The organism is Streptomyces sp. NPDC033216 (assembly GCF_055577115.1).
Genome location: NZ_JBVIQK010000003.1, coordinates 114017 through 167543, shown reverse-complemented (window position 1 = coordinate 167543; position 53527 = coordinate 114017). Strand labels below are relative to the sequence as shown.

Sequence of the window (53527 nt, the reverse complement as noted above, 5' to 3'; positions counted from 1 at the left end):
CGCCACCTACCTGCTGATCGCCCGTCACCTGCGGCAGGCCACAACTCCCGGCACCTCCTGACGGTCGTGGGCGCGCCGCGGCGACGGCCGTTCACCCGTCCGGCGCCCCCTGCGGGGCGACGCCCGGTCCCTCGGCCCGTTCCGTCAGGTGGCGCCACGCCTTCTGTCCCACCGCTTCGCCCTTCTCGCCGTGCCCGGCGGCCACCGCGGCGCCGCGCTCCGCGTCGCCCACCGCGCTGGACGCCGGGCCCGCCAGTCGCGACGAAGTGTCCCGCCACCGGCGCCGACACCGCACACAGTGTCAAAGCCCGCAGGTGGCCCGCATGGTCAGGGTCACTCCATGACACCCAGTTTCGCTCTCCACATCCCCGACGCCGAACTCGAGCCCGAGCCGCTCGACCCCGGGCAGATCGTGTCCGGGACGCCCGAGGTGACCGGCAAGGTCGTGTGGGAGTCGCCGGACGGCCGGCAGGTGCGCGGGATCTGGCAGATCACGCCCGGGGTCGTCACCGACACCGAGGCGGACGAAGTGTTCGTGGTGATCAGCGGGTCGGCCACGGTCGAGGTCCGGGGCGGGCCCACGCTGAGCGTCGGGCCCGGCGACATGGCTGTCCTGCGCGCCGGCGACCGGACGACGTGGACGGTGCACGAGACCCTCCGCAAGGCGTACGTGATCAGCCTCTGACGGCCCCCGGCGCCGGTGGCGGTCCCGTGGTCCCCCGCACCTCCAGCGTGGGTGCCGCCAGGTGGAGGCGCCCCTCCGCGCCGGGCCTCTCCAGGCGGTCGAGCAGACAGCGGGCGGCGCGGCGGCCGACCTCGTGGCCGGCGTGGTCGACGGTGGTGAGCCACAGGTGGCGCAGACGGGAGACGCTCGTGTTGTCGTAGCCGACGAGGGACAGGTCGCGGGGGACGGAGAAGCCCAGTTCCTCGGCCGCGGAGAGGGCACCGACGCAGGCGATGTCGTTGACGGCGAAGACGGCGGTGGGCCGGTCGGGCCGGCTGAGCAGCCGCACGGTCGCGCGGTAGCCGCCCTCCTCGGTCATGTCGCACGGCTCGACCGGCGCCCGCTCCGCCGGTCCGTGCGCCCGCATCGCCGAGTCGAAGCCGCGCCGGCGCAGCTCGCCGACGGCGCCGTAGCCCGCGAGGTGCGCGACCGTGCGGTGGCCCAGACCGATCAGGTGCTCGGTGACCAGGCGGGCGCCCCGCTCGTCGTCGCCCGCGACGACGTCCACGCCCGCGGTTACGGGCTCGCGGGCGCCCGCGACGACGACCGGCATGCGGGCGGCGACCGCGTCGAGGGCCGCCGGGTCGGGCAGGGTGCCGACGACGACCAGGCCGTCGGCCCGCAGGTCGAGGAAGGGTCCGGCCAGGTCGTGGCCGACGCGCCGGTTGAGGCGGGCGTCGGCGAGCAGCACGTGCAGTCCGCTCGCGGCCAGCAGGGAGTTGAGGCCGTCGAGGAGGTCGACGTACCAGGGGTTGCGCAGGTCGTGCAGGAGGACCCCGATCGTGCGGGTGCGGTGTTCGCTGAGGCTGCGGGCCGCGGCGTTGGTCCGATAGCCGAGCTCCCGGACGGCCTCCAGGACGGCCTCGCGCTTCTCGGCGCGCACCTGGTCGGAGCCGCGCAGGACGAGGGAGACCAGGGACTTGGACACGCCGGCCCGGTCGGCGACGTCACGGATGGTCGGCGCTCTCATGGATGGACCGTTCCACGAGCCACGCCGGGTGTCAAAGGGCTTGACACTGGGGAAAACAGGCGCCCAGGGTGGCCTGGACAGAATATGGACCGGTCCAAAGAAGGGCTGCCGCCGTGAGTGTTCCCCTGGGTGTCGCCGTCGTCGGGTTCGGCTGGATGGGCCGGGTGCACACGCAGGCGTACGCGCGCGTGCCGCACCACTTCCCGCGGCTCGCCCTGCGGCCCGCGCTGATCACGGTCGCCGAGGAGGTTCCGGGCCGGGCCGAACGGGCCGCCGAGCAATACGGGTTCGCCGCGGCGGTCCGCGACTGGCGGGAGGTCGCCGCCGACCCGCGGGTGGCGGCGGTCAGCATCACCGCGCCGAACTTCCTGCACCGGGAGATCGGTGTGGCGATGGCCGGGGCCGGCAAGCACATCTGGATCGAGAAGCCGGTGGGCCTCACCGCCGACGACGCCCGCGCGGTCGCGGACGCGGTCGCCGGGGCCGGTGTCCAGGGGGCGGTCGGCTTCAACTACCGCAACGCGCCCGCCGTGGAGACCGCCCGCGAGCTGATCGCCGCCGGCGAGATCGGCGCGGTCACCCACGTCCGCATCCGCCTCTTCAGTGACTACGCCGCCCACCCCGACGGCGCCCTGACCTGGCGCTACGAGCGTGAGCGCGGCGGCAGCGGAGTCCTCGGCGACCTGGCCTCGCACGGCGCCGACCTGGCCCGCTTCCTGCTCGGCGAGATCACCTCGCTGACCGCCGACACGGCCGTCTTCGTCCCGCAGCGGGCCCGCCCCGCCGGGGCCACCACCGGCCATGCCCTGGCCGCGGGGGGTGAACCGGGCCAGGTCGAGAACGAGGACTACGTCAACTGCCTCCTCCGGTTCGCCACCGGCGCCCGCGGTGTCCTGGAGGCCTGCCGGGTCTCGGTCGGCGAGCAGAACTCCTACGGCTTCGAGGTGCACGGCACGCGGGGCGCGGTGTCCTGGGACTTCCGCCGGATGAACGAGCTGGCCGTCAGCCGTGGCACCACGTACCAGGACCAGCCGGTCAGCACGGTGTACGTCGGCCCCGGCGCGGGCGAGTTCGGCGCCTTCCAGCCGGGCGCGGCGAACGCGATGGGCTACGACGACCTCAAGGTGATCGAGGCCTACCGTTTCCTCCGCTCGATCGCCGAGGGCACCCCGTACGGGGCGACCCCGAGGGACGCCGTGCGCGCCGCGGACGTGCTGGACGCGATGGCACGTTCGGCGGAGAGCGGGACCTGGGTGGACGTGCCCACGGCCTGACCGGACGGCGTTCTAGCCGATGACGGCCGGCGGCAGGTTGTACGGCGTCACCACCTGGATCGCCGACGGCGGCAGGGGCCCGGTGGGCGGGAGCGCGCCGTGCGCCCGCATCACGGCGTGGCAGGCCTCCCGCATGTCCTGGCGCAGGTCGTGGTGGAGCACGGCGGACAGCAGGTGCTCGCGCAGCAGGCGCGTGTTGTCGTGGTCGAGGTCGTGGGCGACGAACACGGCGCACTCGCGGCCGGCGTCGGCGAAGGCGCGCAGGGTGGCGATGTTGCCGCCGCCGATGGAGTAGACGGCACGGATCCCCGGGTCGCGTTCGAGGGCGGCGCGGACCAGGTCGTACTGGGTGGCGTCGAGGCCCTGGCCCTCCGTGATCTCGACGAGCGCGCGGTGCGGGTGGCGGGCGCGCATGGCGCCGCGGAAGCCCATCTCACGCTCCTCCTCGTTGCGGAAGAAGCCGCTGCTGAGGCTGGTGAGCACATTGCCGGGCCGCTCCCCGAGCCACTGGCCCATCAGGTAGGCGGCCGTGGCGCCGGCGGCCCGGTTGTCGATGCCCACGTAGGCGAGACGGGCGGAGGCGGGCAGGTCGGTCACCAGGGTCACCACCGGGACGCCGGCCTCGGTGAGCCGCCCGACGGCGGCGGCGACCTCGGGGACGTCCGGGGCCTTGAGGACCACCCCCTGCGAGCCGCGCCGGGCGATCCGGTCCAGCGTGCGGACCAGTTCGGCGACGGGCCCGGTCTCCCGGAAGTGGAAGCGGGAGCGGACGACCGCCGGGTGCAGCGACGGCAGCTCGGCCTCCAGGGCGGCCCGCACGGCGGTGGAGAACCGCTCCGGCGCCTGCATCACGATGTCGATCATGAAGGTGCGGCCGACCAGCCGGACCTGGGTGCGCTGCCGGTCGAGGTCGGCGATCGCCCGGCGGACCTCCCGCTCGGTGCTCTCGCGCACCCCTCCCCTGCCGTTCAGGACCCGGTCCACGGTCGCCTCGCTGAGGCCCGCCTGACGGGCGATCTCGCGGATCGGGAAGGGATGCCCCATGTCATCGGCTCCTTGAGGGGTTTTTGATGGCTTCCTGCCGGTTGTTCGAGGGGTTTGTACTGACAAGAATGACAGCACCGGGCACCCCCTGTCACCGAGCCGAGCGACCCCTGCGCCGGGCCTGGCGACACCTCCTGTCACCCAGCCCGCGCCCCCTGTCTCCGAGAGGACGACGATGTCCTTCACCCTCCGGCCGGTCCGGGCGCCGTTCCCGGCCACGCGCGCCGCCGCCGCGGACGAGGTGGGCCGGAGCGCGCCCGGCACGGTCGCCCCCGCCGTCACCCCCTCCTCGGCGCCCGGCGGACAACGCCTCATCGCCCCCTACGTCGCCGCCAAGGCGGGGCCGGCCGGGCAACCGGCCTCCGTGGTCACCCCCTCCTCGGCGCACGGCGGACGACGCCTCATCGCCCCCTACGTCGCCGCCAAGGCGGGGCCGGCCGGCCCGCGCCCTCCCCACGCCCGGTTTCGCTCGCACGGGGGAACCCCCCTCGCGGCACGCCCCCACCGCCACGACCGGGTCCGCGCCAACGGCCTGAACATCGGTCGGGCGGCGGGCGAGGGCGTGGCGCGACCCGGCGCGCCTCCCACGGCCCCGCGGGCGACCGGCGTGAGCAGGCGGCCGCCCGCCTGCCGCCGGCCAGGCTCGGCCAACCGGACGAGATGGCCGACTTCGCGGAGTTCCCGCTGCCCGGACGGTCCGGCGTGGTCACCGGTTGGGTGATCGACTGGGACCAGAACGCGCTCGGCGGCCTCGACCGGCTCTCTCCCCCTGTACGACCTTCAAGGAGCTGCACCCCATGCGTATCGGCATTCTCGGCCTCGGCCGCATCGGCGCCTTCCACGCCGAGACCCTGTCCGGACTCGACGTCGTCGAGTCGCTCGTCGTCGCCGACCCGTTCGCCGAGGCCGCCAAGTCCGCCGCCGACCGGTTCGGAGCCGAGGTCGCCGACTCCCCGGAGGCCGTGCTGGCGGCCGGGGTGGACGGCATCGTCGTGGCCGCCGCCACCGACGCCCATCCGGCGCTGATCCTGACCGCCGTGGCCGCGGGCGTGCCCGTGTTCTGCGAGAAGCCCGTCGCGAGGACCATGCGGGAGGGCGTCGACGTGCTCAGGGCCGTCCAGGGCAAGGACGTGCCGATCCAGATCGGGTTCAACCGGCGCTTCGACGCCGGTTTCGTCGCCGCGCGCGCCGCCGTACGCTCCGGCGAGCTGGGCACGCTGCACACCGTGCGCTCGACCACGCTGGACCCGGCGCCACCGCCGGCCGCGTACATCGCCACGTCGGGCGGCATCTTCCGGGACTGCTCGGTGCACGACTTCGACATCGTCCGCTGGGTGACCGGCCGCGAGGTGCGCGAGGTGTACGCGGCCGGCGGGAACCGGGGCGCCGACTTCATCAGGGAGGCGGGCGACGCCGACACCACGGGTGCGATCCTCACTCTGGACGACGGCACGATCGCGGTGGTGTCGAACTCCCGCCACAACGGCCGTGGTTACGACGTCCGCATGGAGATCCACGGCTTCCAGGACTCCATCGCGGTGGGCCTGGAGGACAAGCTGCCGCTGCGTTCGGTGGAGCCGGGTGCGACCTTCCCGGCCGGGACCCCGCACGACTTCTTCATGGACCGCTTCACCGCCGCCTACCGGGCCGAACTCACCGCCTTCACCGAGGTGGTGGCCGGCACCCGGCCTTCGCCCTGCACGGTCGAGGACGCCCTGGAGGCCGGCTGGATCGCGGAGGCGTGCACACTGTCGCTGCACCGGCACCGCCCGGTGACGATCGCGGAGGTCCGCGTCTCCTGACCGGCCGAGCGGGGTGCGGACGGTGGGGGCCCGGCGCCGGGCCGGGACCCCACCGCGCCTCCCCTCCCGCACCTCCCCTCCCGCGCCCCGCGGGCCCACCCGGCGGGCTCACCTCGCGCGGCTCACCTCGCGGCCGGCTGGCTCGGCAGGTTGAAGACGTGGTCCGGGGAGATGATCTTCGTGATGGCGTCGCCGAAGAGGGTGCTGGGCTCCTCGTTCTTGTAGTCGATGTCGGTGTTCAGCATCACGACGAGGGTCGCCTGCGCCGACGGCAGGTAGATGGTCAGGGACTGGTAGCCCGGCAGCGAGCCGTTGTGGCCGATCCAGCCCTGCACGTCGAAGATGCCGAGACCGTATCCGGCGCCGGGGATCGGCGTGGGCGGTGTGGTCAGCCGCTGCTTCTGGGTGGCGGGGCTGATCAGCCTTTCTCCGTCGGGGAGTTGGCCGGTGGCCACGGTCCGCGCCCAGACCCGCAGGTCGTCCAGCTTGGAGGTCATCGCGCCGGCGGCCCAGCCCCAGGAGGGGTTCCAGTCGGCCGCGTCCTCGACCTTGCCGGTGGCGGTCTGGTTGGTGTAGCCCTGCGCGTGCGGCCGCGGGAACTCGTTGCCGGTCGGGAAGCTCGTGTCGTCCAGACCGGCCGGGTCGAGGATGTGCTCCTGGATGTAGTCGGCGAGGGTCTGTCCGCTGATCTGCTCGACGACCAGGCCGAGCAGGATCAGGTTGGTGTTGGAGTAGTCGAACTCCGCGCCGGGCTGGAACTGCACCGGGTGCTTGAAGGAGTAGTCGAGCAACTGCTGTGGGGTGAAAGGCCGTTGCGGATCGGATGTCAGCGCCTTGAAGAAGTCGTCGTCCTGCGAGTAGTTGAACAGTCCGCTGCGCATGCCGGCGAGCTGTCGCAGCGTGATCCGGTCGCCGTTCGGGACGCCGTCGATGTACTTGCCGATCGTGTCGTCGAGACCGATCTTCCCGTCGTCGACCAGTTCCAGCACGGCCGTGACGGTGAACGTCTTGGTCTCGCTGCCGATCCGCAGGAAGAGGTCCGGCGACATCTTCCGGCCGGTGCCCTTGTCGGCGACACCGAAGGACTTCACGTACTCGCCCTGGTCGTGGGTCCAGACGCCGACGGACACGCCGGGGATGTTCGCCTGTTTCATCACCCGCTGCACGGCCTGGTCGATCTGTTGCTTCAGCTCGGGCGTCAGATCGCGGACCCCGTCGCCGGAAGGATTCGGGGAGGGGGCCGCGGCGGCGGTGGCCCCTGCCGGGGGAGCCGCCCCCGTGGTGCCGCCGACGACCGGCAGCACCAGTGCCCCCATCGCCGTGGCGACGACGGCCCCCCTGCGCAGACGGACATACGGATGCGGACGCGTCATGGGCTCACTCCCGCCAGGAGACTTCGCCGCATGCCACAGCCGCACCAGGGGCACGGGCCGCGCGCGGCCCATCAGCACCAGCATAGGAGCGCGGGCGGACCGTCGCCTGTCGGAGCCCGGGCGGCCCGCGTGCGGGGCGCGCTTCACCTCAGGGCCGTCACCACATCCTCACCGCACCCGGCGACGAGGACTCCGTCGCCTTCCGCGGCGGGCTCGACTTCCGCCGTGCGGCGGGAGGGGGTACGACGGACCCGGTCGGCAGCGGCTGGTGGTCAGGAGGGAACTCGGCCGGTGGCGACCCGTAGGTGCAGGTGACCTTCGTGCGGGAACTCCGGTGGCGCGGCAGGCATTACGGTGTCGAAGCCGTAGCCGGTCTTCTCGGCGACCCGGCAGGAGGCGGTGTTGTCGGCCTGGTGCAGCAGCCGGAGTCGGGTCACCTCGGGGAAGGTGGTGAAGGCCCAGTCCGTCAGCGTGCCCAGCGCCCGCGGGGCCACCGCCCGGCCGCGCGCGTGGGCGGCGGTCCAGTAGCCGACCTCCGGCTCCGGACCGTACGGCGCCTTCAGGACGACGTGCCCCGCCAGCCGCCCCTCGCTTCCGTCGGGTCGGGTCTCCAGGACGGCGAAGGCGAGGCGTTCGCCCGCCTCCCAGCCGTCGTTCTGCACCCGCACCCAGTGCAGCGCCTCCGCCTCGTCCCGCACGGTCACGGCCGCCCACCGGCGCAGTACCGGGTCCAGGTACGCCTCGGCCACACCGGCGGCGTCCTGGGGGCGCCAGGGGCGAAGCAGCAGGGCGGGCGCCGACGCGGTGGCGCCCGCCTCCAGTCGTACGGTCCGTATGCCGGTGTCGTCCGTGGCGTCCATGCCCGTCAGCCTAGGCGACAGACCCTCAGGCCTGGTCGTCACCGTCGCCCGTCACGGGTGCGGTGAGGTCCCGCTCCTCGGGGAGGCTGCCGACCTCGACACCTCGCACCTGCGCCAACTCGTTTTTGAGGGCGGCAAGTTCGGTGCCGCCGGCCATGTGGTGCGTGAGTTCCTCGAGGCTCACCCGGTCACGGTCGGCGGAGAGTTCCACGGTGCCCAGGCGCAGGACGCTGAAGTGGTCGCCGACCATGTAGGCGTGGTGGGGGTTGTGGGTGATGAAGATGACGCCGAGGCCGCGATCGCGGGCGGCGGCGATGTACTTGAGGACCACGCCGGACTGTTTGACGCCGAGGGCGGCGGTGGGCTCGTCGAGGATGAGGACGCGGGCGCCGAAGTGGACGGCGCGGGCGATGGCCACGCACTGGCGCTGGCCGCCGGAGAGGGTACCGATGGGCTGTTCCAGGTCGTCGAGGACGATGCCCATGTTGCGCAGTTCCTCGTCCGCGGTCCGCTTCATCGTCTCGATGTCGAGGCGCCGCACGGGCCAGGGGCCCTTGGTGATCTCGGAGCCGAGGAAGAAGTTCCGCCAGACCGGCATCAGGGGCACGGTGGCGAGGTCCTGGTAGACGGTGGCGATACCGCGGTCGAGGGCTTCGCGCGGGGTGGAGAAGCGCACCGGTTCGCCGTCGACGAGGAACTCGCCCTCGGTGTGCTGGTGCAGCCCCGAGACGATCTTGATGAGGGTGGACTTGCCGGCCCCGTTGTCGCCCAGCACGCAGGTGACCTTGCCGGGGCGGACGGTGAGGTCCACGCCGTGCAGGGCGCGGATGTTGCCGTAGGACTTGCCCGCGTTGCGCAGTTCGACCAGGGGGCGGTCGGCGTCGGCCGGGGGGATGTCCGCGAGGACGGCACCGTGGGTGCCGCTCGTGTCGTTCGTCATGGGGGTCACCTCCGGGTGGCCGTGCGCTGGACCCACAGATTGATCAGGACGGCGCCCAGGAGCATGACGCCGAGAAAGGCCTTGAACCAGTCGGGGTTCCAGCCGGCGTAGACGATGCCCTGCTGGACCATGCCGAACATGAAGGCGCCGAAGACCGGGCCGATCGCCGAGCCGTAGCCGCCGGTGAGCAGACAGCCGCCGATGACCGCCGCGGCGATGTAGATCAGTTCCTGGCCGACGCCCTCACCCGACTGCACCGTGTTGAACGTGAACAGCTGATGCATGCCGACGAACCAGGCACCGAACCCGACCAGCATGAACAGGGAGATCTTCGTGAAGGTCACCGGCACGCCCACCGCACGGGCCGACTCCTTGTTGCCGCCGACCGCGAAGATCCAGTTGCCGTACTTGGTGCGCAGCAGGACCCAGGTGGCCACGGCCGCGAGGACCAGCCACCACACCACGGTGATCTTCACCTGGACGCCGCCGACGTCGAAGGACGAGGCGAAGACCTTCTTCGCCTGGCCGAAGCCGTCCATGTCGCTGATGTCGTCGGTGGCGACGTTCCCGGTGACCAGCTTGGTCACCGCGAGGTTGACGCCCTGGAGGATCAGGAAGGTGCCGAGGGTGACCAGGAAGCTGGGCAGGCCGGTCTTCACCAGCACCCAGCCGTTGAACGCCCCGATCCCGAGGGACACGATCAGCGCGACGACCACACCGACCCAGACGTTCATGGTCAGTTGGTAGCTGAGCATGCTCGCCGTGAGCGCCGAGGTGATCACGGCGACACCGGCCGACAGGTCGAACTCGCCGCCGATCATCAGCAGGGCGACCGGCAGGGCCATGATCCCGATGGTCGACGACTGGTACAGGACGTTCGCCATCGAGCTGCCGTCGCGCACCGGCGGGGCCGTGACGAGGAAGAAGACGAACACGGCGACGGCGCCGAGGAAGACACCCACCTCGGGCCGGGCCAGCAGCCGCAGGGCGAGCGGGCGCCGGGAGGTCCGGCCGTCGGTCTCCTTACGGCCGGGGACCGGCGGCGTGGACACCGCCGGCTCGGCGTGCTGGGTCATGCCCATCACCGGGTGCCCTTCGCGGCGTAGGCGGCGACCGCGTCGACGTTGGACCTGTCGACGAAGGCGGGGCCGGTCAGCACCGGCTGCTCCCCGCCGCCCATGTAGTTGCCGTTGTTCTTGTAGAGCCACAGCGAGTCGATCGCCAGGTAGCCCTGGAGGTAGGGCTGCTGGTCGACGGCGAACTGGATGGTCCCCTGGCTGATGGCGCCCGTCAGGTTCTTGTTCAGGTCGAAGGTGGCGATCTTCGCCTTGCTGCCCGCCTCCGACACCGACTGGACCGCGGTCAGCGCGAACGGGGCGCCGAGGGTCACGAGGTGGTCGATGGCGCTGTCCTGCTTGAGCTTGGCGGTGATCGTCGACTTCACCGACGGCATGTCGGTGCCGTTGACGTACACGGTCTCCGTGGTGCCGGAGAAGGTCTTCTTCACTCCGTCGCAGCGCTGGGTGAGACCGATGTTGCCCTGTTCCTGGATGACACAGGCGACCTTCTTGGCGCCCTCGGAGTTCAGCCTGTTGCCGAGCGCCTCGCCGGCCACCGTCTCGTCCTGGCCGAAGAACTGGAGCAGACCGAGGTTCCTCCACTCGCTCACACCGGAGTTGAGGCCGACCACGGGTATCTTCGCGGCCTTGGCCTTGGAGATGACGTCCTTGAGGGCGTCGGGCTTGGCGAGGGTGACGGCGATGCCGTCGACCTTCTGGTCGATGGCGTTCTGCACCAGGTTGGCCTGGTTTCCGGCATTGGGGTCGGCGGAGTAGACCAGTTTGACGTTGTCCTTGGCGGCGGCGGCCTCGGCGCCCTTGCGGACGATGTCCCAGAAGGTGTCGCCGGGCGACTGGTGGGTCACCAGCGCGACGGTCATCCGGGGTGTCGTGGCCTTGCCGGCGGAGGCCTCGCCCGTTCCGTCCTCGGCCTTCTTGCCACCGGCGCTGCTGGAGCAGCCCGCGAGGGTCAGGGCGACCGCCGCGGCCATGGCCACGACCGGGGCGATTCTGCGGGAACGGGAGGGAGAAGAGCTGTCCATCTTTCCTGCACCTCACTGTGCGACAGGGGAACGACGGGGAAAGGGGGAAACGATCACGAGGATCCGGGCCCGGACCTGGAGGTCGGGAACTGCGGCGCTGCTGGGACGGGATCCAATCCCCTGACACGCCCGCTGTCAATACTTTGTTAAGACATCATTTCACGAGCAGGTCAGAATGTAAGAACAAACCATTGACAACGGGCCGGGCGGGCCCTAGACCTGAGGGGCGATCTCTACCCCGTGCGCGGGGGTGTCACCCACCGCCCGAGGAGGTGCCTGATGCCGAGGACCGATGACCGTTCGCCGAGGGCCGGTGACCGCTCCCGCGCTACGGCGGGGCCGGCGCTGGACGCACTGGCCTTCACGCTGGACCGCGCCAGCCCGGTGCCCCTCTACCACCAGCTCGCCCAGCAGTTGGAGGCGGCGGTCGAGCAGGGGGCACTCGCCCCCGGCAACCTGCTCGGCAACGAGATCGACCTGGCGACCCGACTCGGCCTGTCCCGCCCGACGGTCCGTCAGGCGATCCAGTCACTGGTCGACAAGGGCCTGCTGGTGCGCCGCCGCGGAGTGGGCACGCAGGTGGTGCACAGCCAGGTGAAACGGCCACTGGAACTGAGCAGCCTCTACGACGACCTGGAGGCGGCCGGACAAGGACCCACCACGCACGTCGCCCGCAACGAACGCGTCCCGGCGGCGGCCGACGTCGCCGCCGCGCTCGGGATACCGGAGGGTGCCGAGGTGACGCTCCTGGAGCGGCTGCGCTCGACACACGGGCAGCCGGTGGCGTACCTGTGCAACTACCTGCCCCCGGCCCTGCTGGACCTCGACACGGAACGGCTGGAGGGGACCGGCCTGTACCGGCTGCTGCGCGCGGCGGGCGTCACGCTGCACAGCGCCCGGCAGACCGTCGGCGCCCGCTCCGCCACCACCGAGGAGGCCGCCCTGCTCGCGGAGAGGACGGGGGCGGCCCTGCTGACCATGCAGCGCACGGCGTACGACGACACCGGACGCGCGGTCGAGTACGGGACGCACGTCTACCGTGCGTCCCGGTACGCCTTCGACTTCCAACTGCTGGTCAGACCATGAGGGTTACCGCGGCGCCATCCGCAGCGCGCCGTCCATGCGGATGGTCTCGCCGTTGAGGTAGTCGTGGTCGACGATCGCCAGGGCGAGCTTGGCGTACTCCTCGGGCTGGGCCAGCCGGTGCGGGAAGGGCACTCCGGCGGCGAGGGAGGCGCGGAACTCCTCGGAGACGGTGGCCAGCATCGGCGTCTCCACGATGCCGGGGGCGATGGTGCACACCCGGATGCCGTACTGGGCGAGATCGCGGGCCGCGGGCAGGGTCAGTCCGACGACACCACCCTTGGAGGAGGAGTAGGCGGCCTGGCCGATCTGGCCGTCGTAGGCGGCGATCGAAGCGGTGTTGACGATCACGCCCCGCTGACCGTTCTCGTCGGCCTCGGTCCCGGCGATGGCCTCCGAGGCGAGCGCGAGGACGTTGAAGGTGCCCACCAGGTTGATCTGGATCACCTTCGCGTACAGGGCGAGGTCGTGGACACCCTTCTTGCCGAGGATCCGCATGGACGGGCCGATGCCGGCGCAGTTGACGACCGTGCGCAGCGGCACGCCCGAACCGGCGGCGGTGGCGACGGCGGTCCGCACCTGCTCGGGGTCGGTGACGTCGGCGGGCACGTACGTCACGCCGGGCACCTCGGGCGCCTTGTCGATGCCGTCCTTGAGGTCGAGGGCGAAGACCCGCGCACCGCCCTCGGCGAGCGCCTTCGCGGTGGCCGCGCCGAGGCCGGACGCACCGCCGGTGACAAGGGCGGCGGTGTTCTCGAGCTGCATCATCACTCCTTGCCGAGGACGGTGAGCGCACCGCCCTCGTTCCGGTCCAGCGCACGGGAGATGATCATGCGCTGGATCTGATTGGTTCCTTCGAAGATCTGCATGACCTTCGCCTCGCGCATATAGCGCTCGACCGGGAAGTCGCGGGTGTATCCGTACCCACCCAGGACCTGTACCGCGTCCGTGGTCACCTTCATGGCGTTGTCGGTGGCCACCAGCTTGGCGATGGACGCCTCCCGCGTGAAGGGCAGTCCGGCGTCCTTGAGCCGGGCGGCGGCGAGCGCCGTGGCGCGCGCCGACTCGGTCGCCGCGCCCATGTCGGCGAGGACGAAGGCCAGGCCCTGGTGCTCGATGATCGGCTTGCCGAAGGTCTCCCGCTCACGGGCGTAGCGCACCGCGTGGTCCAGGGCGCCCTGGGCGAGACCGGTGGCGACGGCGGCGATGCCGAGCCGGCCGCAGTCCAGGGAGGCGAGCGCGATCTTCAAGCCCTGCCCCTCCTGCCCGATCCGCCGCTCGACGGGCACCCGCACGTCGTCGAGCCGCATGGTGGCCGTCGCCGACCCCGTCAGCCCCATCTTGCGCTCCGGTGGGTCCGCGCTGAGCCCCGGGGTGTCCGCCGGGACGAGGAAGCAGGAGACGCCGTGGGCGCGGTCGTCGGAGGTGCGGGCCATCACCGTGTAGAAGTCGGCGTACCCGCCGTGTGTGGTCCACGCCTTGGCACCGTTGAGGACGTAGTCGTCGCCGTCCCGGACCGCACGGGTGAGCATGGCCGCCGGGTCCGAGCCGGCGTGCGGCTCGGAGAGGCAGTACGCGCCCAGCAGTTCCCCGGCCAGCATCTCGGGCAGCCATTTGCGCCGCTGCTCCTCGGTACCGAAGCGGGCCAGCGGGAAGCAGGACAGCGCGTGCACCGAGATTCCCACGGCCACGCTGGACCAGACCGCCGCGATCTCCTCCACGACCTGGAGGTAGACCTCGTACGGCTGTCCCGCCCCACCGTGCTCCTCGGCGAAGGGCAGCCCGAGCAGCCCGCTGCGCCCGAGGGTGCGGAAGACGTCACGGGGGAACGCCTCGTCCGCCTCCGCGTCGGCGACCCGGGGCGCGAGCTCCTTGGCGGCGAGGGTGCGCGTCAGCTGGATGAGGTCGACGGCTTCCTCGGTGGGCAGGGCGCGAGTGGCAGGCATGTCGACCTCCACGAAGTGATACTGGAAGGAGTACGAAAGTATCATTCACAGTACGGCACGGCGGTGTGCCGGGGTACCCGCAGAGGGGCCCGGAAGTGCCGGAGCCGGCGCTCTCAGGAGGAGACGGCGTGCACGATGAGCGAAGCGAGCTGCTCGTACGCCTCGGCGTCGGTCAGCCCCGTGCGCGCCTTCAGCTCGCCCTGCTGGATCTGGCGCATGGTGGCGGCGGCCACCTCGCCGACGAAGGCGGTGTGCACCTCCCGGAAGGCGCCGTCGGAGACGCCCTCCGCGATCAGCCGGCGCACGCGTTCCGCCGCCATCCGCGTGTTGGCCTCGTACACCTCGCGCGCGGGCGGGAACTCGGCCACGTCGTCGAGGAAACGGCGGGACAGGGGGCGCAGTTGCTCGGCGACGGCGGTCAGGTAGGCGCGGACGCGGTCCGAGGGATCGCCGGTCTGCGCCACCCGCTTCTCGACGGCCTCGGTCGCGCCGCGGAAGTAGTGCTTGACCGCCTCCACGACCAGCCCCTGCTTGCTGCGGGCCAGCTGGTACAGGGTGGTCTTGGAACAGCGCAGCCGCACGGCGAGGTCGTCCAGGGTGAGGTCGGAGAACCCCTCCGCCGTCAGCAGCGCGACGAGTCGTTCCAGCAGGTCGGCCTGTCGGGCGGTGCGGCGCGGGGACGGCATGATCCCAGAATATCCGCGCCGCCGCACCCGGTGGCCCGGTGGCCCGGTGGCCGATCGTGTCCCGAACGCACCGAAGCCGCCTCCGCACGCGGGGAAGGCGGCTTCCGGCCCGCGACGCCGCCGGTCAGGACCTGCGCGCGTCCGCACGGACCGTCCGCGCCGGGCCGCCCGGCCGGAGAGCGACGGGTGGGCAAGGAGCGTGCACGCCGCGGCGGAGGCGGGCGGACAGGCGCGGGGGCCGACCGCCGGGATCGTCCGTAGCGGCGTACGACCGTGAGCGACCGCCGGCCGCGCACCCTCGGATTCGTCTCGGTGGCGGACGGGGTGTGAGGCCGGGCCTTTCGGGTGAGCGCCCCGGTCGATCCCCTGCGGAGTGGTCGTCGCCGTCGAGACGGATGACGCCGCAGGCGTCGAAGCCCGGTGCAGGTCCGCCGGGGCCGCCTGCCGCCGGTCCCGACAATGATCGAAGGCCCGTTTCGGATGTTTCCGAAACGGGCCCTGAACCGCGACTCTCACGAGTCGGGACGACAGGATTTGAACCTGCGACCCCTTGACCCCCAGTCAAGTGCGCTACCAAGCTGCGCCACGTCCCGGTGCGCTTCCCGCGGACTTCCGCGTGATCGCGCGAACAGCACTTTACCCCACTCCGGGCGCTGCGCCGAAAGGGGCACCGGCACGGCACAATCGCCTCATGGGCGACACGAGGAGCGGCGAGGACTTCAGGGACCGGGACGAGGACGGACGGGCACGCAGCGCACGGCCACGGGACGGGCTGGGGCGTCCCCTTCCGTACGGGGTGCCCGGTGTGGAGCGCCAGCCCGAGGGGGTCGTACGCCGCCCGGAGGAGAGCGTCGCGCAGGCGCAGGCGCTGCTGGACGCCGGGAAGCCGTTCCACGCGCACGAGGTGTTCGAGGACGCCTGGAAATCGGGCCCGGCGCAGGAGCGCACGCTGTGGCGGGGGCTGGCCCAGCTCGCGGTGGGACTCACCCATGCCGCCCGCGGCAACCTCACGGGCGGGCCGCGCCTGCTGCGGCGCGGGGCTGCCGCCCTGGAGGAGTGGGCCGGCGACACCGGGCGGTGGCGGCCGTACGGGATGGACCTCGCCGGACTGGCCGCCTGGGCGCGGCGGCTGGCGGGGGACGTGGAGGAGTCGGGCGCGGCGGTGGACGCCGGAGCCTCGGCGCCGCGGCTGCGCTGACACCCGCCCCGGTCGCTGTCGGTGGCGTACGGCAGACTCGGGCCGTGCGAAAGATTCATGTCATCGGTATCGGCGCGGGCGACCCCGACCAGCTGACCCTTCAGGCGGTCAGGGCGCTGCGGAGCACGGACGTGTTCTTCGTCCTGGACAAGGGCGAGGTGAAGAGCGACCTGACGCGGCTGCGCCGGGACATGCTCGACACGCACATACCGGAGGGCGGCTACCGGGTGGTGGAGGCCCGTGACCCGGAGCGGGACCGCCGCGCGGGCGGCGCGGACTACTCCCCCGCCGTCGGCGACTGGCGCAGCGCCCGCGCCGGGATCTACGAGCGGCTGATCGCGGAGGAACTCGGCGAGGACGAGAGCGGCGCGTTCCTGGTGTGGGGCGACCCCGCGCTGTACGACAGCACGCTCGGGATTCTTCAGGAGGTGCTGGCACGGGGCACGGTGGATTTCGCGTACGACGTGGTGCCCGGCATCAGCAGCGTCTCCGCGCTCGTCGCCCGCCACCGCACGGGCCTGAACCGGGTGGCCCGCCCGGTCCAGATCACCACCGGGCGGCGGCTCGCCGAGGGCTTCCCGGAAGGGGTGGACGACGTGGTGGTGATGCTCGACGCGCACCAGACCTTCCGGCAGTACTCGGGCCAGGACGTCGACATCTACTGGGGCGCCTACATCGGCACCCCGGACGAGATCCTCGTCTCCGGCCCGCTCGCCGAGGCCGGCCCCCGGATCGAGCGCCTGCGCGCCGAGGCCCGCGAACGCAAGGGCTGGATCATGGACACGTATCTGCTGCGCCGCAACCCCCGGGACATGTAGTCGTACGGGTCGTACGGCACCCGCCCCGGCGCTGCCGCGTGCGAGGCCTGGTCGGTCGGCGCGATCGTGATCCGCCGCGGTCGGCGGCGACTCGACGACCCTGGTCCGGGGGCGGGTCGGGCAGGGCATCGACCACCCGGTCGGCAGCGGGCGCGGGTCGCCGTGGACACCGTCGCCGAGCGGGTTCCGCCGAGGAGCTCGGCACGGAGCCCCGGCGGGGCAGACGGCACCGACCGGCACCCTGAAAACGGGATGCCCGCCGGGGTGGGACGACCTCATACTCGACGCCATGTCGCCCGCCCCCGTCCGCTTCCGCGATCCCGTCACCACCCTCGGCACGTACGCCTCGTCGGCGCTGGTCCGGTGCCCGCGCTGCGCACGCGTCGCGCACTGTGAGCGGCGGACCCGGAACACGCCGGACGCGGACGGACACGTCCGCTCCGAACACCGGCTGGTGTGCCGCGCCTGCGGCCTGTGCGGGGTGCCCTCGGGGAGGCCGGAGCTGTGGCTGCGGACCCGTACCCGGCACGGCGAGGTGTGGGCGTACAACCTCGGACACCTCGACCTGCTCCGGCGGTTCGTGGCCGCCTCCCTGCGGGAGCGGGCCCCCTGGTACGAGCACGGGCGCAAGATGACCTACGTGGCCCGGCTGCCCGCCTGGGTCAAGAGCTCCAAGAACCGCGCGGAAGTGCTCCGCGCGATCGACCGTCTGCGCGCCTCCGTCACGGCGCGCTGAGTCCCAGCCGTTCCAGGACCCCCGCAACGTCCGGCACCGCCGTCACACCGTCCGGCAGCGGCGGCCGTCGTACGACCACGACGGGCAGGCCCAGCGTGCGGGCGGCCGCCAGCTTCGCGGCCGTCGCCGCTCCCCCGCTGTCCTTCGTGACCAGCACGTCGATGCGGTGCTCCCGCAGCAGCGCCAGTTCGTCGGTGACGGTGAACGGGCCGCGCGCCAGGACGACCTCGGTGTCCGGCGGCATCGGCGGCTCGGGCGGCTCCACGGCCCGGACGACGAAGTGCGACCCGGTGAGGTGCGCGAAGGCCGCCAGTCCCAGGCGTCCCGTCGTCAGGAACACGCGCCCGCCCAGCGTGGGCAGCAGTTCCGCCGCCTCCGCCAGGGAATCGGCCGGATGCCAGCGGTCACCGGGGCCGGCCCGCCAGCCCGGCCGGCGCAGCACGACCAGGGGCCGTCCGGCGGCGGTCGCGGCCCGCGCCGCGTTCGCGGTGATGCCGGCGGCGAAGGGGTGGGTGGCGTCGACCACGGCGTCCACACCGTGCTCGTCCAGCCAGGCCGCGAGCCCGTCGGCCCCGCCGAACCCGCCGATACGGACGTCCCCCGCGAGTGCTCCCGGCCGTGACACGCGTCCCGCCAGCGACGAGGTCACCCGGACACCGGGGCCGGCCGCCAGGGCGGCGGCCAGTTCGCGGGCCTCGGTGGTGCCGCCGAGGACCAGGACGTGGGCGGGCATGATGTCGAGCCTACGAGGTGGGGACGGCGGCGGGCGCGTGAGGGCGGGCCCCGGGGGTGTCGTCCCGGTATGGGTGCAGTGCGGGCCGTCCTCATCGACGTGGACGGGGTCGTCGCGGTCTCCCGGGAACCGCTGCCGGGGCGGTGGAGGCGCTGCGGGTGGTGCGGGAGGCCGGGCTCGGCGTCGTCACGGACCCACCCCGCGGACCCGGGCCTCGATCGCGGGGGCTCCGACGGACGCCGGGTTTCCCGGTGGACGCCGAGGACCTTCCGACCGCGCCGCGGGATCACCGGGGCGCTGGTCGGGACCGGCAAGTATCTGCCGGAGACGCTGGAATCCGCCGACGGCACCCCGGACCAGGTCGTCGACTCGTTCGCGGATCTGCCCGCCCTGCTCGTACGGCCGAGGTCAGCGCAGGAGCAGTTGGACGCCGCCGACCACCGTCGCCGCGATGACGAGCCGCTCGAACATCCGCTGGTTGATGCGGTGCACCGCCCACCTGCCGAGCAGCGCCCCGGGGACGACGAACGCGGCCAGCGCGGCGTCCAGGAGCAGCGAGCGGCCGTCGATCAGGCCGAGGCCCACGCTGAACGGCACCTTCGAGACGTTCACGATGAGGAAGAAGAACGCGGAGGTGCCGAGGAATCCGAGTTTCCGGAACCCCGCCGACAGCAGGTACATCGACATCACGGGCCCGCCCGCGTTGGCGACCATCGTGGTGAAGCCGCCGAGGACGCCGTAGGAACGGGCCTTGAGCCGGCCGGCGCGGGTGACCACGGTGTCGGGGTCGTCGGCCGCCTCGGCGGTGCGCCGGCGCCACACGGTGACCCCGGCCATGAACAGCAGGATCGCGCCGATCGAGGTGCGAACGGCCGCGTCGTCGGCCCACACCAGGAACAGCGTGCCGACGACGACACCGGCCGCGACGGCCGGGAACAGCCGCCAGAGCGTGGGCCAGTGGGCGTGCCGGCGGTAGGTGAGGACGGCCAGCACGTCGCCGGCGATGAGGATCGGCAGCAGTGCGCCGGTGGAGGCGCGGGCGGGCAGCACCGCGGCGAAGACCGCCAGGCTGATGGTGTTGGCCCCGCTGACGGCGGTCTTGGAGAAACCGACCAGCAGGGCCGCGAGGGCGAGGGCGGCGAACTCCCAGCCGGTGATGTGCCACAACGTCATCGTGTTCATGCGGAGACCGATGCTACGCACACCTAACGGGACGCGGTAACGAGTGTCTCGCCTGATGGCCCGTGGGGAGGACGGAGCCGCCGTGGCGCCGAGGTGTGCTCCGAAGTGGCGCGTCCGCCCGCGCGGCGGGCCCGGCGGCGTCCGGTGCCGTGCGACCGCGAGGCGGAAGGTCGCCCCGGTACCGGGCGTATCAGGGGATTACCGACAACGCGGCGGGGTGTCCCCTTCCGTGGGCTGCCCGCGCCAGGTGTCGCGGGGCAGCCGGGGCTTGCGAACGGCGCCCTAATGCCGCTCGACCAGCACCGCGCTCCCCTGGCCGACCCCGACACACATGGTCGCCAGGCCCCGCTCGGCGCCCGTGCGCCGCATCCGGTGCAGCAGGGTGGTGAGGATGCGGGCCCCGGAGCAGCCCAGCGGATGACCGAGGGCGATCGCGCCGCCGCTGGGGTTGACCAGTTCGGGGTCGATGCCCAGTTGGTCCACGCAGGCCAGCGCCTGGGCGGCGAACGCCTCGTTGAACTCGGCCTCCTGGAGGTCGCCGACGCTCCATCCGGCGCGGTCCAGCGCCTTGCGGGTGGCGGGGACCGGGCCGATGCCCATCACGTCGGGGTGGACTCCGGCGGAGGCGCCCGCGACGTAGCGGCCGAGGGACTCCAGGCCCAGAGCGTTCAGGGCCTCCTCGCTCACCAGGAGGAGGCCGGCTGCTCCGTCGTTCATCGGGGAGGCGTTGCCCGCGGTGACCGTGCCGCCCTCCCGGAAGACCGGCCTGAGCCCGGCGAGCTTGTCGTAGGAGGTGTCCTCGCGGACGCACTCGTCGGCGTCGACGACGACGCCGTCCGGGCGCCGTACCGACAGGAGTTCGTCGTCGAAGTGGCCGTTCTTGCGGGCCAGCGCGGCACGTCGGTGGCTGCGGAGCGCGAAGTCGTCCTGGCGCTCGCGGGCGATGCCGTAGCGCTCGGCGACCTCCTCGGCGGTCCGGCCCATCGACAGCAGGCCGTGCAGGTCCTTCATCGCGGGATTGACCAGGCGCCAGCCGAGCCGGGTGTCGACGGTCTCCACACGGTGCGGGAGGGCCTCGTCGGGGCGGGCGAGGACGAAGGGGGCGCGGCTCATCGACTCGGAGCCGCCGGCGAGCACGATCTCGGCCTCGCCGGCGGCGATCGTCCGGGCCGCGGCGGTGACGGCCTCCATACCGGAGGCGCACAGCCGGTTCACGGTGGCGCCGGGCACGGTCTCGGGGAGTCCGGCGAGCAGGGCGGCCATGCGGGCGACGTTGCGGTTGTCCTCGCCCGCCTGGTTGGCGGCGCCCCAGTACACGTCGTCGATGCGGGCGGGGTCGAGCGCGGGCAGATCCGCGACCAGGCCGCGGATGACGGCGGCGGCGAGGTCGTCGGGCCGGACGGCGGACAGGGCACCGCGCAGCTTTCCGATGGGGGTGCGGCGGGCGGCCGCGAAGTGGACGGGACGCACGACTGGGGACTCCTGACCGACGACGCTGTGGATCGGCAGATCAATTAGCACTGCTAGTTTCCGACTATAGACGGCCGGTCACGCCCCTGGGAAGGTCCCGCGAACCGCGCCCGCCGCACGCCCGGACCGTGTTTGCGGTGATACGCCCTGGGCACCCGCGCCCCATGGAGTGGTTGCGCGGTGCCGCCTGCGTCGGGGAGGACCCCGAACTGTTCTTTCCCGTGGGTACGTCCGGACCGGCGCTGCGGGACATCGCGGCCGCCAAGGAGGTCTGTGCCCGCTGCCCGGTGACCGCCGACTGCCTGGACTACGCCCTCGTCAGCGGGCAGACCTCCGGGGTGTGGGGCGGTACCGAGGAGGCGGAACGCGGCGACCTGCTCCGTACCGCACGAGACGACGTGAGAAGGAGGACCTCCGTATGACTGTCGTGAAGAGCCCTCTGCCCGAACCGGCCCGCCAGGTCGCCTTCGACGCCCTCCAGAGCACCCTGGTCGATCTGCTGGGCATCTCCCTGATCGGCAAGCAGGCGCACTGGAACATCGTCGGCCCGCGTTTCCGCTCGATCCATCTCCAGCTCGACGAGGTGGTCACCACCACCCGCTCGTACGCCGACACGGTGGCGGAGCGTGCCGCCGCTCTCGGGCTGCCGCCGGACGGCCGCCCGGAGACGATCGCCTCGGCGTTCACGCTGCCCTCCCCCAAGGACGGCTGGCTGCGCGACGAGGACGTGGTCGAGTTGATCGCGCAGACACTGGGCGCGGCCATCGGCCGGCTGCGGGAGCGGATCGAGACGACCGAGAAGGCCGACCCGGTCACGCAGGACCTGCTGATCGGCATCACCGCCGAGCTGGAGAAGCAGCGCTGGATGTTCGAGGCGGAGAACTGGCCGCGCGACAACTGACCGGCGCCCGGTCCGCAAGGACACCGGTCCGCGCCACCGGCCCATGACGATCGGCCGCCCCCCGCCGAGGTGCCTGGCCCGGCCCACGCCCGGACGCCCCTGACCGGCCCGACCCGGCCGGCGGCCGGGGTCCCGAGGGGCCGGGTCAGAGTCCGGTCACCGGCAGGTCGAGGAGGCGGACCAGGGTGCGCAGGACACCGTTGTCGTTGTTGGAGGGGGCCCGGTGGCGGGCCCGCCGCACGACATCCGGGTGGGCGTTGGCCATGGCGAAGGACCAGTCGGCGGCGTCGAGCATCTCCAGGTCGTTGAGGTAGTCGCCGAACACCGCGGTCTGCGCGGGCGTGATGCCCAGCTCCCGCTGGAGCCGGCGCAGCGCGGCACCCTTGCCGGCCGTGCGGTTCATGACGTCGACCCAGTGTTCGCCCGAGACGACGACCTGGTGCGTGTCCGCGAACGGTGCCAGAGCCGGCGCGGTGGTGTCCTCCACCGACCCGAAGTCGAACAGGGCGACCTTGATGACGTCGTCCTCGACGGCGGCGACGTCCCCGACGACCTGGTGGCTCAGGTAGTAACGGCCGACCTCCGCCAGGAAGGCCTCGTCGGACCGCTCGACGTACGCGGAACGCTTCCCGCAGACGACCGCCCCGATGTCCGCCCCGCCCGCCACGAGCCGCCGCACGGCCTCCACGAGCCGGATGACGACGGCGGGGTCCAGCGGGTCCGAACTGAGTTCCTGGCCGTCGCGGACGACGTAGGTGCCGTTCTCCGCTATGAAGACCATTCCGTCGGCGACGTCGGCGAACTCCCGCGCCAGCGTCGCGTACTGCCGACCGCTGGCGGGGCTGAACAGCACGCCCCGCTCCCGCAGCAGCGCGAGGACCTCCCAGAGCCCCTCGGGTGTCCGCTTGTCGTCGTCGAGCAGCGTGCCGTCCATGTCGGTGACGACGAGACGGATGTCGGCGCTGCCCGGCGACGGCTCGACAGCGGTCAGCCGGGGGGCGTGCGAGGAGGGCATGTCCTGCTTCCTGTACGGGTGGACCGGATCGTCACCCTACCGGGGACCCGAGCCGACCCTCCGGCCCACCCGGCGCGGGACCACGGTTGCGCCCGATCCCGGGACAGCGTGACCGCCCGGCGGCACAATGGCGGCGGACACGGGCGGGACGCACGAGGGAGCGGGGGGACGTGGGCGAGGACCGCAGGCCGACGGGCGGACCGGCACGGGTGGACACCACGGTGGCGCACAACGCGCGTGTGTGGAACCACTGGATCGGCGGCGAGGACACCTACGAGGTGGACCGTCGCGTCGGCGACCAGGTCGCCGGGATGTTCCCGCTGATCCGGGAGATCGCGCGCGCGGACCGCCTGTTCCTGCGGCGGGCGGTCGCCTTCCTGGCCGCGGAGCGCGGTGCGCGTCAGTTCCTCGACCTCGGCACCGGGCTGCCGACCGGCGACAACACCCATGAGATCGCCCAGCGCATCGCGCCGGACGCGCGCGTCGTCTACGTCGACAACGACCCGGTCGTCCTGGCGCACGCCCGCACCCTGCTGACCGGCACACCCGAGGGTGTCACCCGCTACCTCGAAGCCGACGTCCGCGACCCTGCCGCGGTCATCGAACGCGCCGCCGGCACCCTGGACCTCCGTCGGCCGGTGGCGGTGATGATGCTCGGCATCCTCAACTTCGTCCTGGACGGGGAGACCGCGCGGGACATCGTCCGCCAGGTCATGGCGGCGGTGCCCTCGGGCAGCCACCTGGTCCTGACGCACCCCACCCACGACAGCGCGCTGGGCGGCGAGGGCCAGATCCCGGCGATGGAGTTCTGGAACGAGAACGCCACCCCGCCGATCACCGCACGGGGCGGCGAGGAGATCGCCGCGTTCTTCGCGGGTCTGGACCTGCTGGAGCCGGGCATGGTGTCCTGCTCCCGCTGGCGCGCCGGGGACGGCGGGGGCGCCGTGGTGCCGCAGTACGGCGCGGTGGCCGTGAAACCCTGACCGGCGCGGCAGCGTACGGCCTCGCCGGCGAGGGGGCGCTTTCAGCTGTGCGTCGAGATCGCGGTGCCGCCCGGCCCGGGCTCGGCGACGTCCGGCGCGTTCGTTCCCGCGGCCCGGGAAAGCCCCGGACCGGCTGGCGGCGCGATCTCCGGCAGGTGGAGCCGAGCGAGTACACCGCCGGATTCCCGACGGCGTGCGCGACGGGATCCGGCCCGGGCGGCGGACTGACCGCGCCTCGTCGCGGGCACGATCACCGTGCCGCTCCCGGCGCGGTGGACGGGGGTGGGCACAGCCCGCCGGGTTCACCGGCTTCCCGACAGACTGAAAGTATGATCAAGCAATGTCAGACTTGACCGATACCACGCCCGGCTGGCTGAGCCAGGACGATCTCGAACTCGCCCGCTCCCGCATGCCGATCCTGTACGTCGAGGCCGTGCCCGTGCGCGTCGACGACAGCGGCGAAGTCACCAAGATCGGCCTGCTGCTCCGGATAGGACCGGACGGCAATGTCAGCCGCACCCTGGTCTCGGGCCGGGTCCTGCACCACGAGCGGGTCCGCGACGCCCTGCTGCGGCACCTGGAGAAGGACCTCGGCCCGATGGCGCTGCCCCGGGTCCCGGCGTCCCTCCAGCCCTTCACGGTCGCGGAGTACTTCCCGACGCAGGGCATCACGCCGTACCACGACCCACGTCAGCACGCGGTGTCGCTGGCGTACATCGTGCCGGTGACCGGGGACTGCCGGCCCCGGCAGGACGCCCTCGACCTGGTGTGGTTCGACCCGCAGGAGGCGGTCTCCCCCGCGGTGCAGAGCGAGATGCCGGGCGGACACGGCTTCCTGGTGCGGCAGGCGCTGGCCCACGTCGGCCAGTCGGCGTCCTGACCGGCGTGGGAACCCGTTCCGCCCTGCCGGCCCAGCGCGTGGTGTCGGTCGGCGCCGCCGCGCGCCGACCGTGCACCCTCGTGGTGTGCCGGGGCTGCTGCTGCGGTGACACCCGCAAGCACCCCGGCTACGACCACGCCTGGCAACTGGAGCGTCTGCGCGCGGCGGCCGCCGCGTCGGCGGGCCGCTTCGAGGTCCGTACGACGGACTGCCTGGGCCCGTGCGACCAGGCCAACGTGATCGTCGTCCAGCCGTCCGGCGCGGGTCGCCGGGCGGGCGGCCGGGCCACCTGGATCGGTTTCGCCATGGACGACGACTGCACCGAGGAGATCCTGACCTGGGCGGCGGCGGGCGGCCCGGGCGTCGCCGCGCCCCCGGCCACCCTGGAACTCCAGTTCATCAGCCCGCCCCGCCCGGCACGCGGCCGTAGGTGACCAGGGCCTCCCGTGCCGATCGCGGCTCGCTCGCGGGGCCGCTGGTCACAGCAGGTCGGCCGCCCGCGCGGAGCTGTCGTCGAGGAAGCCGCCCGACTGGTGCTGCCACAGCTTGGCGTAGGTGCCGTCCGAGGCGAGCAGTTCCTGGTGGGTGCCCTGCTCCACGATCCGGCCGCGGTCCAGGACGACCAGGCTGTCCATCCCGGCGACGGTGCTCAGCCGGTGCGCGACCACCAGCGCCGTGCGCCCCTCCATGAGCCGCCACAACGCCTCCTGGACGAGGATCTCGCTCTCGGAGTCCAGCGCGCTGGTCGCCTCGTCGAGCAGCAGGATCGGCGCGTCGCGCAGGATCGCGCGGGCGAGCGCGACCCGCTGACGCTGTCCGCCGGACAGCTTGACGCCGCGCTCGCCGACCAGGGTGTCGAAGCCCTCCGGCAACGCGTCCGCGAACTCGGTGACATGGGCCGCCTCGGCCGCGCGGCGGATCTCGGCCTCGGTGGCGTCCGGCCGGGCGAAGGCGATGTTCTCCCGCAGCGTGCGGTGAAACATCGCCGGGTCCTGCGGGACGTAGGCCATCAGACTGCGCAGGTCTGCCTGGCGCAGCCGGCTGATGTCCTGGCCGCCGACGAGGATGCGCCCGCCGTCGAGGTCCGTCATCCGCAGCAGGAGCCGGGTCAGCGTGGTCTTGCCGCCGCCGGACCGGCCGACCAGGCCGAGCTTCGCCCCGCTGGGCACGGCCAGTTCGAGCCCTTGGAAGAGCGGCTCCGCGCCGCTGTGGGCGAAGGTCACCCGCTCGAAGCGGACGTCGGCGGCGGCCGGCCGCAGTGGCTCCGGCGTCTCCGGGTCGAGGACGGTCGGCGGTACCAGCAGCAGCTCGGTGAACTGCGCGGCCTCCGTCATCGAACTCTCCAGACGGCGGTAGATCTGGTTGAACTCGAACATGATCCGCGTCGCGTTGGAGTAGTACATGAAGGCCACCACGACCGCCTCCACGCCCTGGCCGCCCCCGCCGAGCGCGACCGCGAGCAGCAGGCCCAGCGCGTTGGTCAGCACGGACATCGGCGCCACCAGGGTGTCGATGCGCAGATTGCCGTAGTCCCACGACCTCAGCGTGAGCCGCCGGGACACCGCGACCCGGGAGCGGTGCTCGGCGGCCTCCCGTTCCTCCGCCGCGAACGCGCGGACCGTGTCCATGTTCATCAGGCTGTCGGCGACATGGCCGGAGACCCGTGCGATCGCCTCCTCGCGCTCGGCGACGAGGGCCTGGCGGCGGCGGATCAGCGGCACCACGCACAGCGCCGTCACGGCGATCATCGCCAGCAGTCCCACCACGAGCAGCGGCTCGTAGCGCCACAGCACCACCGAGCCGAACAGCAGCGGCACCAGACTGCCCACGATCCGGAACGTCACCGTGTCGACGAACTCCTCGTAGCGGGCGGCGAAACTCAGCACCCGCTTGGTCAGCGACCCGGCGAAGTTGTCGTGGAAGAACGTGGCGTCCTTGGCGAACAGGGCGTCCACGCCGATCACGTACAGGTGCTCGATGCCGAGCGCGTCGAGGCGGTTGAGACAGTGCAGCCCGACCCGCCACAGCGCCTCCGCGAGCAGCAGGACACCGACGAAGCCGAGGACGTACGGCAGGGCCGGGCCGACCCCGATGTCCGGGTCCCCGGCCAGCCGCGCGACGAGTTTGGCGACGACCAGCGGAGCGATGTAGTTGATGCCGATGTTGCCGAGCGCCGGCAACAGCATCGCGGGAGCGGTCAGCCACCGAAGACGGGCCAGCTCGCGTCCGTAGAAGCGCAGTGCCAGCAGTACGGAGCCCTTTCCGGGCATGACCTTGCGCGATTCAGACGATCCCATCCCCACCCCGTGCGGTCGTCCGGCAGCCGTCGGACCGGTCTTCGCAGTGTGGCGCGACGGCTCCGACGGCGTCCAAGGAATTACGCACCGAACGGCACCGGTACTCCCGTGCGCCCCCGGAACGCGACCGGGCCGCCCCGGTTTCCGGCCGTGCCTCGCGGGCACCCGCCGAGGAGGCAGGGAGATGGCGCAGAGGGCCGCACCGCACAGGACTGGCATGAACCATGAGCGACAGGCAGCGACACGTCGTCGGGGAACTGGTCTCCTCGTACGGCCGGACCTACGCGGCGGAGGCGGGCATCCGGTTGAGGAACACCCCGCAGCCCCTGTACCGCACCCTTGTCCTGGCTCACCTGCTCAGCGCGCGGATCCGCGCCTCCACCGCCGTCGCGGCCGCCCGGGCCCTGCACGCCGCGGGCCTGCGCGACCCCCGTCGCATGACCGCGTCGACCTGGCAGCAGCGCGTCGACGCCCTGGGTCGCGGCGGATACCGCCGCTATGACGAACGCACGGCGACCCAGCTCGGCGAAGCGGCCGAGCTGTTGACGAAGCGTTGGGGCGGTGACCTGCGACGCCTGAGGGAGGAGGCCGGCGGGGACGTCTCGCGGCTGCGTCGCCTGCTCCAGGAGGTGACGGGGATCGGACCCACCGGGGCGGACATCTTCCTGCGCGAGGTCCAGAGCGTCTGGCCCGAGGCGGCACCGTACATCGACGCGAAGGCCCTGGAGGGCGCGCGCCGGCTCGGCCTTCCGGACGACCCGGACCGACTGGTCGAACTGGCCCCGCGCACCCAACCGGCCGAACTCGCCGCCGCGTTGGTGCGGGCCGCGCTGGACAAGAAGCTGGTCGACGAGGTGCTCGACAGGGCCGCCTGACGTCGGACGACGACGTCCGGGCTGCCCGACCGTCCCACCTCGCTCCGACCGCCTCGCCCGGACCCGACCGGCCGCAGACACGACAGAGGCCGTCTTCTCATCGCTGAGAAGACGGCCTCCGATCCGCGACTTCGCAAAGTCGGGACGACAGGATTTGAACCTGCGACCCCTTGACCCCCAGTCAAGTGCGCTACCAAGCTGCGCCACGTCCCGTTGCCCATCTGACCTGGGGTTTCGCCCGGCCGGACGTGCAGGGCAACAATACCGCACTCGGGTCGGTGATCGCGCACGTGTTGAGGCGGCCCCACCCGGCGACGCCTCCCGGCCGTCTCTCAGCCCTCCCCCGGGACCCCCAGTCCCGGATGCGCCTCCAGCAGGTGTGTCGGGGCGGCCTGGCGCCAGGAGTCGGCGAGGATGTCCCGCAGCTCGGCCTCGTCCTCCAGGGCGGCCAGCCGGACCCGGACCCAGGCGAACTGGGCCTCGTGGTCGGCGATCCAGAACTTCCCCGGCTCGGCGACGGCCAGTTCGTCGCGCTCCTCCTTGGGGCAGCGCACGGCGAGGGAGGTCTCGTCCTCGGGCAGGGTGGCGAACATCTTTCCCGCGACCCGGAACGTGGGCATGTTCCACGCGGTCTTCTCCGTCGCGTCCGGCAGGGACAGGGCGACACGGCGTACGTCTTCGGCGTCCGGCATGCTCCGCACGGTAGCGGCAGGCACTGACAGTCACCTTGTGGCGAGGTGTTTGTAGTACAGGGTCGTCGGCCGCAGGACGCCGGACGGATCGGTGGCGTAGTCGGGGATGACCCCGGCCCTGGTCCATCCGGCGGTGCGGTAGAGGTGTTCGGCGGGGCTGTCGGTCTCGGTGTCGAGGTGGAGCAGGGTGACACCGGCCGCGGCGGCGGCGTCCTCGGCGGTGGCCAGCAGCCGGCGTCCCAGTCCCTGTCCCCGGGCGTCCCGGTGGACCATCAGCTTGACGAGTTCGGCACGGTGGCGGCTGTTGGGCTTGTCGGGGAAGGCCAGGGTGACGGTGCCGGTGACCCGGTCGCCGTCGAGGGCCGCCCAGACCGACAGCCGCCCGGCGGCGACCCCCGCCGCGCGCCCCTCCCACCAGGCGAGGGCCTCGGCGCGGTCGAGCGGGGCGAGGAAGCCGACGGAGGCGCCCGCGTCCACCGTGTCGACCAGCAGGTCGGCCAACGCGCTCGCCCGTGCGAGGAGTCGGGGGGCGTCGAGCCTGGTCGCCGTCATGGCAGCACCACCGCCAGCACGTACCGCGCCTCCTGGTCGCCCACGCACCGGAACCGTGTCGGACCCCACACCCGCATCCGTAGGCAGTCACCGACGTCCAGGCGGTGCTCGGCGCCCTGCGCCGTCAACTCGAGGGCGCCCTCCCGTACCCAGATGTGCTGTTCCAGGCCGGGCACGGAAGGCCGGTCGTAGGCGAGGTCGGCGCCCGCGGCCAGCCGGCCCTCGACGAGTTCGCCGCGCAGTCCGGGGTGGGGCGGCGAGACGGAGCGCCGGACGAACCCGGAGGCGCGGTCCGCCCAGACGGGCTGCTCACCGGCCCGCACCAGGGGGGCCGGCTCGGCTTCCGCCTCGACCTCGCTGAGCAGCCGGGACATGGTCCGTCCATAGGCCCGGCACAGCCGGTTGAGCAGGGCGGCGGTCGGGCTGATCTCGGCGCGCTCGGCGCGGGAGAGGGTGGAGCGGCTCACTCCGCTGCGCTCGGACAGCTCCCCCAGCGACCAGCCCCGCTCGGCGCGCAGCTCGGCCAGGCGGGCGGCCAGCCGGGCGTCGACCTCGTCCTCGACAGGCTGTTTCATATCCGGGATGCTATCCCACATGCGGGAGGATCAGGTGGGGGTGACCTCCTCCAGCGCCTCCAGCACCGGGCGGATCAGCGGATGTTCCTCCGCGCCGCGCCGGACGGCCGCGAAGACCCTGCGGGTCGGGGCCGCCCCGTCGACCGGGCGGACGACCACGCCGGCCAGGTCCATGCCGCGCAGTGCCGAACGCGGGACCAGCGCCACGCCCGCGTCGGCCGAGGCCAGTGCCACGACCGCGCGGAAGTCGTCCGAGGAGTGCTCCAGACGGGGCTGGAAGCCGGCGTGCTCACAGGCCAGGACGACCACGTCGTGGCAGGGGTTGCCGGGGTACGGGCCGATCCACGGGTCCTTGGCCAGCTCGGCCAGCGGGACCTCCACGCACTCGGCGAGGCGGTGGGTGACCGGTACGACCGCGTCGAAGGGCTCGGCGTAGAGCGGGACGTGCGCGAGGCGCGGGTCGTCGGCGGCGGGTGCCCCGCGGTACTCGACGGCCACGGCGATGTCCACCTGCCGGTCGAGGACCATCGGCAGGCTGGCGTCGCCCTCGGCGTCCTGGACGCGGATCCGGATCCCCGGATCGGTGCCGGCGAGCCGGGCCACGGCGGGCGCGACGACCAGGGCGATCCCGGTGGCGAAGGCGGCGACGGTGACCGTGCCGGCCGCGCCCGAGCCGTAGGCGGCCAGCTCCGCCTCCGCCCGCTCCAGCTGGGCGAGGACCGCGTGGGTGTGGGCGAGCAGGATCTCGCCGGCCGGGGTGAGCCGTACCCCCCTGGCGCCGCGTTCCACCAGGCGGTGGCCGGTCTCCTGCTCCAGGGCGGTGAGCTGCTGGGAGACGGCCGAGGGGGTGAGGTACAGCGCGGCGGCAGCCGCCGTCACCGTGCGGTGGTCGGCCACCGCACGGAGGATGTGGAGCCGCCGCGCTTCGATCATGGGATCGATTATCGCAATATGTCCAAGGTGGCCGGCTCAGGCCTCCAGTTCCGCCCGCGCCGCCACGAAGGCGTCCACGGCACGGTCGACGTCGGCCGTGGAGTGCGCGGCCGAGAGCTGGACCCGGATGCGGGCCTGGCCCTGCGGAACGACCGGGTAGGAGAAGCCGATCACGTACACACCGCGCTCCAGCAGCAGCTCGGCCATACGGCTCGCCCGCGCCGCGTCACCGATCATCACGGGCGCGATGGCGTGGTCGCCGGCCAGGACGTCGAAGCCCTCCTGCGTCATCCGACGGCGGAACAGGGCCGTGTTCTCGGCGAGCCGGACGCGCAGCTCGTCGGCCGACTCCAACAGGTCCAGGACCTTGAGGGAGGCGGCGGCGATGACCGGGGCGAGGGTGTTGGAGAACAGGTACGGGCGGGAGCGCTGACGCAGGAGCGCCACGATCTCGGCGCGGGCGGCGACGTAACCGCCGGAGGCACCGCCGAGGGCCTTGCCGAGGGTGCCGGTGATGATGTCGACGCGGTCCATCACGCCGTGCAGCTCGGGGGTGCCGCGGCCGCCGGGGCCGACGAAGCCGACGGCGTGGGAGTCGTCGACCATGACCATCGCGTCGTAGCGGTCGGCGAGGTCGCAGATCTCGGCGAGGGGGGCGACGTAGCCGTCCATGGAGAAGACGCCGTCGGTGACGATCAGCCGGCGGCGCGCGTCGGAGGCGTCCTTCAACTGCCGTTCCAGGTCGGCCAGGTCACGGTTGGCGTAGCGGAGGCGGCGGGCCTTGGACAGCCGGATGCCGTCGATGATGGAGGCGTGGTTGAGGGCGTCGGAGATCACCGCGTCCTCGGGGCCGAGGAGTGTCTCGAAGACTCCGCCGTTGGCGTCGAAGCAGGAGGAGTACAGGATCGTGTCCTCCTGGCCGAGGAAGGCCGACAGCCGCGCCTCCAGCTCCTTGTGCACCTCCTGGGTGCCGCAGATGAACCGCACGGACGCCATGCCGTAGCCCCAGCGGTCCAGGGCCTCGTGGGCGGCGGCGATCACCTCGGGGTGGTCGGCGAGGCCGAGGTAGTTGTTGGCGCAGAAGTTGAGGACCTCGCCGGGCCGGCCGCCCGCGGTGACGGCGACGGTGGCGGACTGCGGACTGCCGATGACGCGCTCGGGCTTGTGCAGGCCGGCGGCGCGGATCTCGTCGAGGGTGGCGCGCAGGTCGTCGCGGACAGAGTGGAACATCGGGAACTCCAGGGGTGCGATGAGCGAGTGAGCCGAAGGGGCGCGCCCGTGCAGGGAGCGCGGACGAGCGGAGGCCCGAGGGCCGAGCGCCGTCCGGCTCCCGACACGGCATTGGCGTCCCGGAGGCGAACCGGGGTGGAATCAAGCGGTCCAGTCGAGGATGACCTTGCCGCCCGTGCCGCTCGCCGCGTCGGCGAACGCCGCCTCGAAGTCGCGGTAGCCGTAGCGGCCGGTGATCACCGGGGCGAGGTCGAGGCCGCCCTCCAGCAGGACCGACATCGCGTACCAGGTCTCGAACATCTCGCGGCCGTAGATGCCCTTGATGGTGATCATCGAGGTGACGACGCGGGCCCAGTCGACCGGGAACTCCTCGGCGGGCAGGCCCAGCATGGCGATCCGGCCGCCGTGCGTCATGTTGGCGATCATGTCGCGCATCGCCTCGGGGCGGCCGGACATCTCCAGGCCGATGTCGAAGCCCTCGCGCAGGCCCAGCTCGCGCTGTCCGTCGGCGATGGTCGCGTGCGAGACGTTCAGGGCGAGGCTCGCACCGATCTTGCGGGCGAGTTGCAGGCGCTCCTCGCTGACGTCGGTGACGACGACGTTGCGGGCGCCGGCGTGCCGGGCGACCGCGGCCGCCATCAGGCCGATCGGTCCGGCCCCCGTGATCAGCACGTCCTCGCCGACCAGCGGGAAGGACAGCGCGGTGTGGACGGCGTTGCCGAACGGGTCGAAGATCGCGGCCACGTCGAGGTCGACGGGGACCCGGTGCACCCAGACATTGGCGGCGGGCAGTGCCACGTACTCGGCGAACGCGCCGTCGCGGCCGACCCCGAGCCCGACGGTGGCCCGGCAGAGGTGGCGGCGCCCGGCGAGGCAGTTGCGGCACCGGCCGCAGACGAGGTGCCCCTCTCCGCTCACCCGGTCACCGGCCTTGATGTCGCCGACGTCCCGCCCGGTCTCGACGACCTCGCCGACGAACTCGTGACCGAGCACGAGGGGGGTGCTGATCGCCTGCCGCGCCCAGCCGTCCCAGGACCGGATGTGCAGATCCGTTCCGCAGATGCCGGTGCGCAGCACCTTGATCAGTACGTCACCGGGTCCGACGGTGGGCTCCGGCACGTCCGCGAGCCACAGTCCGGGCTCAGCCTTCTCCTTGACCAGCGCCTTCAACGCTACGGCTCCTGACGGTGAGACCCCCGCGCCGGGCATGCCGAAGCGGCCCGCGGCCGGGGGAAGGGGGTGGAATCCGGTAGCAATCTGCCGTACGGCGCCGGCGCGGTCCATCGAGACTTTCTTAAGCGGCGCCACAGCTCCGCTTCACGCCCCGGTTTCCCGTGCCACTCTGGAGGGAGGATCGACCGACGGGGAGCAGCCCATGACCACGGCGCAGGACCTGATGATCGTCTCGCTCGACGTGCCGCCCGCGCGCCCCGTCGAGCAGGGCGAGCTCTCGCTCGCCCTCGCGGGGGCCGAGCTGATCGATCTGGTGGAGGCGGGCGTGCTCGTCCTCGACGGCGACCGGGTGACGCCCGGCCCGGCACCGGCACCGGTCGACCGCCTCCTGGCGGAGGCCGCGACCTCGTCGGCGTGGCAGGAGCCGTACGAGTCGGTCGAGGAGTGGCTGTGGCGCCGCGGCCGTGGGCTTGCGTCGGCATACACCGCCCGGATGGAGGCCGACGGGGTACTGACCCGCCCGCGTGGCCACTGGCTCGCCGCACGGTCCGACCGGAGCGAGGCGGTGGACTCACCGGCCCGGCGCCACGCCGCCGAGCGCTGGACCTCGGTCGAGCCCGTCCTCGCCGGACTGGCCACCGCGGCCGGTCTCCGCGAGGAGCGGGGGGACGGCTTCCCGTCCCCGTTGAGCGACGCCGAGGTGACGGTGCTGGCCGCGGTCGGCGACGCGGTGGCGGAGCTGACGGCCGTGCGGCAGCGGCGGTCCGTCGAGGACGCCGCATTCGACAACGTCTGGCGGGGTTTCTGACGGACACCGGCCGGCCGCTCGGCTCACCACAGGAGCGGTCCGCCGGCCTCCCGGTGTTCCAGCCACCCGGCGAGGTCCGCCGCGGTCGCCTTGATGGTCTCCAGGCCCGCCCTGCCCCAGGGTCGGGGCGTCAGGTCGGTCACGGACACCGTGCCCAGGACCAGACCGGCCGTGTCGATCAGCGGGGCGCCGAGATAGGAGCGGATGCCGTACTCGTCGACGACCGGGTTGCCGGCGAACCGCGGGTAGTCGCGGACGTCCTCCAGCACCAGCGCCTTGCGGCGCACGACGACGTACGGGCAGTAGCCGTACTCGCGGGCCAGCCGGCGGCCCACCTCCGGCTTGCCACCGCGGGCGGCCCGGCCGCCGGGCGGGGTGTGCAGGCCGGCGAAGAACTGCCGGTCCTCGTGGATGAAGTTGACCATCGCGTAGGGCGCGTCGGTCACCTCGGCGAGGCGGTCCGCGAAGGCGTCCAGGGCGGCCTCCGCCCGCTCCCCGAGGCCGAGTCGGCGCAGCCTCGCGGTGCGGGCGGGGGCTTCCCTGTCCTCGGGGGTGAGCAGCAGTCGACCGGCCGGGCGGGGCGGGTCGTAGCTCATGGTCGGACTCCGTCGCTGTGGGCGTACGGCATGTGCGGCTCCGGTGTGTGGGGTGCGGGGATCACCTGTGGGCGCCGCGGCTCGGCTGGGGTGTCGCCGGTGCGTGGGCGATGAGGTGGCGGACGAGGGTGAGCAGGGTCTGCACGCCGGACGCGGAGATACGGGCGTCGCAGCGCACGATGGGGATGGCCGGGTCCAGGTCGATGGCGGAGCGCACCTCCTCGGGGTCGTAGCGGTGGGCACCGTCGAACTCGTTGACCGCGACGATGAAGCCGAGGCCGCGTTCCTCGAAGAAGTCGACTGCCGCGAAGCACTCCTGAAGGCGGCGGGTGTCGGCGAGGACGACCGCGCCGAGGGCTCCCTCGGACAGCTCGTCCCACATGAACCAGAACCTCTCCTGTCCGGGGGTGCCGAACAGGTACAGGACATGCTGGGGATCGAGGCTGATACGGCCGAAGTCCATGGCCACGGTCGTCTCGATCTTGTTCTCGATGCCGTCGAGATTGTCGGTGGCGGCGCTGACGGTGGTGAGCAGCTCCTCGGTGCTCAGGGGCGCGATCTCGCTCACCGCGCCGACGAACGTGGTCTTGCCGACCCCGAACCCGCCCGCGACCAGGATCTTCAGCGCGGTCGGGAAGGGGTCGGAGCCGTCGTCGTAGTCAGAGCTGTCGTCGTAGTCCATCGAGCACTGCCTCCAGTAGGGCCCGGTCGGTGGGGCTGTGGTGGAACTCGGGGGGCTTGGTGGTCAGCGCCCCGCAGTCGACGAGGTCCGCCAGCAGCACCTTGGTGACGGCCGCCGGCAGCCTCAGATGGGCGGCCACCTCGGCGACCGGGACGGGAGCACGGCACAGGTCCAGTGCCTGTGCGTGCTCGGGCCCGAGATAGCCGAGGGGGGTCGCCCCGGTGGCCCGCACCTGGGACAGGAGATCGAGGGCGACGGTGGGTCTGGTGCGGCCGTTGCTGACCGTGAACGGGCGCACCAGACGTCCGGCCGCGTCGTCGAGCCAGGGCCCGTCGCCGGCCGCCGCCACCCTCAAGGCCCCATCACCGAGGGTTCGACGGGGTGCTGCCGGGGCGCGGTCACCAGGTAGGGCCGCACGCTCTTGACGAGCATCGACATCTCGTAGCCGAGCACGGCGGCGTCGGCCTCGCGTCCCGCCAGCACGGCGAGACAGGTGCCCGAACCCGCGGTGGTGACGAACAGCAGCGTCGAGTCGAGTTCGACGACGACCTGCCGTACGTCCCCGCCGTCGCCGAAGCGGATCCCGGCGCTGCGGCCGAGCGAGTACAGCCCGGAGGCCAGCGCCGCCATGTGGTCGGCGCTGTCGTGGTCGAGGCCGTGGACGGACTTCACGAGGCCGTCGCAGGACAGGAGGACCGCGCTGCTGGTGTGGGGCACACGCTGCACGAGGCCGCTCATCAGCCAGTCGAGATCGGATACATGGCCGGTCGGGGCATCGCTCGCCATGGTGGATCGACTCCTTGGGGTACGAAGGTCAGCGGGAGCGGTGGGGGTGAAGGGGGTGGGGGTGAGGGGGGTGCTCATCCGGCTGGTGCGCTCCCGTCGTGCCGGGTGGTGGGCCGGTGGTCGAGGCCACCGGCGAGGCCGTACACGGTGTGTGCCCCGGCCTCGGGCGTGGGGGAGGCGCGCTGTACGTCCGCGGGGGCCGGGCCGGGCCGTTCCGGCGAGGTGTCCGCCTCCAGGCTCTGCTGGGCCTCCGCGAGGCCGACCCCGCGCTGGAAGGCGGCCATCAGACCGGGGTCGTGCCCGGCGGACCGCTCGGCCTCCTGACGGGGGGTGGGCCCACCACGCAGCTGGGGTGCGATGTGCTCCTGGGCGCGGCGGCGGGGCAGCTGGGGCTTGCCCATGGTGCCGCGCACCGCGTTCGCGCGCGGGGCGGGCACCAGACCCGCGATCTCCTCCACGGTGGACCGGTCGCCGGGCCGGACACCGGGCACGGCTTCGGCTGGATGGGGCCGCTCCTCGTGCGCACCGCGGACGGGGAGCGGGGCCGGACGGCCGCCGTTCGCGTGGGGGGTGTCATGCCGGACCGGGGACGGGGCGGCGAAGGGGGTGGATGCGGCGCAGCCGTCCTGCGGAGACCCTTCGGGAGCGGGCTGCGGCGTACTCCGCGGTCGGGCCGCGGGGTGGGGCCGGGACTGCGGCTGCCGACTCGTCAGCGCCGGCGTCCGGGGCTGGGGCGGGGTCTCCTGCTGGAGTTGCGGCTGCGGGCGTGAGTCGGGCCGCGGGTACGGATCCGTGCGGCCAGGGGCCTGATCGTGGGGTTGGAGCGGTGGCTGACCCTGGAGCCGACCGTGCGACTGGCCCTGACCGTTTGCCTGGAGCTGGAGCTGGCCCGGTGGCTGCGGGCGGGCCTGAGGAGTCGGCGCCGGCCTCCCCCCGCCGCACGGGGCCTGTCCCCCCGCGGTCCCCGCCGGCACCGCGCCCGAGCCGGTCTCCTCGGTCTGCGGCGACGGCAGCCCGGCCGGCCCCAGCAGGGCCTGTGGCACGACGAGTACGGCCTGGACGCCGCCGTAGATGTTGTTCTGGAGCCGCACCCGGATGCCGTGGCGGCGGGCCAGCTGGGAGACCACGTAGAGGCCGATGCGGCCGTCGGCGAGCAGGCGGCCGACATTGACCTGGTCGGGGTCGGCGAGCAGCGCGTTCATGCGGCGCTGTTCCTCGACGGGCATGCCGAGGCCGCGGTCCTCGACCTCGACGGCGAGCCCGGAGGTGACCAGGTTGGCGCGCAGCAGGACCTGGGTGTGCGGGGCGGAGAACACCGTGGCGTTCTCGACGAGTTCGGCGAGCAGGTGGATGACGTCGGCGACGGCGTGCCCGCGCAGTTCGCCGTCGACCGGCGGGACGAGTCTGACCCGCGAGTACTGCTCGACCTCGGCGATGGCGGAGCGCAGCACCTCGGTCATGGAGACCGGGTTGCTCCACTGTCGCCGGGAGACGGCGCCGCCGAGGACGGCGAGGTTCTCGGCGTGCCGGCGCATACGGGTGGCGAGGTGGTCGACGTGGAAGAGGCCCTTGAGGAGATCGGGGTCCTCGATCTCGTTCTCCAGCTCGTCCAGGGTGGAGATCTCGCGGTGCACGAGGGACTGAAGGCGCCGCGCGAGGTTGACGAACACCTCCAGTTTCTGTTCGCTGCCGGTCTGGCTGGAGAGCTGGGCCGCCTGGACGACGGCGGTGACGGCCCCGTCGTGGGCGCGGGACAGATCGGCGGCGAGCAGCTCGAACTCGTCGGCGTCGGCGGGCGGGCCGCCCCGCGGCTTGCGTTGCGGCGGGACCTCGCCGCGGCGCAGCGCGTCGAGCAGGGCCCGCAGGTCGGCCTCGTCGCGCGCGCTGTTGCGGCGCAGGGCGCTGATGCGGTCGCTGACGGAGCGGGCGGCCCGCTCGGCGGCCACGGCGGCGACGACGATGCCGACCCCGGTCACCGCGACGGCTCCGGCGAGGACGGCCCACAGGGTCGGTCCCGGCCGGGCGCCGGTGGAGCGCACGGCGAAGAGGACGGCCGCGCAGGCGCTGAGGGCGACGGCGATCGGGGGCAGCACGGCGAGCCGCAGCAACTGCGGCCGTATGTGCGTCTCGGCCGGTGCGGGTGCGGTGCGGGCGACCGGCCGTCCGTGCCGTCCGCCCTCACGGCGGTCTGCGCGTGCGGCCGGTGCGCGGAGGTGAGACATCGGTGTCCTCGTACTGTCCGTCGGGCCCGGGGCTCGCGTGGGTGCGCTCCTCGGGCTCGCGCCATCGCGGTGTCGGTCGGGCAAGCCGGGGGTTCTGAGGCCCCTTCTCACCCAGCGGCCACTCACAGTAGTCGCCAAGCCATCGTGCGCGATGGGCAGTTGACAAAGTCCCCCACGGAGAGTCCCGCTCTGGTATGAGGCTTCGTACGACAGACCGATGAACCTGCGAGGCGTCCTGCCAGTTGAGATGGGAAAATCGATCAGACCTGGTCAGCGACGGTCGGAAACGGGCGACGGGGGCCGGAGAGCTGTTCGCTCCCCGACCCCCGTCGACGGACGGCCGGGTCCGGCCCGGATGGTTCGGTCAGCCCGCGGGAACGACCTCCGGGGCATCCCCACCCTCGGCCGCGCTCGCCGTGATGTCACTCTCGGTATCGGTTGTGGCCTTGACTTCCTCTCGCGGTTCGGGCCACCCGCCCGCCGGGGCGAGAGCCACGGCGCGCCACCACGGCTCGGCGGGCACGGTCTCCGCGGTCGGCTCGAACGGTTCGCCGGGACGGGGCAGCGCGATCCGGGTGCCGACGGCGCCCGCGGCGGCCAGGGTGCCCTCCCCGGGGTCGGACCACGCGTGCGTGGCGAGATTGAAGGTGGCCCAGTGGATGGGCAGGATCACCCCGCTCGGACCGCCCTGGAGGTCGAGGTGGGCACGCACCCCCTCCTCGGGGGTCATGTGGATGTCCGGCCACAGGTCCGAGTAGGCCCCGATCTGGATCATCGTGGCGTCGAACGGTCCGTACGCGGCGCCGATGTCCTTGAAGCCGTCGAAGTAACCGGTGTCACCACTGTGGAAGATCCGGTGCTCGTCACCCGCGACGGACCAGGAGGCCCACAGGGTGTGCTGGGTGTTGCGCAGACCGCGGCCGCAGAAGTGGCGGGCCGGGGTGGCGGTGAGGGTGAGGCCCCCGACCGCGGTCGCCTCGTGCCAGTCCAGCTCGCGCAGTCGGTCCGCGGACACCCCCCAGTGTTCGAGATGGGCGCCGACGCCGAGCGGCACCGCGAACAGGGTGTCGGTACCGGCCAGCGCCTTGATCGTGGGCAGGTCGAGGTGGTCGTAGTGGTCGTGCGAGATGACGACGACGTCGACCGGGCCGAGCACGGCAAGCGGCAGCGGGGCAGGGTGCAGCCGCTTCGGGCCGGCGAAGGGGACAGGGGAGCAGCGTTCGCCCCACACGGGGTCGAACAGCACCCGGTGCCCGTCGATCTCGGCGAGCACACTGGAATGTCCCAACCAGGTCAGGCGCAGCCCCGTGGCGGGCGGCCGGGCCAGGTCGGCGAGGGTGGTGGGGTACACCGGGATCGGGCCTATGGGGGCGCGCCGGGGACGGCTGTCCTTGTCGAAGAAGGCCTTGGCGAAGTCGAGCGCGGAGCCCGAGGGCCGGATCCGGGCGCCGGGGCCGCCGGGGTTCTGGAAGACCCCGTCCTCGAAATGGGGTGATCTGCGGATACGCGCCATGCGCTCACCGCTCGGGTCCGCGCCGAAGGCCTCGGGCTGAAGTGCGCGGAGCCCGGGGCTCAGGGAACGGAATCCGGCCACGGTACCTCCAGGTGGAGTCGCTGAGGATTCCCATTATGGTCGGCCCGTCCGACGAACCTCCGGCCGCCCTGGTCGGGGAGGCGGACGCAGCGCGTTGACACGGCGTCGCCGGGCTCTCGATACTGACCCACTGTTCAGTAAAGACCCTGGCGGGGAGCCCGTACGACCGCCGGCGAGGAGTCCGTATGACCGCCCCCCTGTTGTCCCTCACCTGGACCGACCACCTCACCGGCCGCCGGGGCCACCTGGTCGTCGACCGGCTCGTGCGCGGCGTATGCAGCGGCGGCCTGCGGATGCGGGAGGGCTGCACCCTCGACGAGGTGACCGGCCTCGCCCGCGGCATGAGCCTCAAGGAGGCCCTGCACTACGACCCGGCGGCGCGCTATGTCCCGCTGGGCGGCGCGAAGGGCGGCATCGACTGCGATCCGCGGGACCCCCGGGCGTACGGACTGCTGGTGCGGTACCTGCGGGCGGTACGGCCGTACGTCGAGAGCTGCTGGACGACGGGTGAGGACCTGGGGCTCAGCCAGGACGTCGTCGACCGGGCCGCCGCGGAGGCCGGCCTCGTCTCGTCGATCCAGGCCGTCTATCCGCTGCTCGACGACGAGAGCACGGCCCGCGGACGGCTCGCGGACGCCTTCGCCGTCGAGGTGGACGGCATCGGCCTGGACGAGCTGGTCGGGGGCTGCGGCGTCGCCGAGTCCGTGCTCACGGCCCTGGACCGGGCCGGGGTGCCGCACGCGGGCACCCGGGTCGCCCTCCAGGGGTTCGGCACCATGGGCGGGGCCACGGCGCGTTTCCTCATGCGCGCGGGGCTGAGGGTCGTGGCCGTCGCCGACGTCAAGGGCACGATCGCCAACCCGGCGGGCCTCGACGTGGAGGCGCTGCTGGCCACGCGGGACGCCCACGGCACCGTCGACCGCCGGGCGTTGCGCCCCGGCGACCGCGAACTCCCGGACGACGCCTGGCTGTCGGCCGAGGCGGAGGTACTGGTACCGGCCGCCGTGTCGTACGCGATCGGGCCGGACGAGCAGGCGCGGATCACCGCCCGCTGGATCGCCGAGGCGGCCAACATGCCGGTCCTGCCCGAGGCGGAGAGGCTGCTGCACGCGCGCGGGGTGAGCGTGCTGCCGGACGTCGTCGTCAACTCCGGGACGAACGCCTGGTGGTGGTGGACCCTGTTCGGCGACATCGGCGCGGACGCCGGGGAGGCGTTCGCCCACACGCGCCGCTCGATGCGCGCCCTCGTGGAACTCGTGCTGGAGCGCGCGGAGGCCGACGGAACGACCCCTCGCCAGGCCGCGCACGCGATCGCCGAGCAGCGGCTGCCGATCATCGCGGAGCGCTACGGCCGGCACCGCTGACGGCGTCGTCGCAGGTGGTGGGCCCTGTGTAGGGTGACGGCGTGGCGAGGGTCCGGTTGAGTGTGGCCGAGCGGCGCGAGGAGATGCTGCGCGCGGCCATCGAGCAGATCGAGGCGCGGGGCGTGGCGGCGGTCAGGATCGCCGACGTGGCCTCGGCGCTCGGCGTGAGCAACGCGCTGGTGCTCTACCACTTCTCCACCAAGGAACGGCTCGTCGCCGACGCGTTCGCCTACGCCGCCGAAGGCGATCTGGCCCGGCTGCGCAAACTGCTCGGCCGCCGGACGACCGCGCTGCGCCGGCTGCGGTCGGCGGTGCGCTGGTACGCCCCCACCGGGTCGGCCAAGGGCTGGCGGCTGTGGATCGAGGGCTGGGCTGTGTCGCTGCGCGAACCGGCCCTTCGGGACGTCGCCCGTGACCTGGACCGGCGGTGGAAGGCGGCGCTCGCCGAGGTGATCGCGGAGGGGGTGGCCGCGGGCGAGTTCCGCTGTGCCGACCCGGCCGGGACGGCCCTGCGCCTGACGGCCCTCCTCGACGGCCTCGCCGTACAGCTCACGTCCTACGACGGCGCCGTGCCCCGGAGCCGCGCGCAGGAATGGGTGGAGGAGGCGCTGGCCCGGGAACTCGGGTTGGCGGCACGGACGTCGGGCGCCGAGGAGCGCTGAGGCCGGATCAGTCGAGTTCGTACACCGCCGTCACCGTCGCCGTCGCGCGGATGACGCCCGGCGCCACGGGGACCACACCGGAGGTGTCGGCGGCCGGGGGCACCGGGCGCGGACGGCCGGTCGGGTCCTCGCTCAGGGAGACCAGGCGGCCCAGTCGGTGGCCGCTGAGCCGTGCGTACTGGACCGCCTTGGTGCGGGCGTCCTCGTGCGCTGCCCGGCGGGCGCGCGCCAGCAGCGGGGCGGGGTCGGAGACGTCGAAGGTCACCGAGTCGACGCGGCCCGCGTCCCCGGCGGCGTCGGTGATCGCCTGGAGGACCGCCCCGGTCCTGCCCACCTCACGGACCACCACCGAGAAGGCCTGCGCCGCCTGGTACCCCCTCAGCCGGGAAGCGCCCTCAGGGTAGTCGTGGACCGGGGTCACGGAGACGTTCTCGGTACGGATGTCGGGCTCGGCCACGCCCTGGCGGCGGACGGCGTCGAGCAGGGCGGTCGCGGCCCGGGACTGCGTGTCCAGCGCAGTCCGCGGGGTCTCGGCCGTGGCCTCGACGACGGCGCCGACGACCGCGAGGTCGGGTCGGGCGCTCGCGGCGCCCTCGCCGGTCACGGTGACGGTGGCGGGGCCGGGCACGACCACCGCCCCGGCGGGCCGGGCGGCCGCGTGGGGCGCCGCGACGGCCGGCAGCCCGAGGGCGAGCAGCGTCACGACGGCCGCGGCGACGGCGCGCGACGCCCTGCCGGACGTACCGGCGAACAGGGCAGTGGAGGCGAGAGGCGTGCGGGAGCGGGGCATGCGGTCATCCCAGCATCCGGAACGGGCCCGGCGAGGGCACCACTCCCGCGCGCTCACCTCACTGGTCGAGCGACCGGCAGAGGCCCGGGAACCGCCGGCCGCACCCCCTTCGGGCTACGCCACCGCCGCGATCCGCATCTTGATGTCGTCGGGTGAGAGCGTGCCCTTGGCGGTCACGTGGTCACCCGACGACTCCCCGCGCAGCCGTCGCCCGATCCACGGGACCAGGTACTCGCGCGCCCACTGCACGTCGTCGCGCCGGATCTCGAGGGTGCCGCGCGGCTGGAGCCGCGGCCAGGGCTGCTCGGGGTCGGCGGGCACCGGCAGGCCGAGGACCTGACCGGCACGCAACGCCACGCGTGTGTGCCCCTCCGCGCCGAGGTGGAGCCGGTCGCCGTCCCAGGCCCGCCGGTCCTGGATGGACTTCAGGGACCACAGATCGAGGACCGGGCAGCCGTACCGGTCGGCGACCGCGCGCACGTGGCCGTTGTAGGTGGCGATCTTGCCGCGCAGATGCTTGAGCACGGGGACGCCACGGGTGTCGAACCCGGTCGTCACCATGACGGTGCCGACCGCGGAGGTCAGGGCCGCGATCGCCCGCTCGAAGCGTTCGGCGACCTCGTCGGGGTCGGTGCCGGGCCGGAGGATGTCGTTGCCGCCCGCGCAGAAGGAGACCAGGTCCGGCGCCAGCTCGACCGCTCGCGGAAGCTGGTCCGCCACGATCTGGTCGAGCAGCTTGCCGCGCACCGCGAGGTTCACGTACCTGAAGTCGCCTTCGGGCCGCCGGTCCGCGAGCAGCACCGCGAACCGGTCGGCCCAGCCGACGAACGCCCCGTCGGGGCCGCGGTCGCCGACGCCCTCGGTGAAGCTGTCCCCCACCGCCACGTACGACCCGATCGCTGAGCTGTTGTCATTCTTCGAATCGTCTGCCACAACCGTTCATGATTCACCTTCGAATGTGACCTACGCGACCGTAGGCAGGAGTTGACGGACGGTGAGATAAGCCACTCCTAAAGACTTGGCCAATCAGGGAATACGGCCGCCCTCGTTCGCGCCGACGCGAGACACCCCCGGAAGCCGCTGATCCGGACACGGCTCGGGATCGTGCGGTCGGCGAAGTGCCCGGCCGTGTGCGGCTTCGGCCCCACCGTCCGGTGCTGGAACGAGGGGCGGCTCGGCGTCGACGGCACCGAAGCCGTCGGAGACGGTGCGGACGTGGTGCGGCGCGGTCGCCACCGACAGCCACACCGGCGGCGGCAGCGGCGGCGACAGCCGCGGCGGGGGCGGCGGCGGAAACACCGAAGGCCGGACCCTCTGGGAGGGGGGTCCGGCCTTCGGTGGCGTGTCAGGCGGGGAATTCCAGCGGTACGTCAGCCGACGGAGACGCCGTGCGAGCGGAGGTAGGCGACCGGATCGACGTCCGAGCCGTACTCGGGACCGGTACGGATCTCGAAGTGCAGGTGCGGGCCGGTCACATTGCCGGTCGCGCCGGAGAGGCCGACCTGCTGACCGGCGGAGACGGACTGGCCGGCCGAGACGGAGAGCGAGGACAGGTGGGCGTACTGGGCGTAGAAGCCGTCGGAGAGCCTGATGACGACCTGGTTGCCGTACGCGCCGCCCCAGCCCGCGGAGACGACCGTGCCCGCGCCGACGGCCTTGAGCGAGGTGCCGGTCGGGACGACGAAGTCGACACCCGTGTGGTAACCGCTGGACCACATGCTGCCGGCCATCTTGTACGGGGTGCCGACGGTCGCACCGGCCACCGGGAGGGAGAAGCCGGTGGCGGCGGTGGTGCTCCCGGCGGCCTGGGTGACGGACGCCTTCGACGGGGACGACTTCGACGCGGACGACTTCGCGGAGTCCGAGGAGGACGACTTCGCGGAGGAGCCCGTGGACTGCTTCGACGAGGAGGACGAACCGGACGATGCGGACGGCGACTTGGTCGTACCCGTCGCGCCCCTCGTGCCGGTCGCGGCCCGCTCGCCGATCGACAGCTTCAGGCCCGGGTGGATCAGCGACGGGTCGTCGCCGACGGCCTCGCGGTTGTCCGCGTAGAGCCGGGTCCAGCCACCGCTGACGTTCTGCTCGTCCGCGATCTTCGAGAGGTAGTCGCCGGACCGCACCGTGTAGGTCCTGGCGGACTTCGCGGACTTCTGCGCCACGGGAACGGCCTGAACGGCCTCTTCCGAAACGGAGGAGAGCGAGGAAGCGGCGGAAACGGGGGAAAGCGACTGCGCCGCCGACTGGGACGGCGCGGCGTGCGCACCGGTGGCCCCTATGAGCGGGAGGGCGAGCGCGGCGCCGCCGGTTCCGGCGGCGGCGATGGAACGGGTGAAGCGCTGGGGCTTCGGACGGCGGTGCTTACCCTTGGCGGGCATGACGAATTCCTCTCCGGCGCCTACGAGGTGAGCTGTCGGGTGCGGACTGGAGATGTCCGGCCGCGCCGAGGCGCGGCTTTACCCCTAGCCGTTCCGGGAACCGGAACAGGCGGTACTGCCTGTGGGTCCCCCGCTCCTGCCGTTCACGGGTGAGTGTGCGGGCTCCGGGCGGCGGCAGGATTGGGCGTCCGTCCGGATTGGTGTGGAACGTAAGCGACCGAGACGCACAGGGACAAGCGAAGGTTGTACTCCCCGTGCCATTGGCTTGATCCCCTGAGGGGACTGCCCGTCACCCTCCGTGGATTGAGATGCCGGCTTTCCCATTAATTTCCTTGAGAAACAGCCGTATTACGTGAGCATGACGAACGACTCAGGGTCACGAATATGACGCTGATCACGTGACGGTCCCCCAGAGTCTCCTATTCCACAGCGAGTTGGAATGAAGGATCCAATTCGGACAGAACTCCCACATGTGACGCAGACGGATAACCATCGCATCAAGGTCACCAGGCGGCCCGGTGCGCGATCCATGGCGCGACACCATCGCACCACGGCGGACTTCGCCCGTTTCACGGCATTCGTACGTCGCTGTCGGATCGAGCCTGCCCGCCCCGAACCCGGCGTCCCCGCCGGCCGTCCCGCGACCGCCGAAGGCCCTTGTGGAGGACCGTTTGCCCCGGGCATCCATGTCGTATGGTCGAGGAAATGTTCCGGTGGCCATGCCGAGCCGCGCCTGCCGGGACCGAGGACCGGGAGGAGCCCCCGTGACGCAGCAGATCCCGTCGACCGAGCCCCAGCTGGCCGGAGTGCGGAACTTCCGTGACGTGGGCGGTCTGCCGACCGTCGACGGCCGGCGGGTACGCCACGGCGTGCTCTTCCGCAGCGGGCATCTCGCGCACGCCACCGACGAGGACGCCGCGTTCCTCTCCTCGCTCGGACTGCACACGGTCTTCGACTTCCGCAACGCGGCGGACCAGAAGCTGGAGGGCCCGGACATCGAGCTGCCGGGGGTGCGCAACGTGAACCTGCCGCTCTCCGACCCGGCGGACGGTTCCGAGTTCTGGAAGATGGTCCGCGACGGCGACATCGACCTGCTGCGCGAGATCCTCGGCGACGGCAGGGCGGCCGGCCGGATGATCGCCTCCTACCGCTCGATCGTGAAGGAGCGCACGGGCGAGCACTCGCTCGTACTGCACTCGCTCGCGGAGGACAGCGTCCCGGCGCTGATGCACTGCGCGGCGGGCAAGGACCGCGCGGGCCTGTCCATCGCCGTGACGCTGCTGGCGGTGGGCGTGGAGCGCGAGGCGATCCTGGCGGACTACCTGGAGTCCAACGCCAAGCACCGCCGATACAAGGTACGCCGCAGCGGCACCTCCGCCGAGACGTACTCCCCCGAGGTCATGGAGCTGCTCAGCCCCCTCTTCGACGCCCGCGCCGAGTACCTCACGGCCGCGTTCGAGACCATCGAGGAGACCTGGGGCGGTGTCGACGCCTACCTCGGGCAGGGCCTCGGTCTGACCCCGCGGACCCGCGAGCGGCTCCGGGAGCGTCTGCTCGACTGAGGTGGCACGCTCGGTGCCCCGCGTCTACTGCTTGGCCCCGATCTCGAACAGCAGCCAGAGGAACCCGGCGAAGACATGTCCCACCGCGATGTAGATGATCAGCCGGATCCACAGGCTCCGAGGGAACTTCTCCTCCATGTCGGTCATGGCGTCTCTCCAGGGGTGGGGCCGAGGCACAGCGCGGCCGTCGGGCTCTGCAACAGGGTGTGGACGAACAACAGGTCGACACCGTCGGGGTCCTGCGCGGCGATGCGGTGCGGGGTCAGCGAGTCGAAGTGCGCGCTGTCGCCGGGCCCGAGCAAGTGGGTGGTGTCGCCGAGGCGCAGTCGCAGCCGTCCGCGCAGGACGTGCAGCCACTCCTCACCGGGATGCACCCGCACGATGTCGCCCTGTGAGCCGTACGGCACCTGCACGCGCAGCGCCTGCATGCCCCGCCCCGGAGCGCCGGACTGCCGGTAGGTCCAGCCGCCCGCATGGGTGGGCTCCATGTCGGCGGCACGCACGACGGCGTCCCGGTCGGCGACCGTCTCGCCGAGCAGTTCGGAGACGGTCGTACCGTAGACACGGGCGAGCGCGAGCAGCATCGGCAGCGAGGGCTGGCGCTGCCCGGTCTCCAGACGGGACAGGTGGGCCGGTGACAGTCCGGCGGCGCGGGCCGCGGCCTCCAGGGTGAGGGAGGCACGACGGCGCAGGGCGCGCAGTCGCGGCGCGACGACGCCCAGGTCGTGGGCCGGCCCGGGCTCGGACCCGGGCTCTGAGGCTGGGTGGCTCATGCCTCCATTCAGCCCGGAAATTGCCCCTGCGGCAAGTTGCTTGCCTCAGAGGCAAATCCGGGGCGGACGTGAACATCTACCGGTCGGCCACCGCCTGCTTGATCAGGGTCCGTCCGAAGTCCCAGACCAGCCCGCCACCGTTGTGCGCGTCGTCCATCACCTCGGTGAAGGCGTCGACGAACCGGTCCACCTCCCGCTCGCCCACGACCAGCGGCGGGATCAGCTTGATCACCTCCAGGTGGTCGCCGGACACCTGGGTGAGGATGCGGTGCCGCTGGAGCAGCGGGACGACCACCATCTGCGCGAACAGGCCCTTGCGGGCCGCCTGGAGCATGGTCCAGCGGCCGCGCAGCTTCAGCGACCGGGGCTTTCCGAACTCGATGCCGATCATCAGGCCCCGGCCGCGGACGTCGGCGAGCAGCTCGTACTTGTCGGTCAGCGCGGTCAGCCGCGCCTTCAGCAGCTCCCCCGTCACGCGGGCGCCCGCGACGATCTGCTCGTTCTCCATGACCGACAGCACGGCGAGGCCGGCAGCCATGGCCTGCGCGTTGGACCCGAAGCTCGCCGAGTGGACCAGCACCCGGTCCATGGACGAGTAGACCTTCCTGAAGATCCAGTCCTTCCCCAGCGTGGCCCCGACCGGCACATAGCCGCCGGACAGCGCCTTGGCGACGCAGACCAGGTCGGGTTCGACGCCCTCCTCGTGCTGGTAGGCGTAGAAGTCGCCGGTCCGCCCGAGGCCGGTCTGCACCTCGTCGGCGATGAGCAGCGCCTTGTGCCGACGCAGCAGTTCCTGGGCCGAGCGCAGATAGCCGGGCGGAGTCTCGTGCACCCCCTTGCCCTGGATCGGCTCGACGATCAGGGCGGCCACGTCGCCCTTCTTCAGCTCGCGCGCCAGCGCGTCGAGATCACCGAAGGGTACGGCGGTGTCGGGCAGCAGTGGCGCGAAGCCGTCCCGGAACCCGTCCTCGCCGTTGACCGACAGGGAGCCGGTGGTGAGTCCGTGGAAGGCGTGGTCGCAGTACAGGACCCTCGGCTTCCCGGTGGCGTACCGGGCGAACTTGAGCGCCGTCTCCACGGCCTCGGTCCCACTGTTGCCGAAGAAGACCCGGTCCAGGTGCGGACTGTGGGCCAGGAGCCTCTCGGCCAGCAGTCCGGGCAGCGGCTGGCAGTCGAAGCGGGTGAGGTCGGCGAGGGAGGCGTCGAGGACGTCGTGCAGCGCCTTGCGGACGACGGGGTGGTGGCGGCCCAGGCCCATCACCCCGAACCCGGCGAGCATGTCCAGGTAGTCGTTGCCGTCCGCGTCCCAGAAGTACGCGCCCTCGCCCCGCTCGTACACCTTGTCGAAGCCGATGGTGTGCAGCATGCGCGGCAGTTGAGGGTTGAGGTACCTGCCGTGCAGCTCGTAGCGTTCGGCTCCCCGCTCGGCCAGCAGCGCGCCGAGGTCGAACTCCGTGGTCATTCCGCTGTCTCCTTGACCGGGCCGCCGGTCGTCCCCGCGACGGGGCCGCCGGTCGTCTCCTTGAGGGGGCCGGACCGCCCGCGTCGCGGACGGCCCGGCTCGCGCTGATCCGTCCGCCCGATGCCGGACGGACGGGTCGTCGTCATCGACTGCACCGGCACCGGGGCCCCGCTCCCACCACCACCGGCCCGACCTGGATCCCCCGCGACACGCGCCGCGCGGCGATCGGCCGGACCGGTACCCCGGGGGACGTCCGGGGAGACGGCCGTCATGACGTCACTCCCGCGCCCCGGAGACCGTCTCGCGCAGGGCACGCAGCGACTCCTTGAGCGAGCCCATGGTCGCCAGTACGGCGGTGGGCTCGTAGCCGCAGTGCGCCATGCAGTTGGCGCAGCGCGGGTCCTTGCCTCGGCCGTACTTGTCCCAGTCGGTGTCCTCGATCAGCTCCCGGTACGTCGGCACGTAACCGTCGCTCATCAGGTAGCAGGGCCGCTGCCAGCCGAAGAGGGAGTAGTTCGGGATCGCCCACGCCGTGCAGGGGAAGTCGACCTTGCCCTCCAGGAAGTCCAGGAAGAGCGGCGAGTGGTTGAGACGCCAGCGGCGCCGGTTGCCCCCGGAGAAGGCCTTCTTGAACAGCTCGCGGGTCTGCTCCACCCCGAGGAAGTGCTCCTGGTCGGGTGCCTTCTCGTAGGCGTACGCGGGCGAGATCATCATCTCGTCGACCTTGAGGTCGTCGTTGAGGAAGTTGAGCACCTCGACGATGGTCTGCGGGGTGTCGGTGTTGAAGAACGTCGAGTTGGTGGTGACCCGGAAGCCGCGCCGCTTGGCCTCCTTGATCGCCTCGACCGCCTCGTCGAACACGCCCTCCTTGGCCACCGACTCGTCGTGCCGCTCGCGCAGCCCGTCGATGTGCACGGCGAACGCGAAGTAGGGCGACGGCGTGAACTTGTCCATCTTCTTGCGCATCAGCAGGGCGTTGGTGCAGAGGAAGACGAACTTCTTCCTCGCCACCAGCTGACGCACGATCTCGTGGATCTGAGGGTGCATCAGGGGCTCGCCACCGGCGATCGACACCATGGGCGCACCGGATTCGAGCACCGCCCCCACGGCCTGGGCGACCGGCATGCGCTGCTTGAGCACACCCGCCGGGTGCTGGATCTTGCCGCAGCCCTCGCACTTGAGGTTGCAGGCGTAGAGGGGCTCCAGCTCCACGATGAGCGGGAACTTCTCCCGCTTGCGGAGTTTCTGTTCGGCCAAGTATGTAGCGACCTTGACGGACTGGCGCAGCGGCATGGCCATCTGGCTCACCTCCGGGGGAGCAGCACATTGCGGTGCCATTCGAAAAATGCAGGCAGGACGGAACGAAGGACATGGAAAGCTGATATTCCACCGCGTACCGTGCCGATCCGGACGAGTTCGTGTTCAGGAGCGTCCACGACCACCCGGACGGCCGCAACGGGGCGTGGGCCCTGGCGCACGGCGCTCAGCAGCGTGGCCGCCGACTCCATGTCCACCGCGATCGCACCCGTGGCGAGCAGGTCGGACCGTTCCGGCCCGCGCACCACGTGGTCGGAACCGGTCAGGGGGCCGGTGTGGACGGTGCGCCCTGGCAGCGTGCGCACGAGTTCCTTGACGAGCAGGTCACTGTTCACGCACGGCACGGTGCCGAGCGGGTCGCGGGTCTCCTCGGCGACCACCAGGTCGCCGGGGTGCATGCCGGGGGCCAGTCCGGCGCAGAAGCCGGTGGCGAGCACGGCCGCCCCGCCGAGCACCGGGTCGGCGAGGACCCGGCTGACGGAACGCTCGGCAGCCCTGGGCCCCATGCCGGTGCGCAGCACCGTCACCGGCCCGCCGGCCCCGCCGCGGTCGCCCATGCGCAGGGCGAGGTGCTCGATGCCGAGCGCGCAGGCGATCAGCAGCGGGGCGGATGCGGGCTGCGCGTCCATCAGCTGCCCTCGGCCTCGACGGTAACCGGCGCCTTCGGGGCGCGGGGCTCACCGTGGACGTACCGGCCGAGCGCGGTCAGCGGGAAGACCTGCCGGTACAGGTGGTAGTTGATGGAGAAGTCCCAGGGGAAGCCGGTGCCGGTGAACTGGGGCTCGTCCCAGGAGCCGTCCTCGTGCTGGGTCTCGGCGAGCCAGGCGACGCCCCGCTCGACGGCCTCGGAGTCCTTCTCCCCGGCCGCGAGCAGCGCCATCAGCGCCCAGGCGGTCTGCGAGGCGGTCGAGGCGCCCCGGCCGCTCCAGCGAGTCGGGTCCTGGTAGGAACGCAGGTCCTCGCCCCAGCCGCCGTCGTCGTTCTGGACCCGCTCCAGCCAGGCGACCGCGCGCCGGATCGCCGGGTGCCGGGCGGGCAGTCCGGCGGCGGTGAGCGCGGGCACCACCGAGCCAGTGCCGTAGACGTAGTTGACGCCCCAACGCCCGAACCACGAGCCGTCCGGCTCCTGTTCGGCGAGCAGCCAGGTGATGCCGCGCCGGGTGCGCGGATCGTGGGAGAGTCCCTCGAACGCGAGCATCTCGACGACGTGCGCGGTGACGTCCGCCGACGGCGGGTCGATGACCTCGCCGAAGTCGCAGAACGGCAGCCGGTTGGGGAAGGGGCTGGTGTTGTCGACGTCGAAGGCGCCCCAGGCGCCGTTCTTCGACTGCATGCCGAGGTTCCAGCGCACCCCGCGTTCGATCGCCTTCTCCACCCGCTCCGGGTCGTGGTGGCGGACGCGGCGCAGCGCGAGGACCACCTCGGCGGTGTCGTCGATGTCGGGGTAGTTGTCGTTGTGGAACTCGAACGCCCACCCACCAGGCCCAAGTTGGGGACGTCGCACGGACCAGTCGCCGGGCCGCACGACCTGCTCGCCCAGCATCCAGTCGGCCGCCTTGACCAGTTGGGGGTGGTCGGCCGGCACCCCCGCGTCGGCCAGCGCGATGGTGGCCAGGCAGGTGTCCCACACCGGTGACTGGCAGGCCTCGATCATGCGGGCCCCGTCCTCGCGCCACACCGCGTACCGGTCCAGCGACTTCAGGCCCTCCCGCAGCACGGGGTGTTCGAGATCGTAGCCGAGCAGGTACAGGGCGATGATCGAGTAGACGGCCGGCGGCTGGATGCCGCCCCAGCAGCCGTCGTTCTCCTGCCGCTCGATGATCCAGCGAGCGGCGGAGTTCAGGGCGGCCTTGCGCAGCCTGCGCACCGCGACCGAGCGGTAGCCGCGCACCACCTTGTCCAGCCGCTGGAACAGCCCGTCCCAGCTGGTCACCGGCGCCGGCGGCCCGGGCGGGTTCGGGTCGGCCGGGTCGGTGTGCAGCTCGTCCAGCGCGAAGGGCGCCGGACGCACCGGACGCTTGGCCGAGACGACGGTGAGCGGCACGATGGTCTGCCGGGCCCAGCAGCCGAAGTTGTAGATGCTGAGCGGGAACCACTTCGGGAAGTACAGGAGTTCCGGCGGAAGTTCGGGCAGGTCCTCCCACTTCCACCAGCCGAACAACGCCAGCCAGATCCGGGTGAAGACCCGTGCGGCGGCGATCCCGCCCTGGTCCCGGACCCAGGCGGAGGCCCTCGCCATGTGCGGCGCCTCGGGATCGTCCCCGGCCAGCCGCAGGGCGACGTACGCCTCGATGGTGGCGGAGAGGTCTCCGGGTCCGCCGTGGAAGGTGGCCCAGGTGCCGTCCTCGCGCTGCTCGCCGCGGATGAAGAGGGCGGCGGCGCGGGTCGTCGACTCGTCGAGGACGTCCAGGAACTGACGGAGCAGCAGGTCCTCGGCGTCCATGGTGACGTTCGTCTCGAGGTCGCCCTTCCACCAGCCCTCGACGTCCTGCCGGGCGAGCAGGAAGTCGGTCGCGCGCCGCATCGCGCGCTGGGCGGCTTCTTGTACCCCGGCCGCCACGGGGGTGTCGATACGGATTTCGCTGGCCGCGGCAGCGCGGGGCGGGAGGGCCCCGGTGCTTCCGTCGGTCGTCGCTGTCATGGCTTCCCCTTCGTGCAGTGTGCATGTCGTTGCGTCTGCTGTGGGTCCGCCGTCGGCCGGTGCGTCTCTTCCCGCGCCACCGGCCGGCGACTAAGCGAGGGTTATGAGACCGATAGTGATCATCTCTTTCGTACGACGACGAAGTCGGCGAGCGCCGTGAACTGTTCCCGCACCCGCTCGGGCATGTCGACGGCGTTCAGGGCGTCGATGGCGATGGTGTGCTGACGGCGCGCCTCCTCGGTGGTCCACTCGCGGCCGCCGGCTTCCTCGATGAGCGCGGCGCGGGCCGCGAACTCCTCCTCGGAGAAGTCCTCGAAGTCGCTGCGCTTGGCGTCCGCGGCGAGCATCTCCCCGAGCCGCTCGGAGGCGGGGCCGCCGGCGTCGAGCGCGGCCACGACCGGCAGGGACTTCTTGCGCTGGCGCAGATCGCTCCAGGTCTGCTTGCCGGTGGCCTCCGGGTCGCCCCAGATGCCGAGGAGGTCGTCGACGGCCTGGAAGGCCAGGCCGAGGTGGTGACCGTACCGCTCCAGGGTGTCGGCGGTGTGCGCGTCCGCGCCGCCGAGTACGGCGCCGATGGAGCTGGCGCAGGCCAGCAGGGCGCCGGTCTTGTTGCCCTCCATCTCCAGGCACTCCTCGACGCTGACGCGGTCGCGGTGCTCGTAGGAGATGTCCTGAGCCTGCCCGTCGATCAGGGCGCGGGTGGCGGTGGTCAGCCGACGGGCGGCCCGGCCCGCCTCCACCGTGCCGAGTTCGAGCAGGACCTCGTTGCCGAGGGCGAACAGGGCGTCGCCGACCAGGATGGCCTGGGCGGGGCCGTGCACCTTCCAGACGGTGTCGCGGTGGC

General features: G+C 72.4%; 56 protein-coding genes, 2 tRNA genes, 1 pseudogene and 1 riboswitch (2 of these 60 cut by a window edge). Of the genes and pseudogenes, 18 read left to right on the top strand and 41 right to left on the bottom strand.

Translation table 11 applies throughout. The annotated features are described in order from the left end of the window. Positions 1-61, top strand: partial view of an alpha/beta hydrolase fold domain-containing protein gene (locus ACZ5Y0_RS07475; protein ID WP_469127670.1) — the end only. The gene continues 884 nt to the left of window position 1, outside the view; 61 of the gene's 945 nt are visible here — the last part of the coding sequence; the start codon falls outside the window, past its left edge; the stop codon is at positions 59-61. A gap of 30 nt (positions 62-91) precedes the next feature. Here the strand turns inward: ACZ5Y0_RS07475 and ACZ5Y0_RS07470 are convergent, their stop codons facing one another. Further along, positions 92-232: a hypothetical protein gene (locus ACZ5Y0_RS07470; protein WP_469127669.1), complete on the bottom strand. Its 141-nt coding sequence runs from the start codon at positions 230-232 to the stop codon at positions 92-94. Positions 233-340: 108 nt separating this feature from the next. On the opposite strand from ACZ5Y0_RS07470, the gene ACZ5Y0_RS07465 reads away from it, so the two are divergent. Further along, positions 341-685 (top strand): cupin domain-containing protein, encoded by a 345-nt coding sequence (locus ACZ5Y0_RS07465; RefSeq protein ID WP_469127668.1) that lies wholly within the window; start codon positions 341-343, stop codon positions 683-685. Here ACZ5Y0_RS07465 and ACZ5Y0_RS07460 read toward each other — a convergent pair. After that, a complete protein-coding gene (locus ACZ5Y0_RS07460; protein ID WP_469127667.1) occupies positions 675-1694 on the bottom strand; it encodes a LacI family DNA-binding transcriptional regulator in 1020 nt (339 codons plus the stop codon). The genes ACZ5Y0_RS07465 and ACZ5Y0_RS07460 overlap by 11 nt on opposite strands. A 155-nt stretch (positions 1695-1849) precedes the next feature. Here ACZ5Y0_RS07460 and ACZ5Y0_RS07455 point away from each other — a divergent pair, with 155 nt between their 5' ends. Beyond that, a complete protein-coding gene (locus ACZ5Y0_RS07455; protein WP_469128023.1) occupies positions 1850-2968 on the top strand; it encodes a Gfo/Idh/MocA family protein in 1119 nt (372 codons plus the stop codon). Between the two features lie 12 nt (positions 2969-2980). On the opposite strand, the gene ACZ5Y0_RS07450 is transcribed toward ACZ5Y0_RS07455, so the two are convergent. After that, on the bottom strand, positions 2981-4012 hold the full coding sequence (locus ACZ5Y0_RS07450) for a LacI family DNA-binding transcriptional regulator (RefSeq protein WP_469127666.1): 1032 nt from the start codon (positions 4010-4012) through the stop codon (positions 2981-2983). Positions 4013-4809: 797 nt separating this feature from the next. Between ACZ5Y0_RS07450 and ACZ5Y0_RS07445 the strand changes: the two genes are divergently transcribed. Further along, positions 4810-5814, top strand: coding sequence for a Gfo/Idh/MocA family protein (locus ACZ5Y0_RS07445; protein WP_469127665.1), 1005 nt, complete (start codon positions 4810-4812; stop codon positions 5812-5814). A gap of 122 nt (positions 5815-5936) precedes the next feature. Here ACZ5Y0_RS07445 and ACZ5Y0_RS07440 read toward each other — a convergent pair whose 3' ends face one another. The 5 genes from ACZ5Y0_RS07440 to ACZ5Y0_RS07420 all read right to left on the bottom strand — a co-directional run bounded on the left by ACZ5Y0_RS07440 (position 5937) and on the right by ACZ5Y0_RS07420 (position 11088). Next, positions 5937-7187, bottom strand: a complete 1251-nt coding sequence (locus tag ACZ5Y0_RS07440; protein WP_469127664.1) for a serine hydrolase domain-containing protein — start codon at positions 7185-7187, stop codon at positions 5937-5939. Positions 7188-7459: 272 nt separating this feature from the next. Continuing rightward, positions 7460-8047, bottom strand: a complete 588-nt coding sequence (locus ACZ5Y0_RS07435; protein ID WP_469127663.1) for a GNAT family N-acetyltransferase — start codon at positions 8045-8047, stop codon at positions 7460-7462. A 25-nt stretch (positions 8048-8072) separates the two neighbouring features. Continuing rightward, a complete protein-coding gene (locus ACZ5Y0_RS07430) occupies positions 8073-8987 on the bottom strand; it encodes an ATP-binding cassette domain-containing protein (RefSeq protein ID WP_469127662.1) in 915 nt (304 codons plus the stop codon). A gap of 5 nt (positions 8988-8992) precedes the next feature. Next, positions 8993-10069: an ABC transporter permease gene (locus ACZ5Y0_RS07425; protein ID WP_469127661.1), complete on the bottom strand. Its 1077-nt coding sequence runs from the start codon at positions 10067-10069 to the stop codon at positions 8993-8995. Continuing rightward, positions 10069-11088: a sugar ABC transporter substrate-binding protein gene (locus tag ACZ5Y0_RS07420; RefSeq protein ID WP_469127660.1), complete on the bottom strand. Its 1020-nt coding sequence runs from the start codon at positions 11086-11088 to the stop codon at positions 10069-10071. Before ACZ5Y0_RS07420 ends, ACZ5Y0_RS07425 begins: the two co-directional genes overlap by 1 nt. Positions 11089-11367: 279 nt before the next feature. On the opposite strand from ACZ5Y0_RS07420, the gene ACZ5Y0_RS07415 reads away from it, so the two are divergent. Further along, complete coding sequence (locus ACZ5Y0_RS07415) at positions 11368-12174, top strand: GntR family transcriptional regulator (RefSeq protein WP_469127659.1); 807 nt, start codon at positions 11368-11370, stop codon at positions 12172-12174. 3 nt (positions 12175-12177) lie between these two features. Here the strand turns inward: ACZ5Y0_RS07415 and ACZ5Y0_RS07410 are convergent, their stop codons facing one another. The 4 genes from ACZ5Y0_RS07410 to ACZ5Y0_RS07395 form a co-directional block, all read right to left on the bottom strand. After that, the gene (locus ACZ5Y0_RS07410; protein WP_469128022.1) at positions 12178-12936 is read right to left on the bottom strand and encodes an SDR family NAD(P)-dependent oxidoreductase; all 759 of its coding nucleotides are present in this window, start codon (positions 12934-12936) and stop codon (positions 12178-12180) included. A 2-nt stretch (positions 12937-12938) separates the two neighbouring features. Continuing rightward, positions 12939-14117: an acyl-CoA dehydrogenase family protein gene (locus tag ACZ5Y0_RS07405; RefSeq protein WP_469127658.1), complete on the bottom strand. Its 1179-nt coding sequence runs from the start codon at positions 14115-14117 to the stop codon at positions 12939-12941. A gap of 113 nt (positions 14118-14230) precedes the next feature. Further along, a complete protein-coding gene (locus ACZ5Y0_RS07400) occupies positions 14231-14803 on the bottom strand; it encodes a TetR/AcrR family transcriptional regulator (RefSeq protein ID WP_469127657.1) in 573 nt (190 codons plus the stop codon). 519 nt (positions 14804-15322) lie between these two features. Then, a tRNA-Pro gene (locus tag ACZ5Y0_RS07395) sits at positions 15323-15396 on the bottom strand. Between the two features lie 98 nt (positions 15397-15494). Here ACZ5Y0_RS07395 and ACZ5Y0_RS07390 point away from each other — a divergent pair. The 3 genes from ACZ5Y0_RS07390 to ACZ5Y0_RS07380 all read left to right on the top strand — a co-directional run bounded on the left by ACZ5Y0_RS07390 (position 15495) and on the right by ACZ5Y0_RS07380 (position 17555). Further along, on the top strand, positions 15495-16001 hold the full coding sequence (locus ACZ5Y0_RS07390) for a DUF309 domain-containing protein (RefSeq protein ID WP_469127656.1): 507 nt from the start codon (positions 15495-15497) through the stop codon (positions 15999-16001). 44 nt (positions 16002-16045) lie between these two features. Further along, positions 16046-16819 carry a precorrin-6A synthase (deacetylating) gene (gene cobF, locus ACZ5Y0_RS07385; protein ID WP_469127655.1) on the top strand — a complete coding sequence of 258 codons (774 nt, stop codon included), beginning with the start codon at positions 16046-16048 and terminating at the stop codon, positions 16817-16819. Between the two features lie 289 nt (positions 16820-17108). Further along, complete coding sequence (locus tag ACZ5Y0_RS07380; protein ID WP_469127654.1) at positions 17109-17555, top strand: hypothetical protein; 447 nt, start codon at positions 17109-17111, stop codon at positions 17553-17555. Here ACZ5Y0_RS07380 and ACZ5Y0_RS07375 read toward each other — a convergent pair. The 3 genes from ACZ5Y0_RS07375 to ACZ5Y0_RS07365 all read right to left on the bottom strand — a co-directional run bounded on the left by ACZ5Y0_RS07375 (position 17542) and on the right by ACZ5Y0_RS07365 (position 20940). Then, positions 17542-18288, bottom strand: coding sequence for a cobalt-precorrin-6A reductase (locus tag ACZ5Y0_RS07375; RefSeq protein ID WP_469127653.1), 747 nt, complete (start codon positions 18286-18288; stop codon positions 17542-17544). The two genes, ACZ5Y0_RS07380 and ACZ5Y0_RS07375, sit on opposite strands and share 14 nt — an antisense overlap. A 408-nt stretch (positions 18289-18696) precedes the next feature. Next, positions 18697-19470: a sulfite exporter TauE/SafE family protein gene (locus ACZ5Y0_RS07370; RefSeq protein WP_469127652.1), complete on the bottom strand. Its 774-nt coding sequence runs from the start codon at positions 19468-19470 to the stop codon at positions 18697-18699. A gap of 282 nt (positions 19471-19752) precedes the next feature. Further along, a complete protein-coding gene (locus tag ACZ5Y0_RS07365; RefSeq protein WP_469127651.1) occupies positions 19753-20940 on the bottom strand; it encodes a thiolase family protein in 1188 nt (395 codons plus the stop codon). A gap of 164 nt (positions 20941-21104) precedes the next feature. On the opposite strand from ACZ5Y0_RS07365, the gene ACZ5Y0_RS07360 reads away from it, so the two are divergent. Then, positions 21105-21362 (top strand): WhiB family transcriptional regulator, encoded by a 258-nt coding sequence (locus tag ACZ5Y0_RS07360; protein ID WP_469127650.1) that lies wholly within the window; start codon positions 21105-21107, stop codon positions 21360-21362. Further along, the gene (locus ACZ5Y0_RS07355; protein ID WP_469127649.1) at positions 21359-21841 is read left to right on the top strand and encodes a Dps family protein; all 483 of its coding nucleotides are present in this window, start codon (positions 21359-21361) and stop codon (positions 21839-21841) included. The genes ACZ5Y0_RS07360 and ACZ5Y0_RS07355 overlap by 4 nt, the downstream gene beginning before the upstream one ends. A gap of 145 nt (positions 21842-21986) precedes the next feature. On the opposite strand, the gene ACZ5Y0_RS07350 is transcribed toward ACZ5Y0_RS07355, so the two are convergent. Continuing rightward, positions 21987-22856 (bottom strand): Cof-type HAD-IIB family hydrolase, encoded by an 870-nt coding sequence (locus ACZ5Y0_RS07350; protein ID WP_469127648.1) that lies wholly within the window; start codon positions 22854-22856, stop codon positions 21987-21989. 170 nt (positions 22857-23026) lie between these two features. Between ACZ5Y0_RS07350 and ACZ5Y0_RS07345 the strand changes: the two genes are divergently transcribed. From ACZ5Y0_RS07345 to ACZ5Y0_RS07335, 3 genes are all read left to right on the top strand, one after another. Next, entirely contained in the window at positions 23027-23839 is an 813-nt protein-coding gene (locus ACZ5Y0_RS07345; protein ID WP_469127647.1) for an SAM-dependent methyltransferase, read from the top strand. A 340-nt stretch (positions 23840-24179) separates the two neighbouring features. After that, positions 24180-24719 carry an NUDIX hydrolase family protein gene (locus ACZ5Y0_RS07340; RefSeq protein WP_469127646.1) on the top strand — a complete coding sequence of 180 codons (540 nt, stop codon included), beginning with the start codon at positions 24180-24182 and terminating at the stop codon, positions 24717-24719. Positions 24720-24724: 5 nt separating this feature from the next. Continuing rightward, positions 24725-25153, top strand: a complete 429-nt coding sequence (locus tag ACZ5Y0_RS07335; RefSeq protein ID WP_469127645.1) for a (2Fe-2S) ferredoxin domain-containing protein — start codon at positions 24725-24727, stop codon at positions 25151-25153. A 45-nt stretch (positions 25154-25198) separates the two neighbouring features. On the opposite strand, the gene ACZ5Y0_RS07330 is transcribed toward ACZ5Y0_RS07335, so the two are convergent. After that, positions 25199-27016 carry an ABC transporter ATP-binding protein gene (locus ACZ5Y0_RS07330; protein WP_469127644.1) on the bottom strand — a complete coding sequence of 606 codons (1818 nt, stop codon included), beginning with the start codon at positions 27014-27016 and terminating at the stop codon, positions 25199-25201. 224 nt (positions 27017-27240) lie between these two features. Here ACZ5Y0_RS07330 and ACZ5Y0_RS07325 point away from each other — a divergent pair, with 224 nt between their 5' ends. Then, complete coding sequence (locus tag ACZ5Y0_RS07325) at positions 27241-27891, top strand: endonuclease (protein ID WP_469127643.1); 651 nt, start codon at positions 27241-27243, stop codon at positions 27889-27891. A 139-nt stretch (positions 27892-28030) separates the two neighbouring features. Here ACZ5Y0_RS07325 and ACZ5Y0_RS07320 read toward each other — a convergent pair. From ACZ5Y0_RS07320 to tdh, 7 genes are all read right to left on the bottom strand, one after another. Beyond that, a tRNA-Pro gene (locus tag ACZ5Y0_RS07320) sits at positions 28031-28104 on the bottom strand. Between the two features lie 119 nt (positions 28105-28223). Then, complete coding sequence (locus tag ACZ5Y0_RS07315; RefSeq protein ID WP_469127642.1) at positions 28224-28583, bottom strand: MmcQ/YjbR family DNA-binding protein; 360 nt, start codon at positions 28581-28583, stop codon at positions 28224-28226. 30 nt (positions 28584-28613) lie between these two features. Beyond that, complete coding sequence (locus ACZ5Y0_RS07310) at positions 28614-29135, bottom strand: GNAT family N-acetyltransferase (protein WP_469127641.1); 522 nt, start codon at positions 29133-29135, stop codon at positions 28614-28616. Continuing rightward, complete coding sequence (locus ACZ5Y0_RS07305) at positions 29132-29710, bottom strand: helix-turn-helix domain-containing protein (protein ID WP_469127640.1); 579 nt, start codon at positions 29708-29710, stop codon at positions 29132-29134. The genes ACZ5Y0_RS07310 and ACZ5Y0_RS07305 overlap by 4 nt, the downstream gene beginning before the upstream one ends. 30 nt (positions 29711-29740) lie before the next feature. Continuing rightward, positions 29741-30643, bottom strand: a complete 903-nt coding sequence (locus ACZ5Y0_RS07300; protein WP_469127639.1) for a LysR family transcriptional regulator — start codon at positions 30641-30643, stop codon at positions 29741-29743. A 36-nt stretch (positions 30644-30679) separates the two neighbouring features. Beyond that, positions 30680-31873, bottom strand: coding sequence for a glycine C-acetyltransferase (locus ACZ5Y0_RS07295; RefSeq protein WP_469127638.1), 1194 nt, complete (start codon positions 31871-31873; stop codon positions 30680-30682). A gap of 141 nt (positions 31874-32014) precedes the next feature. Then, the gene (gene tdh, locus ACZ5Y0_RS07290; RefSeq protein WP_469128021.1) at positions 32015-33043 is read right to left on the bottom strand and encodes an L-threonine 3-dehydrogenase; all 1029 of its coding nucleotides are present in this window, start codon (positions 33041-33043) and stop codon (positions 32015-32017) included. A 205-nt stretch (positions 33044-33248) separates the two neighbouring features. On the opposite strand from tdh, the gene ACZ5Y0_RS07285 reads away from it, so the two are divergent. After that, positions 33249-33854: a GOLPH3/VPS74 family protein gene (locus ACZ5Y0_RS07285; protein WP_469127637.1), complete on the top strand. Its 606-nt coding sequence runs from the start codon at positions 33249-33251 to the stop codon at positions 33852-33854. 23 nt (positions 33855-33877) lie between these two features. Here the strand turns inward: ACZ5Y0_RS07285 and ACZ5Y0_RS07280 are convergent, their stop codons facing one another. The 6 genes from ACZ5Y0_RS07280 to ACZ5Y0_RS07255 form a co-directional block, all read right to left on the bottom strand. After that, positions 33878-34450 (bottom strand): GAF domain-containing protein, encoded by a 573-nt coding sequence (locus ACZ5Y0_RS07280; RefSeq protein WP_469127636.1) that lies wholly within the window; start codon positions 34448-34450, stop codon positions 33878-33880. A 61-nt stretch (positions 34451-34511) separates the two neighbouring features. Next, a complete protein-coding gene (locus ACZ5Y0_RS07275; RefSeq protein ID WP_469127635.1) occupies positions 34512-35132 on the bottom strand; it encodes a GTP-binding protein in 621 nt (206 codons plus the stop codon). Next, entirely contained in the window at positions 35110-35481 is a 372-nt protein-coding gene (locus tag ACZ5Y0_RS07270) for a DUF742 domain-containing protein (RefSeq protein WP_469127634.1), read from the bottom strand. The genes ACZ5Y0_RS07275 and ACZ5Y0_RS07270 overlap by 23 nt, the downstream gene beginning before the upstream one ends. 2 nt (positions 35482-35483) lie before the next feature. Next, positions 35484-35918: a roadblock/LC7 domain-containing protein gene (locus tag ACZ5Y0_RS07265; protein ID WP_469127633.1), complete on the bottom strand. Its 435-nt coding sequence runs from the start codon at positions 35916-35918 to the stop codon at positions 35484-35486. Positions 35919-35992: 74 nt separating this feature from the next. Next, complete coding sequence (locus ACZ5Y0_RS07260) at positions 35993-38140, bottom strand: sensor histidine kinase (RefSeq protein WP_469127632.1); 2148 nt, start codon at positions 38138-38140, stop codon at positions 35993-35995. A gap of 364 nt (positions 38141-38504) precedes the next feature. Further along, positions 38505-39734, bottom strand: coding sequence for an MBL fold metallo-hydrolase (locus tag ACZ5Y0_RS07255; RefSeq protein ID WP_469127631.1), 1230 nt, complete (start codon positions 39732-39734; stop codon positions 38505-38507). Positions 39735-39919: 185 nt separating this feature from the next. Here ACZ5Y0_RS07255 and ACZ5Y0_RS07250 point away from each other — a divergent pair, with 185 nt between their 5' ends. Both ACZ5Y0_RS07250 and ACZ5Y0_RS07245 read left to right on the top strand, forming a co-directional pair. Further along, positions 39920-41098: a glutamate dehydrogenase gene (locus tag ACZ5Y0_RS07250; RefSeq protein WP_469127630.1), complete on the top strand. Its 1179-nt coding sequence runs from the start codon at positions 39920-39922 to the stop codon at positions 41096-41098. Between the two features lie 41 nt (positions 41099-41139). Next, positions 41140-41760, top strand: a complete 621-nt coding sequence (locus ACZ5Y0_RS07245) for a TetR/AcrR family transcriptional regulator (protein ID WP_469127629.1) — start codon at positions 41140-41142, stop codon at positions 41758-41760. Between the two features lie 7 nt (positions 41761-41767). Here ACZ5Y0_RS07245 and ACZ5Y0_RS07240 read toward each other — a convergent pair whose 3' ends face one another. The 3 genes from ACZ5Y0_RS07240 to ACZ5Y0_RS07230 all read right to left on the bottom strand — a co-directional run bounded on the left by ACZ5Y0_RS07240 (position 41768) and on the right by ACZ5Y0_RS07230 (position 44928). Then, entirely contained in the window at positions 41768-42550 is a 783-nt protein-coding gene (locus ACZ5Y0_RS07240) for an SIMPL domain-containing protein (RefSeq protein WP_469127628.1), read from the bottom strand. A 114-nt stretch (positions 42551-42664) separates the two neighbouring features. After that, positions 42665-43483: an SGNH/GDSL hydrolase family protein gene (locus ACZ5Y0_RS07235; RefSeq protein WP_469127627.1), complete on the bottom strand. Its 819-nt coding sequence runs from the start codon at positions 43481-43483 to the stop codon at positions 42665-42667. 437 nt (positions 43484-43920) lie between these two features. Beyond that, a complete protein-coding gene (locus tag ACZ5Y0_RS07230; protein WP_469127626.1) occupies positions 43921-44928 on the bottom strand; it encodes a M23 family metallopeptidase in 1008 nt (335 codons plus the stop codon). 4 nt (positions 44929-44932) lie between these two features. Next, positions 44933-45090: riboswitch (cyclic di-AMP (ydaO/yuaA leader) on the bottom strand. A 602-nt stretch (positions 45091-45692) separates the two neighbouring features. Between ACZ5Y0_RS07230 and ACZ5Y0_RS07225 the strand changes: the two genes are divergently transcribed. Further along, positions 45693-46490, top strand: coding sequence for a tyrosine-protein phosphatase (locus ACZ5Y0_RS07225; RefSeq protein WP_469127625.1), 798 nt, complete (start codon positions 45693-45695; stop codon positions 46488-46490). A 24-nt stretch (positions 46491-46514) separates the two neighbouring features. On the opposite strand, the gene ACZ5Y0_RS07220 is transcribed toward ACZ5Y0_RS07225, so the two are convergent. The 8 genes and pseudogenes from ACZ5Y0_RS07220 to ACZ5Y0_RS07185 all read right to left on the bottom strand — a co-directional run. Then, positions 46515-46637, bottom strand: a complete 123-nt coding sequence (locus ACZ5Y0_RS07220) for a DUF6126 family protein (RefSeq protein ID WP_469127624.1) — start codon at positions 46635-46637, stop codon at positions 46515-46517. Further along, positions 46634-47263, bottom strand: coding sequence for a helix-turn-helix domain-containing protein (locus tag ACZ5Y0_RS07215; protein WP_469127623.1), 630 nt, complete (start codon positions 47261-47263; stop codon positions 46634-46636). The genes ACZ5Y0_RS07220 and ACZ5Y0_RS07215 overlap by 4 nt, the downstream gene beginning before the upstream one ends. Positions 47264-47339: 76 nt before the next feature. Continuing rightward, entirely contained in the window at positions 47340-48725 is a 1386-nt protein-coding gene (locus ACZ5Y0_RS07210; protein ID WP_469127622.1) for an aspartate aminotransferase family protein, read from the bottom strand. Positions 48726-48826: 101 nt separating this feature from the next. Then, a pseudogene (locus tag ACZ5Y0_RS07205) lies at positions 48827-48951 on the bottom strand (flavodoxin-dependent (E)-4-hydroxy-3-methylbut-2-enyl-diphosphate synthase); the annotation flags it as partial. A 50-nt stretch (positions 48952-49001) separates the two neighbouring features. Then, entirely contained in the window at positions 49002-50024 is a 1023-nt protein-coding gene (hpnH, locus tag ACZ5Y0_RS07200) for an adenosyl-hopene transferase HpnH (protein ID WP_469127621.1), read from the bottom strand. Between the two features lie 5 nt (positions 50025-50029). Beyond that, entirely contained in the window at positions 50030-50671 is a 642-nt protein-coding gene (locus ACZ5Y0_RS07195; protein ID WP_469127620.1) for a phosphorylase family protein, read from the bottom strand. Beyond that, positions 50671-52683 (bottom strand): squalene--hopene cyclase, encoded by a 2013-nt coding sequence (gene shc, locus ACZ5Y0_RS07190; protein WP_469127619.1) that lies wholly within the window; start codon positions 52681-52683, stop codon positions 50671-50673. Before shc ends, ACZ5Y0_RS07195 begins: the two co-directional genes overlap by 1 nt. A 119-nt stretch (positions 52684-52802) precedes the next feature. Beyond that, on the bottom strand, positions 52803-53527 hold the 3' portion of the coding sequence (locus tag ACZ5Y0_RS07185) for a polyprenyl synthetase family protein (RefSeq protein WP_469128020.1). Its footprint extends 340 nt past the window's final position; only the last 725 of its 1065 coding nucleotides appear in the window; its start codon lies beyond the right edge, outside the window; it ends in the stop codon at positions 52803-52805.

Excerpts from the sequence above, each read along its gene's own strand:
- ACZ5Y0_RS07465 (WP_469127668.1), top strand. The coding sequence starts at position 341 with ATGACACCCAGTTTCGCTCTCCACATCCCCGACGCCGAACTCGAGCCC.
- ACZ5Y0_RS07460 (WP_469127667.1), bottom strand. The coding sequence starts at position 1,694 with ATGAGAGCGCCGACCATCCGTGACGTCGCCGACCGGGCCGGCGTGTCC.
- ACZ5Y0_RS07455 (WP_469128023.1), top strand. The coding sequence starts at position 1,850 with ATGGGCCGGGTGCACACGCAGGCGTACGCGCGCGTGCCGCACCACTTC.
- ACZ5Y0_RS07450 (WP_469127666.1), bottom strand. The coding sequence starts at position 4,012 with ATGGGGCATCCCTTCCCGATCCGCGAGATCGCCCGTCAGGCGGGCCTC.
- ACZ5Y0_RS07445 (WP_469127665.1), top strand. The coding sequence starts at position 4,810 with ATGCGTATCGGCATTCTCGGCCTCGGCCGCATCGGCGCCTTCCACGCC.
- ACZ5Y0_RS07440 (WP_469127664.1), bottom strand. The coding sequence starts at position 7,187 with ATGACGCGTCCGCATCCGTATGTCCGTCTGCGCAGGGGGGCCGTCGTC.
- ACZ5Y0_RS07435 (WP_469127663.1), bottom strand. The coding sequence starts at position 8,047 with ATGGACGCCACGGACGACACCGGCATACGGACCGTACGACTGGAGGCG.
- ACZ5Y0_RS07430 (WP_469127662.1), bottom strand. The coding sequence starts at position 8,987 with ATGACGAACGACACGAGCGGCACCCACGGTGCCGTCCTCGCGGACATC.
- ACZ5Y0_RS07425 (WP_469127661.1), bottom strand. The coding sequence starts at position 10,069 with ATGGGCATGACCCAGCACGCCGAGCCGGCGGTGTCCACGCCGCCGGTC.
- ACZ5Y0_RS07420 (WP_469127660.1), bottom strand. The coding sequence starts at position 11,088 with ATGGACAGCTCTTCTCCCTCCCGTTCCCGCAGAATCGCCCCGGTCGTG.
- ACZ5Y0_RS07415 (WP_469127659.1), top strand. The coding sequence starts at position 11,368 with ATGCCGAGGACCGATGACCGTTCGCCGAGGGCCGGTGACCGCTCCCGC.
- ACZ5Y0_RS07410 (WP_469128022.1), bottom strand. The coding sequence starts at position 12,936 with ATGCAGCTCGAGAACACCGCCGCCCTTGTCACCGGCGGTGCGTCCGGC.
- ACZ5Y0_RS07405 (WP_469127658.1), bottom strand. The coding sequence starts at position 14,117 with ATGCCTGCCACTCGCGCCCTGCCCACCGAGGAAGCCGTCGACCTCATC.
- ACZ5Y0_RS07400 (WP_469127657.1), bottom strand. The coding sequence starts at position 14,803 with ATGCCGTCCCCGCGCCGCACCGCCCGACAGGCCGACCTGCTGGAACGA.
- ACZ5Y0_RS07390 (WP_469127656.1), top strand. The coding sequence starts at position 15,495 with ATGGGCGACACGAGGAGCGGCGAGGACTTCAGGGACCGGGACGAGGAC.
- ACZ5Y0_RS07380 (WP_469127654.1), top strand. The coding sequence starts at position 17,109 with ATGTCGCCCGCCCCCGTCCGCTTCCGCGATCCCGTCACCACCCTCGGC.
- ACZ5Y0_RS07375 (WP_469127653.1), bottom strand. The coding sequence starts at position 18,288 with ATGCCCGCCCACGTCCTGGTCCTCGGCGGCACCACCGAGGCCCGCGAA.
- ACZ5Y0_RS07370 (WP_469127652.1), bottom strand. The coding sequence starts at position 19,470 with ATGAACACGATGACGTTGTGGCACATCACCGGCTGGGAGTTCGCCGCC.
- ACZ5Y0_RS07360 (WP_469127650.1), top strand. The coding sequence starts at position 21,105 with ATGGAGTGGTTGCGCGGTGCCGCCTGCGTCGGGGAGGACCCCGAACTG.
- ACZ5Y0_RS07355 (WP_469127649.1), top strand. The coding sequence starts at position 21,359 with ATGACTGTCGTGAAGAGCCCTCTGCCCGAACCGGCCCGCCAGGTCGCC.
- ACZ5Y0_RS07350 (WP_469127648.1), bottom strand. The coding sequence starts at position 22,856 with ATGCCCTCCTCGCACGCCCCCCGGCTGACCGCTGTCGAGCCGTCGCCG.
- ACZ5Y0_RS07340 (WP_469127646.1), top strand. The coding sequence starts at position 24,180 with ATGTCAGACTTGACCGATACCACGCCCGGCTGGCTGAGCCAGGACGAT.
- ACZ5Y0_RS07330 (WP_469127644.1), bottom strand. The coding sequence starts at position 27,016 with ATGGGATCGTCTGAATCGCGCAAGGTCATGCCCGGAAAGGGCTCCGTA.
- ACZ5Y0_RS07325 (WP_469127643.1), top strand. The coding sequence starts at position 27,241 with ATGAGCGACAGGCAGCGACACGTCGTCGGGGAACTGGTCTCCTCGTAC.
- ACZ5Y0_RS07315 (WP_469127642.1), bottom strand. The coding sequence starts at position 28,583 with ATGCCGGACGCCGAAGACGTACGCCGTGTCGCCCTGTCCCTGCCGGAC.
- ACZ5Y0_RS07310 (WP_469127641.1), bottom strand. The coding sequence starts at position 29,135 with ATGACGGCGACCAGGCTCGACGCCCCCCGACTCCTCGCACGGGCGAGC.
- ACZ5Y0_RS07305 (WP_469127640.1), bottom strand. The coding sequence starts at position 29,710 with ATGAAACAGCCTGTCGAGGACGAGGTCGACGCCCGGCTGGCCGCCCGC.
- ACZ5Y0_RS07300 (WP_469127639.1), bottom strand. The coding sequence starts at position 30,643 with ATGATCGAAGCGCGGCGGCTCCACATCCTCCGTGCGGTGGCCGACCAC.
- ACZ5Y0_RS07295 (WP_469127638.1), bottom strand. The coding sequence starts at position 31,873 with ATGTTCCACTCTGTCCGCGACGACCTGCGCGCCACCCTCGACGAGATC.
- ACZ5Y0_RS07285 (WP_469127637.1), top strand. The coding sequence starts at position 33,249 with ATGACCACGGCGCAGGACCTGATGATCGTCTCGCTCGACGTGCCGCCC.
- ACZ5Y0_RS07280 (WP_469127636.1), bottom strand. The coding sequence starts at position 34,450 with ATGAGCTACGACCCGCCCCGCCCGGCCGGTCGACTGCTGCTCACCCCC.
- ACZ5Y0_RS07275 (WP_469127635.1), bottom strand. The coding sequence starts at position 35,132 with ATGGACTACGACGACAGCTCTGACTACGACGACGGCTCCGACCCCTTC.
- ACZ5Y0_RS07265 (WP_469127633.1), bottom strand. The coding sequence starts at position 35,918 with ATGGCGAGCGATGCCCCGACCGGCCATGTATCCGATCTCGACTGGCTG.
- ACZ5Y0_RS07260 (WP_469127632.1), bottom strand. The coding sequence starts at position 38,140 with ATGTCTCACCTCCGCGCACCGGCCGCACGCGCAGACCGCCGTGAGGGC.
- ACZ5Y0_RS07250 (WP_469127630.1), top strand. The coding sequence starts at position 39,920 with ATGACCGCCCCCCTGTTGTCCCTCACCTGGACCGACCACCTCACCGGC.
- ACZ5Y0_RS07240 (WP_469127628.1), bottom strand. The coding sequence starts at position 42,550 with ATGCCCCGCTCCCGCACGCCTCTCGCCTCCACTGCCCTGTTCGCCGGT.
- ACZ5Y0_RS07230 (WP_469127626.1), bottom strand. The coding sequence starts at position 44,928 with ATGCCCGCCAAGGGTAAGCACCGCCGTCCGAAGCCCCAGCGCTTCACC.
- ACZ5Y0_RS07220 (WP_469127624.1), bottom strand. The coding sequence starts at position 46,637 with ATGACCGACATGGAGGAGAAGTTCCCTCGGAGCCTGTGGATCCGGCTG.
- ACZ5Y0_RS07215 (WP_469127623.1), bottom strand. The coding sequence starts at position 47,263 with ATGAGCCACCCAGCCTCAGAGCCCGGGTCCGAGCCCGGGCCGGCCCAC.
- ACZ5Y0_RS07210 (WP_469127622.1), bottom strand. The coding sequence starts at position 48,725 with ATGACCACGGAGTTCGACCTCGGCGCGCTGCTGGCCGAGCGGGGAGCC.
- hpnH (WP_469127621.1), bottom strand. The coding sequence starts at position 50,024 with ATGGCCATGCCGCTGCGCCAGTCCGTCAAGGTCGCTACATACTTGGCC.
- ACZ5Y0_RS07195 (WP_469127620.1), bottom strand. The coding sequence starts at position 50,671 with ATGGACGCGCAGCCCGCATCCGCCCCGCTGCTGATCGCCTGCGCGCTC.
- shc (WP_469127619.1), bottom strand. The coding sequence starts at position 52,683 with ATGACAGCGACGACCGACGGAAGCACCGGGGCCCTCCCGCCCCGCGCT.